At 71.8% G+C, this 55,559-nt stretch carries 52 protein-coding genes and 1 pseudogene (1 of these 53 running past the window's edge); 21 read left to right on the top strand and 32 right to left on the bottom strand.

Annotation, left to right across the window (positions count from 1 at the left end; all coding sequences use genetic code 11):
• Positions 1–409 carry the final stretch of an LLM class flavin-dependent oxidoreductase gene (locus tag ACLZN2_RS48705; RefSeq protein ID WP_416986510.1) on the top strand. 593 nt of this gene lie to the left of the window's left edge, so 409 of the gene's 1,002 nt are visible here — the last part of the coding sequence; its start codon lies off the left edge, out of view; the stop codon is at positions 407–409.
• On the opposite strand, the gene ACLZN2_RS48700 is transcribed toward ACLZN2_RS48705, so the two are convergent.
• The 6 genes from ACLZN2_RS48700 to ACLZN2_RS48675 form a co-directional block, all read right to left on the bottom strand.
• Positions 396–1,469 carry an NAD-dependent epimerase/dehydratase family protein gene (locus tag ACLZN2_RS48700; protein ID WP_416986509.1) on the bottom strand — a complete coding sequence of 358 codons (1,074 nt, stop codon included), beginning with the start codon at positions 1,467–1,469 and terminating at the stop codon, positions 396–398. The genes ACLZN2_RS48705 and ACLZN2_RS48700 overlap by 14 nt on opposite strands.
• Positions 1,470–1,480: 11 nt before the next feature.
• Positions 1,481–2,395, bottom strand: coding sequence for a lysophospholipid acyltransferase family protein (locus tag ACLZN2_RS48695; RefSeq protein WP_416986508.1), 915 nt, complete (start codon positions 2,393–2,395; stop codon positions 1,481–1,483).
• Positions 2,392–3,177, bottom strand: coding sequence for a GNAT family N-acetyltransferase (locus tag ACLZN2_RS48690; RefSeq protein ID WP_416986507.1), 786 nt, complete (start codon positions 3,175–3,177; stop codon positions 2,392–2,394). Before ACLZN2_RS48690 ends, ACLZN2_RS48695 begins: the two co-directional genes overlap by 4 nt.
• A 154-nt stretch (positions 3,178–3,331) precedes the next feature.
• The gene (locus ACLZN2_RS48685) at positions 3,332–4,078 is read right to left on the bottom strand and encodes a succinate dehydrogenase/fumarate reductase iron-sulfur subunit (protein WP_416986506.1); all 747 of its coding nucleotides are present in this window, start codon (positions 4,076–4,078) and stop codon (positions 3,332–3,334) included.
• Positions 4,075–6,021 carry a fumarate reductase/succinate dehydrogenase flavoprotein subunit gene (locus tag ACLZN2_RS48680; protein WP_416986505.1) on the bottom strand — a complete coding sequence of 649 codons (1,947 nt, stop codon included), beginning with the start codon at positions 6,019–6,021 and terminating at the stop codon, positions 4,075–4,077. Before ACLZN2_RS48680 ends, ACLZN2_RS48685 begins: the two co-directional genes overlap by 4 nt.
• A gap of 2 nt (positions 6,022–6,023) precedes the next feature.
• On the bottom strand, positions 6,024–6,695 hold the full coding sequence (locus ACLZN2_RS48675) for a succinate dehydrogenase (RefSeq protein WP_416986515.1): 672 nt from the start codon (positions 6,693–6,695) through the stop codon (positions 6,024–6,026).
• Between the two features lie 132 nt (positions 6,696–6,827).
• On the opposite strand from ACLZN2_RS48675, the gene ACLZN2_RS48670 reads away from it, so the two are divergent.
• Positions 6,828–7,712 carry a LysR family transcriptional regulator gene (locus ACLZN2_RS48670; RefSeq protein ID WP_416986504.1) on the top strand — a complete coding sequence of 295 codons (885 nt, stop codon included), beginning with the start codon at positions 6,828–6,830 and terminating at the stop codon, positions 7,710–7,712.
• 35 nt (positions 7,713–7,747) lie between these two features.
• Here the strand turns inward: ACLZN2_RS48670 and ACLZN2_RS48665 are convergent, their stop codons facing one another.
• Entirely contained in the window at positions 7,748–8,629 is an 882-nt protein-coding gene (locus ACLZN2_RS48665; protein ID WP_416986502.1) for an NmrA family NAD(P)-binding protein, read from the bottom strand.
• A gap of 119 nt (positions 8,630–8,748) precedes the next feature.
• Between ACLZN2_RS48665 and ACLZN2_RS48660 the strand changes: the two are divergent.
• A pseudogene (locus ACLZN2_RS48660) lies at positions 8,749–9,567 on the top strand (LysR family transcriptional regulator); the annotation flags it as partial.
• A gap of 656 nt (positions 9,568–10,223) precedes the next feature.
• On the opposite strand, the gene ACLZN2_RS48655 reads toward ACLZN2_RS48660, so the two are convergent.
• The 3 genes from ACLZN2_RS48655 to ACLZN2_RS48645 all read right to left on the bottom strand — a co-directional run bounded on the left by ACLZN2_RS48655 (position 10,224) and on the right by ACLZN2_RS48645 (position 14,471).
• Positions 10,224–12,365 carry a putative bifunctional diguanylate cyclase/phosphodiesterase gene (locus tag ACLZN2_RS48655; protein WP_416986501.1) on the bottom strand — a complete coding sequence of 714 codons (2,142 nt, stop codon included), beginning with the start codon at positions 12,363–12,365 and terminating at the stop codon, positions 10,224–10,226.
• Entirely contained in the window at positions 12,362–13,174 is an 813-nt protein-coding gene (locus tag ACLZN2_RS48650) for an SAM-dependent methyltransferase (RefSeq protein ID WP_416986500.1), read from the bottom strand. Before ACLZN2_RS48650 ends, ACLZN2_RS48655 begins: the two co-directional genes overlap by 4 nt.
• A 328-nt stretch (positions 13,175–13,502) precedes the next feature.
• A complete protein-coding gene (locus tag ACLZN2_RS48645; protein ID WP_416986499.1) occupies positions 13,503–14,471 on the bottom strand; it encodes an SCO0930 family lipoprotein in 969 nt (322 codons plus the stop codon).
• A gap of 309 nt (positions 14,472–14,780) precedes the next feature.
• Between ACLZN2_RS48645 and ACLZN2_RS48640 the strand changes: the two genes are divergently transcribed.
• Together ACLZN2_RS48640 and ACLZN2_RS48635 are read left to right on the top strand one after the other, a co-directional pair.
• Positions 14,781–15,389 (top strand): hypothetical protein, encoded by a 609-nt coding sequence (locus ACLZN2_RS48640; RefSeq protein ID WP_416986498.1) that lies wholly within the window; start codon positions 14,781–14,783, stop codon positions 15,387–15,389.
• Positions 15,390–15,561: 172 nt separating this feature from the next.
• Positions 15,562–16,326, top strand: a complete 765-nt coding sequence (locus ACLZN2_RS48635) for a hypothetical protein (RefSeq protein ID WP_416986497.1) — start codon at positions 15,562–15,564, stop codon at positions 16,324–16,326.
• 698 nt (positions 16,327–17,024) lie between these two features.
• Here the strand turns inward: ACLZN2_RS48635 and ACLZN2_RS48630 are convergent.
• On the bottom strand, positions 17,025–17,561 hold the full coding sequence (locus ACLZN2_RS48630) for a hypothetical protein (RefSeq protein ID WP_416986496.1): 537 nt from the start codon (positions 17,559–17,561) through the stop codon (positions 17,025–17,027).
• A gap of 334 nt (positions 17,562–17,895) precedes the next feature.
• On the opposite strand from ACLZN2_RS48630, the gene ACLZN2_RS48625 reads away from it, so the two are divergent.
• Positions 17,896–18,567 carry a class F sortase gene (locus ACLZN2_RS48625; RefSeq protein ID WP_416986495.1) on the top strand — a complete coding sequence of 224 codons (672 nt, stop codon included), beginning with the start codon at positions 17,896–17,898 and terminating at the stop codon, positions 18,565–18,567.
• A gap of 34 nt (positions 18,568–18,601) precedes the next feature.
• On the opposite strand, the gene ACLZN2_RS48620 is transcribed toward ACLZN2_RS48625, so the two are convergent.
• Positions 18,602–19,441, bottom strand: coding sequence for a polysaccharide deacetylase family protein (locus ACLZN2_RS48620; protein ID WP_416986494.1), 840 nt, complete (start codon positions 19,439–19,441; stop codon positions 18,602–18,604).
• A 75-nt stretch (positions 19,442–19,516) separates the two neighbouring features.
• Positions 19,517–19,981, bottom strand: a complete 465-nt coding sequence (locus ACLZN2_RS48615) for a hypothetical protein (RefSeq protein WP_416986493.1) — start codon at positions 19,979–19,981, stop codon at positions 19,517–19,519.
• Positions 19,982–20,493: 512 nt separating this feature from the next.
• On the opposite strand from ACLZN2_RS48615, the gene ACLZN2_RS48610 reads away from it, so the two are divergent.
• Positions 20,494–20,979, top strand: coding sequence for a universal stress protein (locus ACLZN2_RS48610; protein WP_416986492.1), 486 nt, complete (start codon positions 20,494–20,496; stop codon positions 20,977–20,979).
• Positions 20,980–21,021: 42 nt separating this feature from the next.
• Here the strand turns inward: ACLZN2_RS48610 and ACLZN2_RS48605 are convergent, their stop codons facing one another.
• Positions 21,022–21,837: an alpha/beta fold hydrolase gene (locus tag ACLZN2_RS48605; RefSeq protein WP_416986491.1), complete on the bottom strand. Its 816-nt coding sequence runs from the start codon at positions 21,835–21,837 to the stop codon at positions 21,022–21,024.
• 46 nt (positions 21,838–21,883) lie between these two features.
• Between ACLZN2_RS48605 and ACLZN2_RS48600 the strand changes: the two genes are divergently transcribed.
• Positions 21,884–22,381: a MarR family winged helix-turn-helix transcriptional regulator gene (locus tag ACLZN2_RS48600; protein WP_416986490.1), complete on the top strand. Its 498-nt coding sequence runs from the start codon at positions 21,884–21,886 to the stop codon at positions 22,379–22,381.
• Between the two features lie 41 nt (positions 22,382–22,422).
• On the opposite strand, the gene ACLZN2_RS48595 is transcribed toward ACLZN2_RS48600, so the two are convergent.
• On the bottom strand, positions 22,423–23,580 hold the full coding sequence (locus ACLZN2_RS48595; protein ID WP_416986489.1) for a CapA family protein: 1,158 nt from the start codon (positions 23,578–23,580) through the stop codon (positions 22,423–22,425).
• A gap of 213 nt (positions 23,581–23,793) precedes the next feature.
• Here ACLZN2_RS48595 and ACLZN2_RS48590 point away from each other — a divergent pair, with 213 nt between their 5' ends.
• The 5 genes from ACLZN2_RS48590 to ACLZN2_RS48570 all read left to right on the top strand — a co-directional run bounded on the left by ACLZN2_RS48590 (position 23,794) and on the right by ACLZN2_RS48570 (position 28,731).
• Positions 23,794–24,342 (top strand): sigma-70 family RNA polymerase sigma factor, encoded by a 549-nt coding sequence (locus ACLZN2_RS48590; protein ID WP_416986488.1) that lies wholly within the window; start codon positions 23,794–23,796, stop codon positions 24,340–24,342.
• 157 nt (positions 24,343–24,499) lie between these two features.
• Entirely contained in the window at positions 24,500–25,015 is a 516-nt protein-coding gene (locus ACLZN2_RS48585) for a hypothetical protein (RefSeq protein WP_416986487.1), read from the top strand.
• A gap of 140 nt (positions 25,016–25,155) precedes the next feature.
• Complete coding sequence (locus ACLZN2_RS48580) at positions 25,156–25,812, top strand: zf-HC2 domain-containing protein (protein WP_416986486.1); 657 nt, start codon at positions 25,156–25,158, stop codon at positions 25,810–25,812.
• A gap of 162 nt (positions 25,813–25,974) precedes the next feature.
• Complete coding sequence (locus ACLZN2_RS48575; protein WP_416986485.1) at positions 25,975–26,364, top strand: hypothetical protein; 390 nt, start codon at positions 25,975–25,977, stop codon at positions 26,362–26,364.
• 3 nt (positions 26,365–26,367) lie between these two features.
• Complete coding sequence (locus tag ACLZN2_RS48570) at positions 26,368–28,731, top strand: caspase, EACC1-associated type (protein ID WP_416986484.1); 2,364 nt, start codon at positions 26,368–26,370, stop codon at positions 28,729–28,731.
• Positions 28,732–28,756: 25 nt separating this feature from the next.
• Here ACLZN2_RS48570 and ACLZN2_RS48565 read toward each other — a convergent pair whose 3' ends face one another.
• The 3 genes from ACLZN2_RS48565 to ACLZN2_RS48555 form a co-directional block, all read right to left on the bottom strand.
• A complete protein-coding gene (locus ACLZN2_RS48565; RefSeq protein ID WP_416986483.1) occupies positions 28,757–29,620 on the bottom strand; it encodes an Fpg/Nei family DNA glycosylase in 864 nt (287 codons plus the stop codon).
• A gap of 21 nt (positions 29,621–29,641) precedes the next feature.
• Positions 29,642–31,732, bottom strand: coding sequence for a SpoIIE family protein phosphatase (locus ACLZN2_RS48560; RefSeq protein ID WP_416986482.1), 2,091 nt, complete (start codon positions 31,730–31,732; stop codon positions 29,642–29,644).
• A 71-nt stretch (positions 31,733–31,803) separates the two neighbouring features.
• Positions 31,804–32,067, bottom strand: coding sequence for a hypothetical protein (locus ACLZN2_RS48555; RefSeq protein ID WP_416986481.1), 264 nt, complete (start codon positions 32,065–32,067; stop codon positions 31,804–31,806).
• Positions 32,068–32,195: 128 nt separating this feature from the next.
• On the opposite strand from ACLZN2_RS48555, the gene ACLZN2_RS48550 reads away from it, so the two are divergent.
• Positions 32,196–33,614, top strand: coding sequence for a lipase maturation factor family protein (locus ACLZN2_RS48550; RefSeq protein ID WP_416986514.1), 1,419 nt, complete (start codon positions 32,196–32,198; stop codon positions 33,612–33,614).
• Here ACLZN2_RS48550 and ACLZN2_RS48545 read toward each other — a convergent pair.
• Genes ACLZN2_RS48545 through ACLZN2_RS48525 form a run of 5 tightly spaced genes read right to left on the bottom strand, consistent with a single transcriptional unit; the run spans position 33,602 to position 37,797 of the window.
• On the bottom strand, positions 33,602–34,426 hold the full coding sequence (locus ACLZN2_RS48545) for an amidohydrolase family protein (protein ID WP_416986480.1): 825 nt from the start codon (positions 34,424–34,426) through the stop codon (positions 33,602–33,604). The genes ACLZN2_RS48550 and ACLZN2_RS48545 overlap by 13 nt on opposite strands.
• Positions 34,423–34,737 carry an L-rhamnose mutarotase gene (locus ACLZN2_RS48540; protein ID WP_416986479.1) on the bottom strand — a complete coding sequence of 105 codons (315 nt, stop codon included), beginning with the start codon at positions 34,735–34,737 and terminating at the stop codon, positions 34,423–34,425. Before ACLZN2_RS48540 ends, ACLZN2_RS48545 begins: the two co-directional genes overlap by 4 nt.
• Positions 34,734–35,702, bottom strand: coding sequence for an aldo/keto reductase (locus tag ACLZN2_RS48535; protein WP_416986478.1), 969 nt, complete (start codon positions 35,700–35,702; stop codon positions 34,734–34,736). Before ACLZN2_RS48535 ends, ACLZN2_RS48540 begins: the two co-directional genes overlap by 4 nt.
• Positions 35,699–36,457, bottom strand: coding sequence for an SDR family NAD(P)-dependent oxidoreductase (locus tag ACLZN2_RS48530; RefSeq protein ID WP_416986477.1), 759 nt, complete (start codon positions 36,455–36,457; stop codon positions 35,699–35,701). Before ACLZN2_RS48530 ends, ACLZN2_RS48535 begins: the two co-directional genes overlap by 4 nt.
• The gene (locus ACLZN2_RS48525; RefSeq protein WP_416986476.1) at positions 36,454–37,797 is read right to left on the bottom strand and encodes an L-fuconate dehydratase; all 1,344 of its coding nucleotides are present in this window, start codon (positions 37,795–37,797) and stop codon (positions 36,454–36,456) included. Before ACLZN2_RS48525 ends, ACLZN2_RS48530 begins: the two co-directional genes overlap by 4 nt.
• 164 nt (positions 37,798–37,961) lie before the next feature.
• Between ACLZN2_RS48525 and ACLZN2_RS48520 the strand changes: the two genes are divergently transcribed.
• Together ACLZN2_RS48520 and ACLZN2_RS48515 are read left to right on the top strand one after the other, a co-directional pair.
• The gene (locus tag ACLZN2_RS48520; protein ID WP_416986475.1) at positions 37,962–38,678 is read left to right on the top strand and encodes a FadR/GntR family transcriptional regulator; all 717 of its coding nucleotides are present in this window, start codon (positions 37,962–37,964) and stop codon (positions 38,676–38,678) included.
• Between the two features lie 134 nt (positions 38,679–38,812).
• Positions 38,813–40,159: an amidase gene (locus ACLZN2_RS48515; RefSeq protein ID WP_416986474.1), complete on the top strand. Its 1,347-nt coding sequence runs from the start codon at positions 38,813–38,815 to the stop codon at positions 40,157–40,159.
• Between the two features lie 87 nt (positions 40,160–40,246).
• Here ACLZN2_RS48515 and ACLZN2_RS48510 read toward each other — a convergent pair whose 3' ends face one another.
• On the bottom strand, positions 40,247–40,420 hold the full coding sequence (locus ACLZN2_RS48510) for a hypothetical protein (RefSeq protein WP_416986473.1): 174 nt from the start codon (positions 40,418–40,420) through the stop codon (positions 40,247–40,249).
• Positions 40,421–40,884: 464 nt separating this feature from the next.
• Here ACLZN2_RS48510 and ACLZN2_RS48505 point away from each other — a divergent pair, with 464 nt between their 5' ends.
• Both ACLZN2_RS48505 and ACLZN2_RS48500 read left to right on the top strand, forming a co-directional pair.
• Positions 40,885–41,328: a hypothetical protein gene (locus ACLZN2_RS48505; protein ID WP_416986472.1), complete on the top strand. Its 444-nt coding sequence runs from the start codon at positions 40,885–40,887 to the stop codon at positions 41,326–41,328.
• Between the two features lie 25 nt (positions 41,329–41,353).
• On the top strand, positions 41,354–42,112 hold the full coding sequence (locus tag ACLZN2_RS48500; RefSeq protein WP_416986471.1) for an SDR family oxidoreductase: 759 nt from the start codon (positions 41,354–41,356) through the stop codon (positions 42,110–42,112).
• 88 nt (positions 42,113–42,200) lie between these two features.
• Here the strand turns inward: ACLZN2_RS48500 and ACLZN2_RS48495 are convergent, their stop codons facing one another.
• The 5 genes from ACLZN2_RS48495 to ACLZN2_RS48475 all read right to left on the bottom strand — a co-directional run bounded on the left by ACLZN2_RS48495 (position 42,201) and on the right by ACLZN2_RS48475 (position 48,500).
• Positions 42,201–43,694, bottom strand: a complete 1,494-nt coding sequence (locus ACLZN2_RS48495) for an SDR family NAD(P)-dependent oxidoreductase (RefSeq protein ID WP_416986470.1) — start codon at positions 43,692–43,694, stop codon at positions 42,201–42,203.
• Positions 43,695–43,796: 102 nt separating this feature from the next.
• On the bottom strand, positions 43,797–45,155 hold the full coding sequence (locus ACLZN2_RS48490; protein WP_416986469.1) for a wax ester/triacylglycerol synthase family O-acyltransferase: 1,359 nt from the start codon (positions 45,153–45,155) through the stop codon (positions 43,797–43,799).
• Between the two features lie 102 nt (positions 45,156–45,257).
• Positions 45,258–46,478 carry a glucose-1-phosphate adenylyltransferase gene (glgC, locus tag ACLZN2_RS48485; protein ID WP_416986468.1) on the bottom strand — a complete coding sequence of 407 codons (1,221 nt, stop codon included), beginning with the start codon at positions 46,476–46,478 and terminating at the stop codon, positions 45,258–45,260.
• Between the two features lie 54 nt (positions 46,479–46,532).
• Complete coding sequence (gene glgA, locus ACLZN2_RS48480; protein ID WP_416986467.1) at positions 46,533–47,705, bottom strand: glycogen synthase; 1,173 nt, start codon at positions 47,703–47,705, stop codon at positions 46,533–46,535.
• 39 nt (positions 47,706–47,744) lie between these two features.
• Positions 47,745–48,500, bottom strand: a complete 756-nt coding sequence (locus ACLZN2_RS48475; protein WP_416986466.1) for a (2Fe-2S)-binding protein — start codon at positions 48,498–48,500, stop codon at positions 47,745–47,747.
• 209 nt (positions 48,501–48,709) lie between these two features.
• Between ACLZN2_RS48475 and ACLZN2_RS48470 the strand changes: the two genes are divergently transcribed.
• A complete protein-coding gene (locus ACLZN2_RS48470) occupies positions 48,710–49,915 on the top strand; it encodes a DMT family transporter (RefSeq protein WP_416986465.1) in 1,206 nt (401 codons plus the stop codon).
• Here the strand turns inward: ACLZN2_RS48470 and ACLZN2_RS48465 are convergent.
• A complete protein-coding gene (locus tag ACLZN2_RS48465; RefSeq protein ID WP_416986464.1) occupies positions 49,905–51,092 on the bottom strand; it encodes a transglycosylase family protein in 1,188 nt (395 codons plus the stop codon). The genes ACLZN2_RS48470 and ACLZN2_RS48465 overlap by 11 nt on opposite strands.
• Positions 51,093–51,256: 164 nt before the next feature.
• Between ACLZN2_RS48465 and gndA the strand changes: the two genes are divergently transcribed.
• Positions 51,257–52,696: an NADP-dependent phosphogluconate dehydrogenase gene (gndA, locus tag ACLZN2_RS48460; RefSeq protein ID WP_416986463.1), complete on the top strand. Its 1,440-nt coding sequence runs from the start codon at positions 51,257–51,259 to the stop codon at positions 52,694–52,696.
• A gap of 415 nt (positions 52,697–53,111) precedes the next feature.
• Here gndA and ACLZN2_RS48455 read toward each other — a convergent pair whose 3' ends face one another.
• Complete coding sequence (locus ACLZN2_RS48455) at positions 53,112–53,459, bottom strand: GNAT family N-acetyltransferase (protein WP_416986462.1); 348 nt, start codon at positions 53,457–53,459, stop codon at positions 53,112–53,114.
• A gap of 47 nt (positions 53,460–53,506) precedes the next feature.
• The gene (panD, locus tag ACLZN2_RS48450; protein WP_416986461.1) at positions 53,507–53,926 is read right to left on the bottom strand and encodes an aspartate 1-decarboxylase; all 420 of its coding nucleotides are present in this window, start codon (positions 53,924–53,926) and stop codon (positions 53,507–53,509) included.
• A gap of 363 nt (positions 53,927–54,289) precedes the next feature.
• On the opposite strand from panD, the gene ACLZN2_RS48445 reads away from it, so the two are divergent.
• On the top strand, positions 54,290–55,534 hold the full coding sequence (locus ACLZN2_RS48445; RefSeq protein ID WP_416986460.1) for an IS256 family transposase: 1,245 nt from the start codon (positions 54,290–54,292) through the stop codon (positions 55,532–55,534).
• The last annotated feature ends 25 nt before the right edge of the window (positions 55,535–55,559 follow it).

The following is a 55,559-nucleotide window of genomic DNA, read 5'->3' as shown; positions in this document are numbered from 1 at the left end:
GCGCGGGATCGACACCTACCGCGCGCTGTTCCGCCCCTCCCCCTGGGCTCCAGAACCCTACGTCGTCGTCTCCGGAACCGTCGCCGTGGCCGCCACCTCCGAGGAGGCCCGGCGGCTGCTGCTCCCGGAGGCCTGGTCGATGGCGTACTCCCGCACCCACGGCTCCTTCCCGCCGCTCCCGCCCGCCGAGCGGGTCGAGGCGCGCACCATGACCGCCAAGGAGCGCGGCTTCTACGAGTCCGGCCTGACCGGCCACATCGTCGGCGCGGAGGAGCAGGTGGCGCACGAACTGGAAACCTTGTTGAAGGAGACCGGCGCGCAGGAGGTCCTGGTCACGACCAGCACGTACGACCGCGAGGCCCTGCTGGACTCCTACCGGCGACTGGCCCGGATCGTCAGCCGGACGTGACCGGCCGCCCCCGCTGCCCGCGCCAGGAGCGGTAGTGGTCGAGGAGGGTCTCCTCGACCGGGCGGTAGGTGAGGCCCAGTTCGTCGGTGCTGCGGTGGTTGTCGACGCGGAAGCGGATGCCGAGGTGCCCCCGGATGTAGTCCTGGGAGAGGCCGAAGGCGGGGCCCAGGACGCGGACCGGCCAGTGCGGGAGGGCGGTGCGGGGCAGGCGCAGGTCGCGCGGGTGGTGCTTGAGGAGGATCCTCGCCATCTGGTGGAAGGAGGTCATCTCCTGCGCCGCGAGGATGTACCGGCCGTGGGCGTCGGGCTGTTCGGCGGCGGCTATGTGGGCGGCGGCCACGTCCCGCACGTCGACCGTGGTGAAGCTGAAGTCGGGGGCACCGTAGAAGAAGTAGCCCTTGAACAGCTCGTCGAGGAGGAACAGGCTGCCCGAGTCGGAGGCGGGGGTGAGGGAGGGGCCGAGGATCAGGCCGGGGTTGAGGGAGACCATGCGCCAGCGGCTCTGCGCGGCCTCGGCGTCCCAGGCGGCCTTCTCCGCGACCGTCTTGGCGTAGTGGTACGGGTTGTTCTCCACCGTGCTGGTGGTGTTGACGTACTTCTCCGACAGGACCCGGCCGTCCATGTGGTCGACGTCCGCGTAGTCGCCGAAGACCGCGCCCACGGTGGAGGTGAATACCAGGCGTTCCACTGTCTGCGTGCGGTCGACGGAGGCGACGACGTTGCGGGTGCCGTGCAGGGCCGGGTCGACGACGTCCCGCTGCCCGTCCTTGATCTTCTCCGGCATCAGGAAGGGCGACGCCACATGGAAGACGACCGCGCAGCCCTTCATCGCCTCGTCGAAGGAGCCTTCCCGCAGCAGGTCCGCCTCGAAGAGGTCGAGCCGGCCGGGGTGGGCGTCCTGGAGGGCTCGCAGGGGTGCGAGCTTGGCGGTGTTCGCCGTACTGCGGACCGTCGTACGCACCTGGTGGCCGCGCTCGAGGAGCTGCCGTACCAGGTGCGCCGCGACGAAGCCGCTGCCTCCGGTGACCAGGACCGTTCTGCCGGCCGGGCTGGTGCTCACGCGCGCTCCCCTCAGATGGTCGGGACGCGCGCCATGATCCCATCCCGCACGCCCGACGACCCCCCGCTTGCGGGGAATTCATCGGACGCACGACGGTCTTCGTGGGACACGGGAGTGTGCTCGTGGGACACCGGACGGTGCTCGTGGGGACCGGGCAGGACCCGTGCCCCGGCCGCCGCCGCGAGTGCCTTGCGGTCGGCCGCGCTGCCCGGTGCGAGCAGCGGGAGCACCTCGACCTCCGCGACCAGGCCGCGTGCCGAGGTCACCCGCCACAGCGAGGCGAGCAGCGAGTCGTCGCCGACGTAGGCGGGCGCGGTGCTGGCCTCCCCGGCGGCATCCCGGTAGCGGATCCGGACGGGCTGGACGGGCACCCCCGCGTCCAGCGCGGCCTGGAACACGGCCCGCCGGAAGTGTCCCTGGGCGCGGCCGCACCAGGTGCTGCCCTCCGGGAACACCGCGACCGCCCGCCCGGACCGCAGCGCCCCGGCGATGGTGGCGACCGTGCCGGGCAGGGCGCGCAGCCGGTCCCGGTCGATGAACAGGCAACCGTTCACGGCCATCGCTCCCGCGACCGGCCACTCCCTGATCTCCTTCTTGGCGAGCATCCGGGCCGGGCGGACCCCGGCCAGCAGCGGGATGTCCAGCCAGGAGATGTGGTTGGCGACCAGGAGCAGTCCGCCGGTGGCGGGCGCGGGCCCGCCGGTCATCCGGATCCGGACCCCGGCCGCCCGTACGACGGCCCGGCTCCACCCCCGTATCGCGCCCGCCGGGATCCACCGTGCGAGCGGGGACAGGACGACCCCGGTCAGCACCAGGACGACCACCGTCACGAGCCGCAGCACGGCCCGCGGTACGGCCGTCCAGGACGCCGTGTCCTCCACGCACGCCCGCGGGGTGCAGGGCGCGCCGGGCAGCCAGACGCTCATGAGGCGCTCGGCACGAGGGAGAGGAAGTGCCGCAGGTAGCGCGCGTTGACCCGGCGCATCGACAGCAGCACGTACAGGTCGGCGACGCCGAAGTCCGGGTCGTGCGCGGGCTCGCCGCACACCCAGGCGCCGAGGCGGACGTAACCGCGCAGCAGGGCGGGCAGTTCGGTGCGGGCGGCCGGGGCCGGGCCCACGACCTCCTTCGGCGCCCACGGCAGCAGCGGACGCACCCGGAACTCCTCCGGCGCCAGGTGCTTCTCGCGGACCCGGTCCCAGGTGGCGGCCGCGAGGGCGCCGCAGTCGGCGAGCGGGACCGAGCAGCAGCCGGCCAGCCACTCGTGGCCGCGGTCCACCATGTAGCGGGCGATGCCGGCCCAGATCAGGCCGATGACGGCGCCGTCGCGGTGGTCGGGGTGCACGCAGGAGCGGCCCACCTCGACCAGTCCGGGCCGGATCGCGTCGAGGCGGCTCAGGTCGAACTCGCTGTCCGAGTAGAGTCGTCCGGCGACCGAGGCACGCTCCGGGGGCAGCAGCCGGTAGGTGCCGACGACCTGGCCGGTCTCCGCGTTCCGCACCAGCAGGTGGTCGCAGTAGGCGTCGAACGGGTCGACGTCCAGGCCCGGCTGCGGGGAGGACAGCAGGGCGCCCATCTCACCGGCGAACACCTCGTGCCGCAGCCGCTGCGCGGCCCGTACGTCGGCCTCGTCGCGGGCCAGGGTGACGGTGTAGCGGACGGGTGCCGTGGACTGCTGGGGACGGTCGAGGGTGGAAACGCCGGTCATGGCTCACTCCTGGGCACGGGCCACATCGGGGACGGTGGCGCTCCCCCTGTTTCTCCCGACCCTGGTTGGCGTGTACGTGACCGGTGCCGGGAGCGGGGATGTGGGAATGTTGAATGCCAGGCGTTCGCCCCATGCCGACCGTTTCCCTACGGCGTCACGGCTTCACCTTCCGAGCCGCCCGCAGCCACTCCTTGTTCATGCTCGTGATGGACACCAGCGGAATCCCCTTCGGACAAGCGGTCGCACACTCCCCGGCGAGCGTGCACCCCCCGAACCCCTCCTCGTCCATCTGCGCCACCATGTCCAGCACCCGCGTCTCCCGCTCGGGCGCCCCCTGCGGCAGTACGTTGAGATGGTTGACCTTGGCGGAGGTGAACAGCATGGCGGCCCCGTTGGGACACGCGGCGACGCACGCCCCGCAGCCGATGCACTCCGCGTGCTCGAACGCGAGGTCCGCGTCCGGCTTCGGCACCGGCGTCGCGTGCGCCTCCGGCGCGGCCCCGGTCGGGGCGGTGATGTAGCCGCCGGCCTGGATGATCCGGTCCAAGGCGCTCCTGTCGACCACCAGGTCCTTGATCACCGGGAAGGCCGACGCCCGCCACGGCTCGACGTCGATCGTGTCGCCGTCCGCGAAGGAGCGCATGTGCAGTTGGCAGGTGGTGGTGCGCTCGGGCCCGTGCGCGTCACCGTTGATCACGAGGGAGCACGCGCCGCAGATGCCCTCGCGGCAGTCGTGGTCGAAGGCGACCGGGTCCTCACCGCGCAGGATGAGGTCCTCGTTGAGGGTGTCGAGCATCTCCAGGAAGGACATGTCCGGCGAGACGCCGTCGACTTCGTACGTGGACATGGCGCCGTCGGCGTCGGCGGTGCGCTGCCGCCAGACGCGCAGGGTGAGCTTCATGCGTAGCTCCGCTGGGTGGGGTGGACGTACTCGAAGACCAGGTCTTCCTTGTGCAGGGTGGGAGCCTCGCCGGTGCCGGTGAACTCCCAGGCGGCCGCGTAGGCGAACTCCTCGTCCTTGCGGGCGGCCTCGCCGTCGGGGGTCTGGGACTCCTCGCGGAAGTGGCCGCCGCAGGACTCGGCGCGGTGCAGGGCGTCGAGGCACATCAGCTCGGCCAGCTCCAGGTAGTCGACGACCCGGTTGGCCTTCTCCAGGGACTGGTTGAACTCCTCACCGGTGCCGGGAACCTTGATGCGGCGCCAGAACTCCTCGCGGATCTGCGGGATGCGCTCCAGTGCCTTGCGCAGTCCGGCGTCCGTACGGGCCATGCCGCAGAACTCCCACATCAGCTCGCCCACCTCGCGGTGGAAGGAGTCGGGGGTGCGGTCGCCGTCCACGGACAGCAGCAGGTTGAGCCGGTCCTGGGTCTCGGCCAGCACCTCCTGCACGACGGGGTGTCCGGCCGTCACCTCGCCCTGCCTCGGGTTGCGGGCGAGGTAGTCGTTGATGGTGGCCGGGAGGACGAAGTAGCCGTCGGCCAGGCCCTGCATCAGCGCCGAGGCACCGAGCCGGTTCGCGCCGTGGTCGGAGAAGTTGGCCTCGCCGATCGCGAACAGACCGGGGATCGTGGTCTGCAGGTCGTAGTCGACCCACAGGCCGCCCATCGTGTAGTGCACCGCCGGGTAGATCCGCATCGGCACCCGGTACGGATCCTCGTCGGTGATCCGCTGGTACATGTCGAAGAGGTTGCCGTACTTGGCCTCGACGGCCTTACGGCCCATCCGCTGGACGGCGTCGGCGAAGTCCAGGTAGACGCCCTGCCCACCGGGTCCGACACCCCTGCCCTCGTCGCAGACGTTCTTCGCGGCGCGGGAGGCGATGTCACGCGGGACCAGGTTGCCGAAGGACGGGTAGATGCGCTCCAGGTAGTAGTCGCGCTCGTCCTCGGGGATCTCGTGTGCCGGGCGGGTGTCGCCCTTGGCCTTGGGCACCCAGATCCGGCCGTCGTTGCGCAGCGACTCGCTCATCAGCGTGAGCTTGGACTGGTGGTCGCCGGTGCGCGGGATGCAGGTGGGGTGGATCTGCGTGAAGCAGGGGTTGGCGAAGTACGCGCCGCGCCGGTGCGCCCGCCAGATCGCGGTGGCGTTGGAGTTCATGGCGTTCGTCGACAGATAGAAGACGTTGCCGTAGCCGCCGCTGGCGAGGACGACGGCGTCCGCGAAGTAGGTGTCGATCCTGCCGGTGATCAGGTCCCGGGCGACGATCCCGCGCGCCCGGCCGTCGACGACGATCAGGTCGAGCATCTCGGTGCGCGGATGCATCTCCACGTTCCCGGCGGCGATCTGCCTGCTGAGGGCCTGGTACGCGCCTAGCAGCAGCTGCTGGCCCGTCTGGCCGCGGGCGTAGAAGGTCCGGGACACCTGCACGCCGCCGAAGGAGCGGGTGTCGAGCAGTCCGCCGTACTCGCGGGCGAAGGGCACGCCCTGGGCCACGCACTGGTCGATGATCTCGACGGAGATCTGGGCGAGGCGGTGCACGTTGGACTCGCGCGCCCGGAAGTCGCCGCCCTTGACGGTGTCGTAGAACAGCCGGTGGATCGAGTCCCCGTCGTTGCGGTAGTTCTTCGCCGCGTTGATGCCGCCCTGGGCGGCGATCGAGTGGGCGCGGCGCGGGGAGTCCTGGTAGCAGAACTGGACGACGTGGTAGCCCTGTTCGGCGAGTGTGGCGCCCGCCGAACCGCCGGCCAGACCGGTGCCGACGACGATCACCGTGTGCTTGCGCCGGTTGGCGGGGTTGACCAACTTCGCTTCGAAGCGGCGCTTGTCCCAGCGCTCGGCGACGGGGCCCGCGGGGGCCTTTGCGTCGACGAGGGGTTCGCCGGCCGCGTATTCGGTGTAGGTCATGTTCAGCTCACCACTCCGGTCATGACGCCCACGGGTACGGCGATGAAGCCGGCCGTGAGCAGCAGCGCGAGGACGTTCGCCGTGGCCTTCAGGACGCGGTCGCGGGTGCGGCTGCCGACGCCGAGGGTCTGGGCGGCGCTCCAGAAGCCGTGCCGGACGTGCAGGCCGAGGGCGAGCATCGCGACGATGTAGATGACGTTGCCGTACCAGGTGGAGAAGGTGTCCACGACGTTCTGGTAGGGGTGGCCCTCCTGGAAGCCGCCGCTGTGCACGGTGCCGGTGGTCAGGTCCAGGAGGTGCCAGACGATGAACAGGCCGAGGATGATCCCGCCCCAGCGCATGGTGCGCGTCGCGTAACTCGCCCGGGGCTTCCTGTGCACGTACTTGCTGGGGCGTGCCCTGATGTCACGCCGGCTGAGCTGGTAGGCGGATGTGGCGTGCGCGATCACGGCGACGACCAGCACCACGCGGACCAGCCACAGCGTCCACTCGTAGTGCATGAACGGTTCGCCGACGGTGCGCAGCCAGTGCGCGTAGTGGTTGAACTCGCCCGGCCCGAAGAAGATCTTCAGGTTTCCGATCATGTGGACGACCAGGTACAGCAGCATGATCAGTCCACTGACGGCCATCACCGTCTTCTTGCCGACGGAGGAGTCCCACACGGTACGCGCCATCGACGGCCGTCGGTCCGTCCGCGTTGCCAGAGCCATGTCTGCAGACGCTAGGGCCGTTCGGCCTCATCGGTCCAAGACATGAAACGGCTGGTTTCGATAGGAAACCTCTATCGAGCCGCCTATCCTGGAGAGGTGCAGTTCCAGCAGCTCCAGTACTTCGTGGCGGTGGCCGAGACCCGGCACTTCACCCGGGCCGCCGAGCTGGTCCATGTCGCGCAGCCCTCGCTGTCGCAGCAGATCAGGGCGCTGGAGCGGGAGTTGGGGGCGGATCTCTTCCAGCGGGCGCGCGGCAACATCACGCTCACCGACGCGGGCGAGGCGCTGCTGCCGCTGGCCCGGCGGATCCTCGCGGACACCGAGACCGCGCGGTACGAGGTGCAGGAGCTGGCTCAGCTGCGCAGCGGCCGGGTGCGCCTCGGGGCCACCCCGAGTCTGTGCACCGGTCTGCTGCCGGACGTGCTGCGCGCCTTCCACGACCGCTACCCGGGCATCCGGCTGCTGATCGAGGAGGGCGGCTCGCACGACCTCGTACGGCAGCTCGCGCGCGGTGCCCTCGACCTCGCCCTGGTCGTACTGCCGCTGCCGACGCCCTCGCCCGCGCTGACGACGGTGGAGCTGTTGCGCGAGGATCTCGTCGTGGTGTCCTCCCCCGAGGCGCCCAAGCCGGGCGACGGGCGGCGCACGGTCCGGATCGCCGATCTGGAGGGCGAGCGCCTGGTGATGTTCCGGCACGGCTACGACCTGCGGGAACTGACCGTGGCCGCGTGCCGGGCGGAGGGCTTCGAGCCGGGCTTCGCGGTCGAGGGCGGGGAGATGGACGCGGTCCTCGGGTTCGTCCGGGCCGGGCTCGGGGTGGCCGTCGTCCCGCGGATGGTGGCGGCCCGGTCGGGCCGGGGTCTACGGGTCACCCCGCTCGCCCGGCCCGGCCTGTACCGCACGATCGCCCTCGCGCACCGCAGTGATGTGGCACCGCCGAGGGCGGCGAGGGAACTGCAGCGGATGCTGCTGGAACGGTGACGACTGTCGCTCGTGACGACTGCCGCTCGGGACGACTACCGCTCGGCCGCCGGCCTGAGCACCTCCTCGCACCACCGGCGGAAGGTGGTGGGGGCGCGGTCGGGGGTAGGTACCTGGGAGGCGCCGTAGAGGTGCTGTTCGTTCTGGGCGTCGACCATGTCGGCGTAGCCCTGTGCCCATGCCTCGCTCGCGCCGAGGGCTGTCATCAGGGCCTTGTTCTCGGCGCTGGGGATGTACCGCACGCTCACCGGGCGGCCGAACACCTCACCGAGGACCCCGGCCATGCCTTCGGGTGTGAGGTCGTCGGGGCTCGCCAGGGGGACGTCCTCCTGGCCGGTCCACGTCCCGTCGAGAAGCAGGCTCACTGCTGTGGCACCAATGTCCCGGACGGCGCACAGCCGCAGCACGTGGTCGGGCACGAGTGGGAGGGACAGGGTGCCCGTGTCGCGGACCGAGGCCGCCTGCGAGAGGAGGTTCTCCATCAGGAACGGCGCGCACAGGGCGCGGTAGCGGACGCCGGTGGCGGCTATCGCCTCGTCCATGGAGAGCGAGGCGGAGACCAGCCCGGCGTTCCTCGCGACCCCGCGGCCCAGGGTGGAGACGGCGACGACACGGAAGGGGTCCTCGACGCCGATCGTCTCGACCAGTGGGGCGGTGAAGGCCCGGAAATGCCTCTCGACGCTGTCGGCGGCGAAGTTCGGCGGGGAAAGCCAGAACACGCCCTCGGCCCCCTCGCAGGCCTCCTTCAGCACGGCGGGGTCGGCGTGCGACCCCTGGACTACCTCCACGCGCTCGCGCACCGCGGGCGCCAGCGCCGCGGGGTCGCGGGCGATCACCCGGACGGATACGGCGGCGTCGAGGAGACCGGTGACGACCTCACGGCCGATCTGTCCGGTGGGGGTGGTGACGACGATCATGAACTGCTCCTGGAACAAGCCTGGTTGGGACGCCTATGAGCCTGCCGCCGGGGGGCGGTGAACTGAAGGTCCGCTTCGCTCGCGCTTGTTACCCTCAGGGCAATACCGATCGGAGGCCCATGGAATCCCGTCCGCTGCGCTATTTCGTCGCCGTGGCAGAGGAGCTGAACTTCGCGCGGGCCGCCGAGCGGCTGGGCATCTCCCCGCCGCCGCTGTCCCGTGCGATCCGGCAGCTGGAGTCGGAGCTGGGAGCGGTTCTGTTCGAGCGCACCACCCACAGCGTGGCGCTGACTCCGGCGGGCGAGACCCTGCTGGCGGAGGCCCGGTTCGCGCTGGACGCCCTGGACGCCGCAGGGCTGCGGGCGCGCCGCGCGGCCGACGCCGAACCGAAGCTGGTGCTGGCGGTGAAGGCGGACGGGGACTCGGGGCTGCTGGAGCCGATTCTCGCACGGTACTCCGCCGACCCGGCGGCGGTGCCGGTCGCGGTCCGGCTGAGCGGCTGGCAGGAGCAACCCCAGCTGCTGCGCCGGGGCGAGGCCGATGTGGCCCTGGTGCACGAGCCGTACGACCGGACCGGCCTCGACGCCGAGCCTTTGATCGCCGAGCCGCGCGTCGCCGCCCTGGCCGCAGGCCATCCGCTGGCCGGCCGGGCCGGGCTGTCGCTGGCCGACCTGGGCCTGCGCGCCGGCGATGTGCACCGGTACATCGACGAGGTGCGCGCGGGTCACGACCTCGCCCAGCTGCTCACGCTCGTCGGCATGGGCGGCGGCCCGACCCCCCTGCTGCCCGCCTCCGTCGCCGAGCGCTATCCGCGTCCCTGTGTCGTCTACCGACCGGTCCCCGACGCCCCGCCGTCACTGCTGACCGTGGTCTGGCCCCAGCAGTCCCGCTCGACGGCGACGGCGGCGCTGGTGCGGGCGGCCGTCGCGGTGGCGGACGACCTGGCCGAACGGGCGGCCGGCAGCGGGCCGGACGGGAGGGGGTCCACGGGCATCCACCCCGGCGGAGTCACCCGGGTCGGAAGCCGCGTGCGGGACCCCCAGAACCCGGCGGAGGGTGACGGGCCCGTCCACTCGCCCCACGGCACCCGGACCGCGCTGTCGTAGGAGTGGCCCTGAGAGCCTGTGTCATATCCCCGGCCGGATCAGCGCGCGGCGTCATGGGGGCCCCTCCCGCTCGAGCGAAGCCGAGCGTGGGGGAGCGTGCGATCGCAAGGCGCCGGAGCGCCCTCGATGGGGGTGCCCCCGCGCGAGCGAAGCCGAGCGTGCGGGAGGAGCCACGTGGGCGGTTCGGCAACGCGGCTGGGGCCCCCTCCGAGGGTGGGGGTGCCCCCTCCGAGGGTGGGGGTGCCCCCTCCGAGGGTGGGGGTGCCCCCTCTGGGGGAGCGTGCCAGACGTCGCGCGCCCGGCCGGGGATATGACACAGGCTCTGAGCAGCCGGATGAGGTCTCCGGGAGCCGGCCGGGGCAGCACGGGCGCGTCGGGCGGGAACGCTGGTGGATTCGGAGACGGGGAACGCCCCCGCCGTCCGCTCCCGGGTGGTGCCGATGCCGGAAGCGGCGGGCGAGGGGCGCGTGGCCGTGCCGGTCAGACTCTCAGCCGGTCGCGTCCACCAGGGCCAGTTCGTGCAGGCGCTCCGGTGGGCCCGGGCGGGCGTAGTACCAGCCCTGGGCGGTGTCGCAGCCCAGTATCCGCAGTTGCTCGGCCTGGGCGCCGGTCTCCACGCCCTCGACCGTGACCGCGAGGTCCAGGCTGTGGGCGAGTGCGACGATCCCCTCGACGATCTTGAGGTCGACGGGGTCGGCCGGGAACTGCTGCATGCCCTGGGTGAAGGAACGGTCCAGCTTGAGCACGCTCACCGGCAGTCGGCGCAGGTTGGCGAGGTTGGAGTAGCCGGTGCCGAAGTCGTCCAGGGCGATGTCGACGCCCATCTCGGCCAGTCGGCGCAGGGGTTTGAGCAGGTCGTCGTCGGCGCCGATCAGGGCGGACTCCGTGACCTCCAGGCACAGGGCCTGCGGTGCGACGCCCGTGCGTTCCAGGATGTCGACCGTGTCCTGCACCAGGCCGGGATGGGTGAGCTGGCACGGCGAGAGGTTGACGTTGATACGGAGCGGGCCGGGATCGGCGTCGCCGTCGCGTTCTCGCCAGGCGCGGGCCTGCCGTACGGACTGCTCCAGGACCCAGCGGCCCAGGGGCACGATCAGCCCGGTGTGCTCGGCGAGCGGGATGAACCGGTCGGGGCCGAGTACCCCGTGCTGCGGATGCAGCCAGCGGACGAGGGCCTCGGCGCCGCGCACGCTGCCGTCGCCGAGGTGTACCAGCGGCTGGTACTCGATGAAGAACTCACCGCGCTCCAGGGCCGTCGGGAGCGCGGTGGTGAGTCCGTGGCGGGTGATCGTGCGGGCGTCGGCCTCCGGGTCGGCGAGCTCGAAGCGGTTGCCGCCCGCCGACTTGGCGCGGTACATGGTGATGTCGGCGCTGCGCAGCACCTCCGCCGCGTTGCGCTCCCCCGCCTGCCCCTCGACGATGCCGATGCTGCCGCGGACGGTCAGCTCCCGGCCGTCGATACGGACCGGCGCGACCAGGGCGTTCTGGATGCGAGCGGCGAGGTCGTCGACCTCGCGGCGGGTCTCGGTGCCGGTGGTCAGCGCCACGAACTCGTCGCCGCCGAGGCGGGCCACCATCTCACCGGGCGCGGTCGCGCAGGACTGCAGCCGGTCGGCGACCTCGACGAGCAGCCGGTCACCAGCCGCGTGGCCGAGGCTGTCGTTGATGGTCTTGAAGCCGTCCAGGTCGAGGTAGCACAGGCCGAAGCGCTGCTGCTCGCCCGCGCCCAGCACCTTCTCCAGGCGCTCGAAGAACAGGGTGCGGTTGGGCAGGCCGGTCAGCGCGTCGTGGGTGGCCTCGTAGCGCAGCCGCAGGTTGAGCAGCCGGCGCTCGGTGGTGTCCTCCATCAGGGCCAGTTGGTACTGCGGGTTGCCGTCGGCGTCCCGCAGCAGGGACACCGTGAGGTTGGTCCACAGGACCGTTCCGTCAGGGCGGTAGAACGCCTTTTCCAGGTGGTAGTGCTCGCGCTCGCCGCGTACGAGCTCGTCGTAGAGCCTCCAGGTCTGCGGCGCGTCCTCGGGATGCGTCCAATCCACGACGTTACGGCCGTGCATGGTCTGCTCGGAGATGCCGAACATACGCAGCAGCGCGCCGTTGACCTGGAGGATGTTGCCGTCGAGGTCGGCCATGCCGATCCCTATGGCGGCGCCCTCGAAGACCGCGCGGAAGCGGGCCTCGCTCGCGTGCAGCGCCTGCGCCACCACGCCCTGGGCCTGCAGCGCGGCCTGCGCGATGGCCTCCTGCTCGGCGAGCGTGCGCTCGCGCAGCGCCTGCGCGTACCCGGCGGCCATGGCGTGCTGCAGCCGGGAGGCCCGGGTGCGCAGCTCCTCCTGGGGACCGTCCTCGCCGCAGTACAGCACCAGATAGGCGTCGACGCAGTCGAGGGCGCGGCTGAGCGCCTCGGGGTCGGTGCAGTGCGCCTCGACGAGGGCCGCGCCGACCGCCCGTCCCGTGTCCGCGTCGAAGGTCCTCGCCAGCAGTGCCTCACGCAACCGGCGGGCCGACGGCAGGAGTTGCTCCTCGAACTCCGGCCGGGTCAGCGACGTCGACGTCACCGGGAACACGGCCCGGCTCCAGATCGTCGCGAACCGGCGCAGTCTGTCCTCCGGCCCGTCCGGCGCGGCGGTCACGCGGTACGCCCCACGCCGGCGAATCCGCAGAACGTGTACGGATCCTCGTCCTGAGGGTCCGTCTCCGGCCGCCAGTAGGGCATCGGCACCAGTCCCGGTTCCACCATGTCGTACCCCTCGAAGAACCGCGCGACCTCGTCACGCGTGCGCATGATCAACGGGAGGCGGATGTCCTTGTACACGTCCACCATCGCCTCGCTCTGCTCCCGGGCCACCGGCATTCCCTCGTACGAGGCATGCGTGAGGACGAGCACGCTGCCGGGTGCCAGCGCCTCGGTCAGCTCGGCCACCGCCGCGTACGGGTCGTCCGCGTCCTCCACGAAGTGCAGTATCGCAACCAGCAGCAGCGCCACCGGCCGTTCCGGGTCGATCAGGTCCCGCACCACGGGACTTCCCAGGATCTCCTGCGGCTTGCGCAGGTCGGCGGCGACCACCCCCGCGTGCTCGTTGCCCTCCAGGACCGCCTGGCTGTGCGCCACGGCCACCGGGTCGTGGTCGACGTAGACGACCCGGGCGCCCGGGCTCGCCGCCTGGGCGACCTCGTGGACGTTGCCGAAGGTGGGGATGCCCGAACCGACGTCCAGGAACTGGGTGATGCCCTCGCCCGCCGCCCAGCGCACCGCGCGCCGCATGAACGCCCGGTTCGCCTGCATGATCTTCGGTAGCCCGGGCGCGAACTCCATGGCCCGGCGGGCCGCTTCCCGGTCGACCTCGAAGTTGTGCGAACCGCCCAGGAAGTAGTCGTAGATCCGCGAGACGCTGGGCACCGAGATGTCGATGCTCCGAGGGGCCCAGGCGGGACGCTCCATCTATCTCTCCAAGGCGTAGGCGATCCGGTGTTCGAGCTGAGGCTACTGATCGCCCGCCAAAGGGGCGAGTGGAAACGGAAATTGACCGTCCGTTCCCGGTCACTGCCTGCGGCACGTGCCGGATCGACATCCCCGAAGGGCCTACGAAAAGTGTCCGAGGCATTCCGGAGAGTTCCAAAGCCGCCTGAAGGGCGGCGAAAGTCTACGCATACGCGGCATGAACCGGGAAACGGCGATCCGCCCCCTCCGTTGCGGCGCGGAGGGGGCGGACCTGTGGTCGGACACGCTCGTTCAGCAGGTGCGGGGACCAGCCCTGGGGAGGTGATCCCTACTGGTTGGGCGCGCCGACCAGATCTCCGTTGGGGGCCACGGCGTACCAGGTGCCGCCGACGCCCTGCCCGTTGATGTCCCCGGGGGACTTGTCACCGGAGAAGGTGTAGATCGGGAAGCAGTTGATGGTCTGCTGCTTGTCGCCGTCGGACCGGGTGAAGTTCATGTAGCCCTTCTCCTGGATCCCCTTGGTCTCGGAGAAGTCGACCGGGTCGACGATCGGCCACTTGTCGCGGCAGGCGTCGTTGCAGTTCGACACCGGCTTCGGCCACGCCTTGTCGTTGACGAAGCGGTAGACCGTCATGCCGTTCTTGTCGACGACGATCTTGCCGAGCTTGGCGTCGTTGCGCACCGACAGACCGGCCGCGGCGGACTGCGCCTTGGCCTTCTTGCCGTCGGGCGCCAGCGCGAACCACTTGTTGCCCACGCCCTGGCCGGTGGTGTCACCGGCGTTGGCGTCCTTGGCGTAGTAGTAGGCGGGCCAGCCGTCCACGGTCAGCTGCTTGGTGCCGTCGGACCGGGTGACCTCACCGAGCAGCGACTTGTCGATGCCGTCGCCCGCGGAGACGTCGTCGGCGGAGACCGGCGGCCAGGTGGTGGCGCAGTCGCCGTCGCAGTTCGACTTCGGCGGCTCGGCGGTGTCCGCGTCGAAGCGGTAGAGGGTCATCCCCTTCGAGTCGGTCAGGATATTGCCGAGCTCGGCGTTGGTGGAGATCGCCAGCTCACCCGCCGTGGCGCCCTGCGCACCGGCGCCGGCCGCAGGCGCGCTCGCGCTGGCCGACGCACCGGTACCGGCCCCGACACCGCCGATGCCGCTGCCGACACCGCCGATACCGCCGGCCTGGGCGGTGGCGCCCACGTTCTGGCTGGACGCGGACGTACCGCTTTCCTGACCGCACGCCGTCGTCAGCGCCAGCACGCCCACAGCGCTCGCCACGAGTGAGGCGCTCCGCCAGGAGGTCTTCATCGTCAACAACTCCCCGATAGTCCTAAGGGTGTTGCAGCGCCCTGCTGCGCCGCCGCACGGCACTGGGTACGCATGGCGGCGGCCGTTGTGTTCAAACGCGGCACAAAAAACTTTCCGGCGCCTGTGGTCGGAGGGTCCGAGCACCGCTTCACGCCAGGCGGCGGCGCCCTCCGCGGGCTCGTACAGCCGCGCCCGGAGTGGAGGCGCGAACATACGCCCGCCAAACCCGAGGACGCGGACTTCCCTCGTTCGGGGCAATCCCGGTCGGCCCGCGCGTAGGCGGGCGTGTCGGATCGCATGATCTCCGTCGTGCATGGACCCGAACCGATCCGATCCGCCCTCGTCACCCGGGCGTTGTCCGTGATGGCGGCGGCCTGGATCCTCGCGGCCGCGCCGGCCGGGGTGGCCGCGGCCGACGCGTGCGCGTACGCCTCGACGGGCCCGGACGGCACCTCGGCGGTGGCGGTCGCGGGAGGACCCTCCTGGCCGACGGCGGAGCCCGGGGAACCGCCGGAGTTCCCGAAGTTCCCCAAGCCCGCGATGCCCACGGTGTGCCCGGTCCCGACACCGCCACCCAAGCCGCCGCCTCCGCCACCGCCGAAGCCCACGCCCACGCCCACGCCCACGCCGACGCCGAAACCGACGCCCAGGCCCACGCCTCCCCCGAGGCCGAGCCTCGCGCCGAGGCCCCGGCCGGCACCGACGCCCCCGCCGCCCGCACCCGTGGCACCACCGCCGCGGCTGGCCCCGACACCGCCGAAACCCACCCCGCCCCCCTCGGCGACGCCCGTCAGCTACCCGGAGTACCACTCCAAGCCACGCCCGCGCCCGGCCGGCGACAGCACCCCACCGGTCACCTACATCCTGCTCATCACCGTGCCCGCACTGGCCGCAGTAGCCGCACTGCGGCCCCGCTAGGGGGGTCGGGCGATAGCGACCGCGCTTCGGCAGCGCCCCAAAGGGGCGCGAGGCCCTATCGATATGCGGCTCCGCCGCGTGGGCGCGACCAGCCACGACGAGGCCGCAGACGACAAACGGCACATCGCGCCACCCCCAGCGGAGCGCAAAGCACTGAACCAGGAGGCATGTCTTGCCGGAATGGCTTGTTCTCACCCTCGCGATGCTCGCCGCCTGCGTGGTGGTGGTCGCCGTGACCCTCGTACGGGACCGCACGGCGGCCGAGGACGAGGACCCGTCCGAGACCCCGGACGTCATCGAGTACATGACGATGTGGATCGGCGTGGTGTACGCCATCGTCCTGGGCCTCGCCATCGCGGGCGTCTGGGACGCGCGGGGCGGCGCCGAGGACCACGTCCAGGCGGAGGCCCAGGCGCTGCACGAGATCTCGGAGCGGGTACGGGTGTACCCGCCCGACGTCCGCGACCGCATTCGGGCGGATGTCAACGCCTATGTCGGACACGTCGTCACCACGGAGTGGAAGGCGATGGCCGACAAGGGCGAGCTGACCGAGCGCGGGGACGAACTCCTGCACAAGGTCCGCGTCGACGTCACCGACCACGAGCCCGCGAACGATTTCCAGGCGCAGGCCTACCAGCCGGTCCTGGACCAGATGGCCACCGCTGACCAGGCGCGCAACGCCCGGGCCGGCTCGACCGGGGCGACCATGCCCGGAGTGGTGTGGTTCGGGCTGCTGGCGGGCGGTGTCATCACCATCGGCATGGTCTTCGCGCTGCAGATCCGGCGCACACCCCGCGAGTTGATCCTGGCCGGTCTTTTCTCCGCCCTGATCGCCTTCCTGCTCTTCCTCATCTGGGACTTCGACGCGCCCTACAGCCGGGGCATCGCCGCGTCCGCCGAGCCCTTCCTGCACCTGTTCCCGAACGCCGGGGGCTGACGCGCCGTCGGAGGGGGCGGATCCGGACGACACGCCGAGGCCGTCCCCCTCGGGCAGGAACGGTCGTCCCCTGAGCGGCCCACACGCGTGCCCCATTCGCGCGACTGCGATCGCGCGGGGCCCACACCTGTTCCTAGCGTTTCGGTCATCGAGGTGCGTTTCTGGCGCGAGCGGAACCGGTCCGCCGCGGCTCCTCGGAGACCGGAGGATCCACCATGCGCGCGATACGCGTCGCTTCGGCCGCCGTCGCGAGCGACGACGGCCACTACGTCGTGTCCGAGGGGGTGGAAGCTACTGCCGGGCGGCGAAAGCCGAGCCATCCGGTCACAGTGCGGCGGCAGCTTGAACACGCGCCCGTGGGCCACGGCCCACCGTCGCCGGGAGTGGCTCGGAGACGTAAAACACTACGTGGCCATGTAAGACCTGGGCTTGTCCGGGCGATGGTCGTTGAAGCGCGGACCGTAAGCCGCCGAGCTTGTGGGCGGTACGGACCTTCCGTCCGGAAACGGGCGCAATGCTGAGAGCGCTGAGGCTCTGAGCAACGGTACAGCGTGCTGCCCTCCACCGTCGCGGCAGCGGCGTACCACCTCTCGCGCCGCCGCAAGGACGCGGACACGGCCTGACGGCACCGCCCTGGTGGACGGTGCCGTCATGGACCCTGTGCGATACGCGCCTTCGATACGGCGGGTGAGCGCGCGTCAGATACGGCGTTCGGCTCGGCGGCGCATCCAGAACACCCCGCCGCCGGCCACGGCCGCGGCGACCAGCCCGCCGCCGATGGCGATGTCGGTGGGCGTGGCACCGCTGGAGCTGCTGCCGCCGAGACCTCCGCGGACACCGCCGAGCACGGTGAAGGCGCGCGGGCTGACCAGCGTGCGGCCGGAGCAGTTCACGGTGAGGTCGTAGCTGCCGGGGCGGGCGTTGTCGCTGATGGTGGCGGTGCCCCTGGCGGACTGGCCGGCGCCGCTGAACGAGCTCAGGGTGGCCGTCCCGAAGGCGTCCGAGGTCATGGTGCCGCCCTGCGGGCAGCCGTCGACGGTGACCGTGATCTGGCCGCCACGGGCGATCACGCTGGGCTGGACGACGATGTTCCTCGGGCTGACGTTCATTCCGTCGCGCGCGATGCCGTCGCGCGGGATGCCGTCGCGCGCGACGGCCACGGGCGTGGCGAGGCCGAGGGCGGCGACCGCGGCGGCCGAGACCGCCGAGGCCGTCAGGAGACGAGTGGTGCGCATATGATCCTCCGCGGAAGGCGCCCCGGGTCCCGTCCCCGGTCTGTCGGCGAGAGAACGCCTCCCGGAACGACCCTCAGATGCCGTGCACGCGCCCGCATTTCGGGAATGGTCCGTCCTGGTGAGAGGACACGCCGGGGGAAAAGCGCGCAATCATCCATCGCCGCAGGTCACGGACCGTCAGAAAAATCCTTCGGGTGGCGACTCGGATGGCGCACCGACCGGTGCGGCGGCCACCCGTTCGCACGCGAGCCGTCGCCGGTTCCCAGTACGGGACTTAGCGTTCTGATATGCGCGAAAGGGATGCGGCGGCGGCCGTGTCGAAAGGGGATGCCGCATGTCCGGTTACCAACTGTCCGAGCGGGCGGAAGAGGAGGAACGGCAGAAGAAGCGTGCCCCCTGGGGGGTGATAGCGCTTGTTCTGCTGACCGGTCTGGCGCTCATCCGGAATGGTTCGGGGGAATTCGACATCGGCCCGCCGCAACCCGCCGCGGCGGCGGCCCCGGACAGCCGCGCCACCTCGGACGCCTTCGGCCGGACCCCCGCCCCGCTGCCGTTCGCCCAGCCCGACCGGGTCGCGATTCCCGCCATCCAGGTGAACGCCCCGGTGATGCCGGTCGGTCTGGACGCGGACGGCTGGGTGGGCGCCCCACCGCCCGAGGACCCGAATCTGGCGGGCTGGTTCACCGGGGGCGTGTCGCCCGGCGAGAAGGGGACGGCGGTCGTGGTCGGCCACGTCGACAACAGGCTGGGCCCGGCCGTGTTCTACGGACTCGGCGCCCTGAAGAAGGGAAATCGCGTCGAGGTGACGCGGCAGGACGGAAAGACGGCGGTCTTCGAGATCTACGGCATCGAGGTCTTCGCGAAGAACAACTTTCCCGGCGACCGTGTCTACGCCTCCAAGGGCGCGCCCGAACTGCGGGTCATCACCTGCGGGGGCGGTTTCTCGCAGGCGAACGGATACGACGGCAATGTCGTCGCCTTCGCCCGCCTGGTCGAGGTCCGCTGAGCGGTCCAGGCCCGGCGGGCGGGGGACGCCCCGGTCAGATGTGCTGCCGCTGCGGGACGGTGATCGCGTAACCGGAGTCCAGGAGTCTGGGCAGATAGCGGCGCAGGGCCTTGACGCTCTGGGTGCGGTCGCCGCCGGCGTCGTGCGAGAGGACCACGACACCGGGGCCGGCGCCCTCGCGGACCCGCTCGACGATGGTGCGGGTGCCGGGGGTGGTCCAGTCGAGGGTGTCGATCGTCCAGGCGAGGGGTTCCATGCCGAGTTCGGCGCCCAGTTGGAAAACGGCGCGGTTCCAGGCGCCGAAGGGGGCGCGGAACCAGCGGGGGCGCTCTCCGTAGCCGCTCTCGATGACCTCGCTGGTGCGGGTCATCTCGGAGCGGATGCGGCGGCGGGAGAGCTGGGTGAGCAGGGGGTGGGACCAGGTGTGGTTGCCGACGACATGGCCCTCGTCGGCCATCCGGGCCAGCAGGTCCTGGTGGTCGACGGCCATCTCCCCGCACACGAAGAACATCGCGCGGACGTCGTACCGGGCGAGGGTGTCGAGGATCTGCGGGGTGTAGCGGGGGTCGGGGCCGTCGTCGAAGGTCAGCACCATGGTGCGGCCGGGCCCCGGCAGGATCGTCAGCGGTTCGCGGCGGACCGGGACCCGGTCGGGCGGGGCGCTCGGAGGGCCGTATCCGGTGAGGGGCTGAAGGCGGTAGGCGGAGGGCTTCATCGCGAGGCGGGCCGGGGCGCCGGCGGCCGGGCCCGCGGTGTCCTCGGCCGTGTCGTCCGGTCCCCAGGCGAGCAGCCCGGCGGTTCCGGCCGCGCCCGCGGCGGCGGTGGCGCCGACGAGCAGGATCCGGCGCCGGGTGAACAACTGATCCTTCTTCATACAGTCATCAGTCGCCCGTCCGGCCTCCCGCGCACCGCACCGGTCACACGATTCCACCCTCCGGCGCAGCGCCGGTCAGTCCCAGGTGTTGAACACGGCCCCGCCCAGCGTGGCGGTGCCGTGATACACGGCCTGCCGCCACTCGAAGGGGGTGAGCCCCGAGGACGCCTCCCCGGCGAGAGGCACGGAGAGCTGATCACCCGTCAGAACGAGGAAACCGGCGGCGCTGAAGACGTCCGCCCAGGGCGGCGGGGACAGGAACTCGTCCGCGTAGGCGTCCCGGCGCTCGGGGACGAAGGCGATCCACGGGTGGTGGAGATGGCCGAGGACGACGGTCCGCCCGGCCGGGTGGATCACCGTGCCGGTGCGGTACGTACGCGGGTGGACGTGGTCCTCGACCTCGTCCACCCGGCCACGCGCGGCACGGGCCGCCGTGTACAGCGCGGTGCGGAAGGTTCGCGGGTCCGTCTCCGGGAGGGGCGCGTGCGGTGGGAAGAAGCCGGTGGCGCCGGGTGGGAGGGGGAAGGGCGGGGGCGGCATGTCGTCGATCATGTCAGTGGTGGCGTACCAGGGGGAACGGGAGTGTCTCGCGGATCGTGAGGCCGGACGCGGGCCTGTTCGGGCAGGTCCGCGTCCGGGCCGGGGCCCCCGGCCTCGTCCCCTCCGTCGAGGCCGAGCGCCGCCGGGGCGGCAGGCCTTCGGTGGCGGTCGGCCGGGGCCCGGCTCTTCGGGCGCCGTTTGCCCCGGAGCTTGCGGGGCGAGGGGCGTGCCGGTGCGGGCACCCTCCTCGAAGGCCGGGCGGACGCGGTCACGAGGTCCGGGATGGGCGGCGGGAGGCGGAGCGGACGGGGGGGCGCCGAAGAAGGTCGCGAGGCCGTCGGACACCCGGCCGAGGAAACGGTCCGCGGGCCGTCGTATCGGGCCCGCGGGGTCCTCGGCCGTGGCGGTGTCCACGGTGGCACTCATGTACCGACTGCAGGAACACCCGGGCGGGGCCGCCCGTCGAGAGGGCGGGCCGTGGGTGGAGGTGGGGGTTCCGATAGCCTCGGGGCGTGACGGAACAGGACGCTCAGCAGCCCTCACGGGAGCCTTTGCAGCGGTTCGAGCGGGGGACGGACGGCCCGAAGGTCGTCCTGGTGGGGGTCGACGGTTCCGACTCCTCCCTGCGGGCCGCGGCCTATGCGGGCGGTCTGGCCCGCCGCCAGCACGCGCTGCTCGCCGTGGTGTACGTGCAGCCGGTGATGGCGGCGGGGGCGGCCGTCGGGGTGCCGGTCGCGGAGACGACCGGGCAGATCGCCGAGGACCTGGTCGCGCAGATCCGGGAGGCCGCCGAGCGCATGCGCGGGATATTCGACGTGCGCTGGGAGTTCCACACCTTCCACGGCGACCCCTACACCGGTCTGGTGAGGGCGGCGGACGAGCTGAAGGCCGACGCGGTGGTGGTCGGCGCCTCCGAGCAGGCCGGACACCGTATCGTCGGCTCGGTCGCGGTGCGTCTGGTGAAGGCGGGGCGGTGGCCGGTGACGGTGGTGCCGTAGCGCCCCTCCCCCCTCGTGTCAGAGGGACCTTCAGAGGGACCTTCAGAGGGACTTGAGGAAGTCCCTGATCACCGCGGTGAACTCCGCCGGCTTCTCCATGTTCGGATAGTGCCCGACGCCGTCGACGAGGACGGCTCGTCCGTGCCGCACGCCGTCGGCGAGGCGCTGCGCGGCGGCGAGCACGTCGGCGGTGTCGAGGGCGCCGTTCAGGGTGAGCACGGGGACGTCGATCTTCGGTACGCGGGACCAGGTGTCGGTCACCGGCACCAGCCAGTTCCGCTCGCCGGGCGTGTGCTTGGACAGGGTGCGCAGGGCCATCTCGCGCAGCCGGCGCGGGATCGCCGGGTCGATGTCGTCGAGTGTGCGGTGCGGGCCGGGCGCATAGCTCAGGAAGGACGTCAGCCAGCCTTCGACGTCACCGGCCGCCAGGGTGCGGGCGGTCTCGGCCTGGATCTCCCGGTGCCAGGGGTCCGAGTCCTGGAACTCGCCGGTCGAGGCACCGCAGACGACGGCCGCCCGGACCAGTTCCGGATGTTCCAGCAGGGTGTCGCTGACGATGACGCCGCCCATCGAGACGCCGACGAGCACGGCGGGCCCCGCGTCGAGGTGGCGCAGCAGCTCGGCGAGGTCGTCGGCCCAGCGGAACGGTCCGCTCGCGTTGGCGGAGAGGCCGTGGCCGCGCACGTCGGCCGCGACGACCCGGTGGGTCTCGGCGAGGGCGGGGATCTGGGCGTCGAAGACACGGTGGTCGACGAACCCCGAGTGGAGGAGGACCACGAGGTCCCCGGCGCCCGCCTCGTGGTAGGCGAGGTCACCGTCGGAGGAGGGGCAGTACTTCGGTTCCGGGACAGCAGTCATGACAACCAAGGTGTCATTCTCCGAAGGATTTGACAACCAGGTTGTCATGCTGCCGGGCGTGCATGATGTGGGGGTGAACGACACCCCCCTCCCGCCCGATGAACTCGGTCACCGCCTCACCGAGGTCTTCGACCTCGTCGGCCCGCTCTACCGGCGCGCCCTGCGCAAGGTGGAGCAGGGCGAGGAGGTCGAGGGCGCCTCGGTCGGCGTGCGCTCCGTGCTGGACCTGCTGCACAGGAAGGGGGACCTGACGGTGCCGCAGATGGGCCGGGTCATGGCGCTGAGCCGGCAGTTCGTCCAGCGCATGGTCAACGACGCGGCGGCGCACGGCTGGGTGGAGAGCGTCCCGAACCCCGCGCACCAGCGGTCCTCACTGATCCGGATCACCAACGCGGGCGAGAGGCTCATCGCCACCGTCCTCGACCGCGAGCACACCCTGAACCGCCAGGTCGGCGGCGATCTCACCGACGCCGAGGTGCGGGCCTGCGTGCGGGTGCTGACGGAGATGCTGAGGACGTTCGACCACGTCGACGTCGAGGACTGACGGCACAGGCGTCGGCCACTGCCCATCGCCGGCCCGTCCGGCTACTCCCCCATCACCAGCCCGTCCTTGGCCGCGCCCCGGCTGAGGACGACGTCACGGATCCGGTCGCGCACGCCCGCCACTCCGGCGCCCTGCCGGATCGCCTTGTTGAGGTTCACCACGCGGCCGGCGTCGACGTCGAACATCTGCGGCAGGAACTCCGCCTTGGCCACCTCCCAGCGGGCGCCGGGCCTGGCGGGCGGTACGAAGGTGAAGCGGGCGACCGTCGACTCGTTGCCGCGCGGATCCTCGACGCCCTGGTGGTTGAACATCTCACCGGCGATCTGGTCGCCCATGCCGTACACGACCCAGGTGCCGTTGACCTTCTCGTACGCCTGCGGGACATGGGCGTGGGTGCCGAGGACGAGGTCGATGTCGGGGCGGCCCGCGGTGCGGGAGGCGGTGAGGGTACGGGCGAGGGCGAGCTGGCGGTCGTCCGGCGCGTCCTGCCATTCCGTGCCCCAGTGCACGGAGACGACGACCACGTCGGCGCCCGTCTTCCGGGCGGCCCTGGCGTCGGCGAGGATGCGGTGCTCGTCGGTGAGGTCGACGGTCCAGGGCTGCTCGGCGGGTACCGGGAGGTTGGTGCCGTAGGTGTAGGCGAGATGGGCGACCTCGGCGGAGCCGGCGTGCAGCAGGGTGACCGCGTCGGCCTCGGCCTGGGAGCGGGCGGTGCCCGCGTGCCGTACGCCGGCGCCGTCGAGGGCGTCCAGGGTGCGCTGCGCTCCGGCGGCGCCGTCGTCGAGGCTGTGGTTGGAGGCGGTGGAGCAGCCGTCGTAGCCGGTGGCGGCGAGGGCCTGGGCGATCTCGGGCGGGGACCTGAAAACGGGGTAGCCGCTGTAGACGCCGTTCGCGCCGTAGACGGTCTCCATGTGACACAGGGCCAGATCGGATCGGGAGACCACGGGCTTGATGTCCTCGAACATGGGGCGGAAGTCGTATCCGGTGCCGCCGGAGTCGAACTGGGCGCGTTCGATGACGGAGCTGTGCGGGAGGACGTCGCCGGAGGCCACGAGGGTGAAGCCGCGGGCGGCGGAGGCGGCCGGGGGCCCGGGCCGCTGGGGCAGCCGCTGCTCACGTTCATGGGCCTGGCATGCGGCGCCGGCCGCGAGAAGGGCGGTCACGGCCAGGGCCACCGCATGCCTGCGTGCGACGATCATGAGTCACCCCGATTCAGATGGATTGTCATATTTACGCACGCTCCACTCCTAGCGCATGCCTCCGGACGGACCGCCCCGCCGCTCCCGACGGGCCGCCCGATCGGCGTAGCGCCCCGACCGTTCGTCGAACCGTTCGTCGACGCGATCGACCGTCCGTCGCAGAGCCGTGTGCGCGCCCTGTCCGCAACCGGTGCCTTGCGGTGCCATACGCCCATGACCGCCGGAACCGCCCTCGCCGCCCCGAAGACGACCGCCGAGCACGAACTCGCCGCGCTGCAGCGCGAGCACGGCCGGCCGCTCTTCGCGCTGCTGCTGCGGCTCTGCGACGGCGACCGCCAGCGCGCCGAGGACCTCGTCCAGGAGACCCTCGTCCGCGCCTGGCAGCATCCCGAGGCCCTGCGCGCCGACGCCTTCGACTCCGTACGGCCATGGCTGCTGACCGTCGGACGGCGGCTCGCGATAGACGCGCGGCGGGCCCGGCAGGCGCGGCCCCCGGAGGTCGGGGACGCGGTGCTGGAGAACGCGCCGGTCTGTGCCGACCACGCCGAACGGGCGGCCGCAGCCCTCGATGTGCGCGAGGCTGTGAAGACTCTCACTCCCGAACACCGTGAAGTCCTGGTGCTCGTGTACTTCCAGGGGGCGAGTGTGGCGGAGGCCGCCGAAGCCCTCGGCATCCCGCCCGGTACCGTGAAGTCCCGCGCGTACTACGCGCTGCGCGCCCTGCGCCGAGTGCTTCCCGGATACGCGCCCGACCTGGGCTGAAACCCACGGCCGAGTCAAGCCTTCGCAAAGCGCCTTGCCGAGGACCCCGGTTGAGTAATCGGGTGTCCTTATCCGTGTTCCGGACTGGGGGCCGGCCACCGGACTCCAGGGGCCCGGCGACGGGCGACGCGCACGCACCGGAGGAAGGCAGGAAGGGATGCTGCACAGAGGTCACCAGAGCACGGACGGCGCCGGCGGCGGCGAACTGACCGTCCCCATGGCCTGGTTGTACGCCGAGTACATCGCCGACGAACTGCTGCGGACCGGCGATCTGATGCCGCCGACGTCCTTCGAGTTCCGCGCCGGGCGCGACGCCCTGGCGCTCACCATCTTCCTGTCCGACACCGACGGCGAACTGCCCGGTATCCGGGTCGTCACTCAGCTCGAGACCTGGCTTTCGCTCACGGCGTACGACCAGCCGTGGCAGGACTGGGTCGACGAACGTATGTCCCAACTGAGGGCCGAGGCGAAGGAGTCGGACGGCCCCTCACCCGATCTCGAACTGGCCGAGGCCGCCTGGCGCTGGCTGGAGGAGACCGAGCTGCTCGCCCCCGACCTCAACGCGGTCCCGGGCGGCTCCCCGGGGGTCGGCGAGGACGAGGGACCCAAGGTGTGGACGCCCGCGTGGCAGCTCGGACTGCCCCTCGGACACCTCGCGATCCATCTTTTTTAGATTCCGACCAATCCGCGAGCCCGGCCGCTCCGAACATCTGGGTCACGATTCGGTACGCGCCTGAGTGATTCGTGTGCCTGGTCCGTACCGGTGGGAGCAAGGAGTAACCCCACTGGCACTCAACGGCACGAGGTTTCGGCATGAGGTCCCTGGAGAGGCATCGCGACGTCGGCGCGTACGCGCTCGGCGTGCTGGACGAGGCGGAGGCCTTCCGCTTCGAGGACCACCTCATGGAGTGTCCTCAATGCGCGGCACAGGTCACCGAGTTCGGCCCCACCGCGCGGCAGATGATGCTCTACCGGCGGGCCACCCCGCGCAGCGTTCACCCCTTCGCGGGGCCCGGGCCGCGGCTGCTGGACAAACTGCTCGCCGAGGTGGCCGCCCGGCACCGGGCCGCCCGCCGGAGGGTGATGTTCGCACTGGCGGCCTCCGTGGTGATCGCGCTCGTCGGCCCCGCGGTCGCCATGATGGCGGGCGGTGACGACACTGAGGACGCGGTACGGGTCACCGCCACCGACGAGAAGTCGGGCGTGTGGGCGCAGGTGACCATCGAGGACGAGGCCTGGGGCAGCGACATCGAGCTGAAGGTGAAGGACGGCGCGGGCCCCCGCGACTGCCGGCTGATCGCCATCGGCCACGACGGCTCCGAGCAGACCGTCACGAGCTGGAACGTTCCGCTGCACGACGCCCGCCCCAACACGATGAAGGGCGCCACCGCCTACCACCCCGACGAGGTCGCCCACTACGAGCTGCGCACCGCCGAGGGCGAGCATCTGGTCACCCTGCCCTCCCGGTGATGCCGACCCGAAGTGAGTTCAGGTCACTTCGTGTCGAATTCAACCTCGTTCTCGGACAGCGATTCCAGTGATTCCAGTGATTCCAGGGTCTTTCCCGGTGAAATCGCGATTTGCGGCGGCCCGCGTTTCGGCACAAGATATTGTCGAGACGGGGAGCCACCGATGGAAAAGACTTTGCGAATCCTCCTGACCGAGGAAGGCGCGGAAGCCGAGGACATCGCGGAACTGACCGGTTTTCTGCGCGCGGAACTGCTGCAGCTCGACGTGGACGACGTCACGACGGTCACCGACGAGGAGGACCTCCCGCCCGGTGCCCGCGCCGTGGACATCACCACGATCGGGGCCCTGCTGGTCAGCCTGGGCAGCACCGCCGCCGGGCTCTCCCAGGTCGTGAACGCCATCCGGGAGTGGCGCGACCGCTGCCGGGGCACCCGTCCCACCCTGCGGCTGACCCTGGACGACGACGAGCTGGAGATCTCCGAGGCTACGACGGAACAGGTGTCGGAGGCGTTCGACCTGTTCGTCAAGCGTCATTCCCCGATCGAGGCGTGAGCCATGACCACCACCCGGCACGCGCTGATCATCGCCAATGACCGGTACGACGACCAGGGCCTCCGACAATTGCGGGCACCGGCGCAGGACGCCGTCTCCCTCGCGGAAGTCCTGGGCGATCCGGAGATCGGCGATTTCGATGTGGAAGTGTTGAGAAACGAACGGGTGGACGCCATCAGGCGCGGCATCGAGCGTTTCTTTTCCGAGGGCGGGCGCGAGGACACGCTGATGGTGCACTTCTCCTGCCACGGCCTGAAAAGCGAATCCGGATCCCTGTATTTCGCGGCCCGGGACACCGAACCCCGGCTGCTGGAGGCGACGGCGGTCTCGGCGCAGTTCGTCCGCCACTGCATGTTCCGCACCCGGGCCAGGCGGACCGTGCTGTTCCTCGACTGCTGCTACGGCGGCGCCTTCTCCCGGGGTTCGTCGTCGGTCCGCGCCGCGGGGGACGTCCATGTGCTGGAGTCGTTCGCCGGGGAGAAACTCGGCGGCGGACGGGGCTGGGCCGTGATCACCGCCTCCAACTCCATGGAGTACGCCTTCGAGGGCACCCAGCTCACCCGGACCACCACTCCGCGGCCCTCCGTGTTCACCCACGCGGTGGTGGAGGGCCTCACCACCGGGGACGCCGACCTCGACGAGGACGGCGAGGTGTCCCTGGACGAGCTGTACGAGTACGTCTTCGACCACGTCCGGCAGCAGAGCCCGCACCAGACGCCCGGCCGCACCGTCGACATGCAGGGCGACATGTATCTCGCGCACAGCCGGCACCGGCGCATCGCGGCCAAGCCGGTGCCGCCTGCCCTGCGCAAGGCCATGGACGCCGCCAACTTCTACACCCGGCTGGGTGCGGTGGCGGAACTGCACGCCTGGGCGGAGAGCGCGGACCTCGCCAAGGCGCTGGGGGCGCGCGACGCCCTGGAGGAGATCGTCCAGAACGACATCCGGGTGGTCTCGGACGAGGCGCGCAAGGCTCTGGCCGACACCGAACTGCGGCCCGATCCGATGCGGCTGGACTTCGGCCGGGTACCGCAGAACTCCGAGACCCCGCACCGGCCGGTCCATCTGCTCGGCCCGCCCCTGGCCCGCACCTGCACCCCGTATCCGACCTCTCCGGCGGGCGACTGGCTGTCGGCCGAGGGGTCGCCCGAAGGACTCGACATCAGCGTCGACACGTCCAGACCGGGGCGGCGGAGCGGGGAGCTGCTGCTGAAGGGGATCACCGGCGAGGTGACCCTCCAGGTGGAGGCGGAGATCGTCCCGGCCCCGGCCCCGGTGCCCGAACCGGAGCCGGAGCAGCCGCCGCCTCCGCCCCCGCCTCCTCCGCCGCCTCCGCCGCCTCCGTCGGCGATGAGACGGCCGGTGGACGAGGGTGACGGCCAAGGCGGGTTCCCTGCGGTGCCGGAGGGCACCGTGGACGACGAAAGGCATGCGACAGCCGAAGGGGCGCAAGGGGACGGAGTCCGTCCCACGTCGGCCGATGTCGGCGGCGGAGGCCGTACCGGGGCCGAAGGGGGCAGCGGCGGCAGAGTCCACCCCGCATCGCAGGGCGCCGGAGAAGGCCGAGAAGGCGGAGAGCAGGTGGTCCCCGACAGGGCCCATGGAGACGGACGCCAACCGGACGGAGACCACCCCGCGCCGGTGGACGCCGACAAGAGCAGGCGCCCCACCGTGTCGGACAGCGCCGACCGGGCCGGGGCGCCGCCGGAGGGCCGTGGCGCTGCCCGAGTCCATGGGCGGCAGCATGCGGCCGACGGCAGAGCCGGTCAGGGCGACGACGGCGGAGCCCCGGCCCGTCGGGGCGTGGCGGACGCGTCCGTCCAGAAGCCCGCGTCAGGACGGAACCCCGCGCGGGCTCAGGAACCCACGCCCGTCCGGGCGGAGCCCGCTGGGCAGCGGACGCCGGGGCCGCGGCGGGCACCCGTGTCCGAGGGTGCGCCCTCCGCGCCCCCCGCCGGGACGCCGCCCCCCGCCGGGACGCGGGCCCAGCCCTCGCAGCGGGCTCCGGTGCTCGCCGGGACCGCGCTGGTCCTGGCCGTCGCCTCGGTCGGCACCGCCGCGCGGGCCGTCTACAAGGCGAACACGGCCGTACAGGCGCTGCAGGATCTGAAGGGCGACCTCGGGGCTCACATCAGTGACTCGGGCATGCTCACGGCCCTCGTCGTCTCACTGATCACAGCCGCCGTGGCGCTGCTGCTGTGCTCCCTCGCCGGGCGCGAGCTGGAGGCCCACCCCCGCCACTACCCGGCGTCCACGGCGAGCACCACGAGATCGGTGATCTGGACCGCACGGCTGCTGGCCCTCCCGGCGATGGTCGTGGGCGTGATCATGGCGATCGGCTACCCCATCGCCAACACCATCTGGTGAGCCGCGCCCCCGAGCCCGCCCGTCCTCACTTCAGCAGCCGCGACAGCCTCCGGTCGGCGAGCGGCTTGCCGCCCGTCTGGCAGGTGGGGCAGTACTGGAGCGAGGAGTCGCTGAAGGAGACCTCGCGGATGGTGTCGCCGCACACCGGGCAGGGCTCGCCCGTGCGGCCGTGGACGCGCAGGCCGCTCTTCTTCTCGGCCTTCAGCCGCCCGGCGGCCAGGCCCCGAGACCGCTCGACCGCCTCGGTGAGGGTGGTGCGCAGGGCCTCGTGGAGGGTGTGGATCTCCTGCGGGGTCAGGGAGGCCGCCAGTTTGAAGGGGGACATTTTCGCCGCGTGCAGGATCTCGTCGCTGTAGGCGTTGCCGACGCCCGCGAGCAGGCTCTGGTCGCGCAACGCGCCCTTGAGCTGCCGGCGTTCGCCCGCGAGGAGTCCGGCGAGGCGGGGTTCGTCGAAGTCGGCGGCAAGCGGGTCGGGGCCGAGCCGGGCGACCCCGGGGACCTGCTGCGGGTCGTGGACGACGTACACCGCGAGCCGCTTCTGGGTGCCGGCCTCGGTGAGGTCGAAGCCCTCGCCCGTCTCCAGGGCGACCCGCAGGGCGAGGGGCCCCTTGCCGGGCCGGGGCAGGCCGTCGGGGAGGCGGTCCTTCCACTGCAGCCAGCCGGCCCGCGCGAGGTGGGTGACTAGATGGAGGCCGGCGTCCGTCTCCAGGTCGAGGAACTTGCCGTACCGGTGCACCGCGCTGACCTCGTGTCCCTCGACGGCGGTGACGGGAGGGTCGTACGTCTTCAGGACGCTGATCGCCACCGGCAGCACGCGCACGATCTCATGGCCGACGACGTGCTCGGTCAGGAAGTCCTTGAGCGCTTCGACCTCGGGGAGTTCCGGCATACGTCCAGAGTGCCACGGGGGTCACCGGGGCTCGCGTGCGACGAACTCGCACCATACGCACTTGCCGCCGCCGCGTGCCTCCACGCCCCAGACGTCGGCGAGCAGGTCCACCAAAAGCAGGCCGCGGCCGGAGACGCCGGAGACGCCGGCCTCGCGGCGGCGGGGCAGGGCGCTGGAGGAGTCCTCGACCTCGACGCGCAGCCGCCGGTCGCCGCCGCCCGCGAGGACCCGCAGGGTGACGATGGCGGCTCCCTCGGTGTGCATGAGGGCGTTGGTGATCAGTTCGTCGGCGACCAGTTCGATCTCGTCGGCGCGGTCGCGGGCGCCCCACGCGCGTACGGCGGCCCGGATCATGTGCCGGGCGGCGGTGAGCGCCTCCGGGTCACCGGGGGCGACGTGCTGCTGGAGCCGTCCGCCGGTCCGCGGGGTGTCGAGGCCCCGGCGGCGCAGCAGGAGCAGGGCCACGTCGTCGTCCCCGCCGCGCTCCTCGGCGACGTCGATCAGCTGGTCGGCGAGCTTGCGTACGTCGTCGGGGCCGGCGGCGACGAGGGCGGCGAGGCCCCGCATGCCGTCGTCGAGGTCGGTGCCGGGCTGTTCGACCAGACCGTCGGTGCACAGCAGCAGGGTGTGGCCGGGGTCGAGTTCGATGGTGCCGACCGGGTACTCGAGGCTGCCGAACTCGGCGGACAGCCCGAGCGGCAGCCCGCCCGGGACGTGGACGCGACGGCAGCTGCCGTCGGCGGCGCGCAGCAGGGGGTCGATGTGTCCGGCGCGGACCAGTTGGACGACGCCGGTGGCGAGGTCGGCCTCCGCGTACAGGCAGGTGGCGAAGCGGTCGGTGTCGAGTTCGTGGAGGAAGACGGAGGCACGGGCCATGATCGTGGCCGGGGTGTGGCCCTCGGCGGCGTAGGCCTTGAGGACGATCCGCAGCTGGCCCATGACGGCGGCGGCGTGCGTGTCGTGGCCCTGGACGTCGCCGATGACTGCGCCGACCCGGCCGCCGGGCAGCGGGATCAGGTCGTACCAGTCGCCGCCGATGTCGCGGCCGAGCGTGCCGCCGATGGTGGCGGCGCGGTAGCGGACGGCGACGTCGGCGCCGGGCACGCTGGGGATGGTGCGGGGCAGCATGGCCTGTTGGAGCCCCTGGGCGATGTCCTTCTCCTGCTCGTAGAACATCGCGCGCTGCAGGCTCTGGGCGATGCTGCTGCCGAGGGCGACGAGGATGTTGCGCTCCTCCTGGGTGAACCCCTCGCGGTTGCTGTAGAGCAGGCCCATCGCGCCGATGGGGCGGGCCTGGACGATCAGCGGCAGATAGGCCGCCGAGGTGATCCGCAGGTCGGTGATGTGCGGCCACAGCACGGGGTAGCCGGCCGCGAACTCGTCCGCCGACTCGATGAAGCGTGGGGTGAGGGTGCGTACGACCTCGCTCATCGGGTACGGCTCGTCGATCCGGGTGACCAGGGTGCCGGGGACGAAGCTGCCCTCGGGGCCCTCGGCGACCAGCCGGATCCGGCCGGCCTCGACCAGGCCCATGACGAGGCTGGTGGCGCCGAGGTGGGTGAGGCCCTGGGTGTCCTTGAGGACGTCGATGACGTCCTGCACGGTCCGGGCGTGGGCGAGGGCGGCCGTGGTGAGCTGGACGACGTTGGTCTGCTCGCGGCGGGCGTCGTCGAGTCCGGCCGCCTCGTCGCGGGCGGCGAGGTCGCTCAGCTCGTCGGTGGCGTCACGGACGATGCCGACGATCCGGCGGGGGCGGCCGGTGGCGTCGCGGCGGATGTAGCCCTGGGTGTGGGTCCAGCGCAGGGTGCCGTCGCGCAGCCGCGTACGGAAGTAGGAGCCGTAGTTCTCGCTGCCGTCCTTGATGGCCTGGGAGACCAGTTCGTCCAGCCGGATGGCCTCGTTCGGCGGCACGCGGATCGCGAGGGAGGCGGGGTCGTCGTCGAATTCGTCGGGCCGCAGGTCGAAGATCTCGTGGGCCCGGGCGTCCATGTGGAACAGCCCCGAGTCCAGGTCCCAGTCGAAGCTGCCCATGCGGTTGAGCGCCAGGATCGGATCCGGGTGGGCGGGCCAGTCGTCCGGGAGTGACAGGGCGCTCGCTCCCCGATCAACCATGGGGCCACCTTGCCAGGATTCGTCCGATTCTTCGACTTCTTCGGCTTCTTCGACCGGGGCCGTACGGTGTCTCAGTCGAGGGCCACGCCGTCGACCAGCTCGGTGGTGTCGGACTCGTCGGGTCCGTCGGGGACCAGGCCGCCGCCGTCGGGCAGGTCGGGAATCTCGGGGACGGTCTCGGGGCCTACGTCCTCGGAGAGGCCCTGGTCCTCGGTGGCCGGGAGGACGATCCCGGCGTCCGATGGGGTGCCGTTCTCCTCCGCGCCACTGCGGCCTGCCACGAGGAGAACCGCCGACAGGGCGCAGGCGGTGAGGGTCGCAACGGGTACTCGCACCTCTGCCTCCCGGGAAATGGGGATCATTCGCCCACCATTGTCTGCTTCACTCACGTGGGTTACGCAAACGGAGGGATGGACCACGAGCCGTCACGATGGCCGGAACGAACGCGAAGGAGCGCACCACCGTGGACTGGTTCACCGCACCCGACTACTGGCTGAGCCGCCTGGTGTTCCAGCGGGCACTGGCCGCCGTGTACCTGGTCGCGTTCTTGACGGCGGCCCTTCAGTTCCGTGCCCTGCTGGGCGAGCGCGGGATGCTGCCGGTCCCGCGTTACGTCGAGCGGGTGCCGTTCCGGGCCGCGCCCAGTCTGTTCCAGTGGCGCTACTCCGACCGGCTGTTCGCGGGCTGCGCCTGGGCGGGGTGCGCGGTGTCGGCGGCGCTGCTGGCGGGGCTCGACGGTCTGGTCCCGCTGTGGGCGGCGATGCTGCTGTGGCTGGTGCCGTGGGCGCTGTATCTGTCGATCGTCAACGTCGGGCAGACCTGGTACTCGTTCGGCTGGGAGTCGCTGCTGCTGGAGACCGGCTTCCTCGCGGTGTTCCTCGGCAACGACGAGGTGGACCCGCCGGTCGTGGTGCTGTTCCTGGTGCGCTGGCTGCTGTTCCGGGTGGAGTTCGGGGCGGGGCTGATCAAGATGCGGGGCGACGCCTGCTGGCGCAAGCTCACCTGTCTCTACCACCACCACGAGACCCAGCCGATGCCCGGCCCGCTGAGCTGGTTCTTCCATCATCTGCCGAGGCCGCTGCACCGGGTGGAGGCTGCGGCCAACCACGTCACCCAACTCGTCGTCCCGATCCTGCTGTTCACGCCGCAGCCGGTGGCCACGGCGGCCGCCTCGCTGATGATCCTGACCCAGCTGTGGCTGATCCTTTCGGGCAACTTCTCCTGGCTGAACTGGATCACGGTGGTGCTGGCCGTGCCCGCGCTGGACCTGCCCTCGGACCACCGCCCGCTCGCCGGGCCACCGCTCTGGTACGAGGTGGTCGTCCTCGCCGTCGCGGCGCTGATCGTCCTCCTGAGCTACCGCCCGGCGGTCAACATGGTCTCCCGCCGCCAGGTGATGAACCGCTCCTTCGACCCGCTGCACCTGGTCAACACCTACGGAGCGTTCGGCAGCGTCAGCCGGATCCGCTACGAGGTGGTGGTCGAGGGCACGCGGGACGACGTACCGCGTGAGGACTCCGACTGGCGGGAGTACGAGTTCAGGGGCAAGCCGGGCGATCCCCGGTACTGGCCGCGCCAGTTCGCCCCCTACCATCTGCGCCTGGACTGGCTGATGTGGTTCGCGGCGCTCTCCCCCGCGTACGCCGGCTCGTGGTTCGGCGCGCTGGTGGAACGGCTGCTGGAGGAGGACCGCGACACGTTGAGGCTGCTGCGCCGCTCCCCCTTCCCGCCCGGCGAGCCGCCTAGGTACGTCCGCGCCCGTCTCTTCCGCTACCGGTACACCACCTGGCGGGAGCTGCGGGAGACGGGGGCGTGCTGGGAGCGGACGTACGTGCGCGAGTATCTGCCGCCGACCCGGCTGACGGCGGCTCAGAGGTCGTAGACGCGCAGGGCGGTGCTCTCGAAAATCTGCCGGTGTTCGGAGGGGCTCACCAGCGCGGAGGTGACGGCCACGACGTCGCCGTACGGGGCCGCGAGCGTGGACACGGGCCAGTCGGAGCCGAACATCAGCCGGTCGGGACCGAAGGCGTCGAGGACGGTGTCGGCGTACGGGCGCAGGTCGTTCACGCTCCAGGAGGCGGGGTCGGCCTGGGTGAGCAGGCCGGAGAGCTTGCAGACCGTGTTGGGGAGGGCGGCGAGGGCGCGGACGTCGGACGCCCAGGGTTCCAGGCCGCCGGAGGCGATGGGGGGTTTGCCCAGGTGGTCGAGGACGAAGGTGAGCTGGGGCAGGGCGGCGGCGGCCTTCGTGCAGGCGGGCAGCTGGTGCGGGAGGACGACCAGGTCGTGGGCGAGGCCCGTCTCGGCCACGGCGGCGAGGCCCCGCTGGACGTCCGGCCGCAGCAGCCACCCGGGGTCGGGCTCGCCCTGGACCTGGTGGCGGATGCCCTTGAGGTACCCGCCGCCGGGGAGGTCGCGCAGCCGGGCCAGCTCGTCGGTGACGTCCGGGCGGGTGAGGTCGGTCCAGCCCACGACACCCGCGATCAGTTCGTGCGCGGCGGCGAGGGCGAGGAACTCCGGGGTCTCCTCGGCCACGGTGACGGTCTGGACGAGGACCGTGCGGTCGACGCCGGCGGCGCGCGCCTGAGGTTCCAGGTCCGCGATCGTGAAGTCGCGGCGGATCGGGCTGCCCGCTTCGATCCAGTCCTGGTCCCGTACGGACAGGTCCCAGACGTGGTGGTGGGCGTCGACGGTCACGGCAGCTCCCATACGACGGGCAGACCGGCGTCGGCTCCCTCGTCGGAGTAGTCGTGCACCACGTCGAGGAGTTCGGCCATCCGGGTCTGCCAGGCCACGTTGACCGGCAGCTTCTCCAGCGCGGCGAGGAGACGGGCGTAGTCATCGCACTCCAGCACGTGGAAGAGGTCGGTGCCGCTGCGCCATATGGTCCAGGAGGAGGCTCCTGCGGCGCGGATGGCGTCGGTCAGCTCCTTGGGCACCTCGCGGTGCGCGGTCTCGTAGGCGTCGATCCGGTCGGCGCGGACCCGGGTGTGCAGGGCGACCCTCATGACGGCTCCTCGGGGGGAAGAAGTCCGGTGTCCCTCAGCTCCTGCCAGAAGGCGTCCGGGACTTGTGTGGCGAACTGCTCGGCGCAGTCGTCGGCCTCGTCGGCCGAGCGGGCGCCGACCAGGACGCTCGCGACCGCCGGGTGGGCGGCGCAGAACGCCAGCGCGGCGGCGCGCAGGGTGATGCCGTGCCGGTCGGCCGCCGCCTTCATCCGCAGGGCCTTGTCGAGCAACTCGGGCGGGGCCGGAGCGTAGTTGTACGTGGCCGAGGGGCCGGGGTCGGCCAGCAGCCCGGAGTTGAAGGCGCCGCCGATGACGACGGACACGCCGCGTTCGACGGCCGCGGGCAGCAGCTCGGCGGCGGCGCGCTGGTCCAGCAGGGTGTAGCGGCCCGCGCAGAGCACCACGTCGACGTCCGTCTCGCGGACGAACCGGGTGAGCATCTCGGCCTGGTTCATGCCGGCGCCGATCGCCCCCACCACGCCCTCGGAGCGCAGCTTCTCCAGGGCGGGGTAGCCCTCGCGGAAGGCCTGTTCGGCGTGGTCGTCGGGGTCGTGCAGATAGACGACGTCGACGCGGTCGAGGCCGAGGCGTTCGAGGGAGGCCTCAAGGGAGCGCCGTACGCCGTCGGCACCGAAGTCCCAGACGCGGCGGTGGGTGGCGGGTACGGCGAAGCCGTTGGCGAGGTCGTCGCCGCCGTCCGCGGAGGGCTCCAGGAGGCGGCCCACCTTGGTCGACACGGTGTAGGCGGAGCGCGGGTGCTCGCGCAGGGCGGCGCCGAGGCGGCGTTCGGACAGGCCGAGGCCGTAGTGCGGCGCGGTGTCGAAGTAGCGCACGCCGTGGCGCCAGGCGGCGGCGACGGTGTCGTACGCCTGTTCCTCGGTGACCTCGGTGTAGAGGTTGGCGAGGGGCGCGGCGCCGAGGGCGAGGCCGGTGACCTGGACGGGGCTGCGGCCGAGGGCGGTCATCGGGTCGCCGCCGGACGCGGGCGCAGGCCCTGCATGCCGCCGTCCACGGCGAGGGAGGTGCCGGTGGTGGCGCCGGAGAGGGGGCTCGCGAGGTAGGCGATGGCGCCGGCGACCTCGGCGGCGCTGACGAGGCGGCCGGTGGGCTGGCGGGCCTCCAGGGCGGCGCGCTCGGCGGCCGGGTCGTCGGCCGCGTCCAGCAGCCGTCCGATCCACGGGGTGTCGGCGGTGCCGGGGTTGACACAGTTGACGCGGATGCCCTCGCGGAGGTGGTCGGCGGCCATGGCGAGGGTGAGCGAGAGGACGGCCCCCTTGGTCGCGCTGTACAGCGCCCGCTGCGGCAGTCCGGCGGTGGCGGCGATGGAGCAGGTGTTGACGATCGCGGCGTGTTCGGACGCGCGCAGGTGGGGCAGTGCGGCGCGGGCCACGCGGACCATGCCGACGACGTTGACGTCGAGGACGCGGTGCCATTCGGCGTCGTCGTTGTCCTCGACGGTGCCCTGGGCGCCGATGCCCGCGTTGTTGACCAGCACGTCCAGGCCGCCGAGGTCGGCGACGGCCGCCGCGACCGCCTCCCGTACGGAGGTGTCGTCGGTGACGTCGGCGCGGAGGCCGAGGAGCGGCTTGTCGACGCCGGAGGGGTCCAGGTCGAGGACGGCGACCCGGGCGCCGCGTTCGGCCAGCAGCTCGGCGGTGGCCCGGCCGATGCCGGACGCGCCGCCGGTCACCAGGGCGCTCAGCCCTTCGAAGTCGCTCACGTCGCGCTCTCCTTCCGTCCGGCGAGGTCGGCGGCCCAGAAGGTGCCGCCGGGGTAGGTGTAGCGCTCGATCGACTCGGGGCGCATGGCCGCCGAGAAACCCGGTGCGGTGGGCGCCGTGTAGTGACCCTCGCGGATCACCACCGGGTCGAGGAAGTGGTCGTGCAGATGGTCGACGTACTCGATGACGCGGTCCTCGGTGGTGCCGGTGAGGGCGACGTAGTCGAACATCGACAGGTGCTGGACGAGTTCGCACAGGCCCACGCCGCCCGCGTGCGGGCAGACCGGGACGCCGGACTTGGCGGCGAGCAGCAGGATGGCGAGGTTCTCGTTGACGCCGCCGACGCGGGCTGCGTCGAGCTGGAGGACGTCTAGGGCGCCGGCCTGGAGGAGCTGCTTGAAGACGACGCGGTTCTGCACGTGTTCGCCGGTGGCCACCTTGACCGGGGCGACCGCCCGGCGGACGGCGGCGTGGCCGAGGACGTCGTCGGGGCTGGTGGGTTCCTCGATCCAGTACGGGTCGAACTCGGCGAGGGCGCGGGTCCAGCGGATCGCCTCGTCGACGTCCCAGCGCTGGTTGGCGTCGACCGCGAGCCGGATGCCGGGGCCGACGGCGGCGCGGGCGGCACGGCAGCGCCGTACGTCGTCGGCGAGGTCCGCGCCGACCTTCAGCTTGATCTGCCGGAAGCCGTCGGCGACGGCCTGGCGGGCGAGCCGGGTCAGCTTCCCGTCGTCGTAGCCGAGCCAGCCGGCGGAGGTGGTGTAGGCGGGGTAGCCGTGCTCCAGCAGCTGTGCGGTGCGCTCGGCGGCGCCCTCCCTGCCGCGGCGCAGCAGGGCGAGGGCCTCGTCGGGGGTGAGGGCGTCGGTGAGGTAGCGGAAGTCGACCTGGCTCACGAGCCATTCGGGGTCGGCCTCGGCGAGCAGCCGCCACAGGGGCTTCTCCGCCCGCTTGGCGGCGAGGTCCCAGGCGGCGTTGACGACCGCGCCGATCGCCATGTGCATCACGCCCTTCTCGGGGCCGAGCCAGCGCAGCTGGCTGTCGCCGATCAGGTCGCGGCTGAGGGTGCCGGGGTCGGCGCAGAGCGCGTCGACGGAACGGCCGACCACCTGCCCGCGCAGGGCCTCGATGGCGGCGACCTGCACCTCGTTCCCCCGGCCGATGGTGAAGGTGAAGCCGTGCCCCTCGTGGCCGTCGGCGGCGTCGGTGCGCAGCACGACATAGGCGGCCGAGTAGTCGGGGTCCGGGTTCATCGCGTCGGAGCCGTCGAGCTCGCGCGAGGTGGGGAAGCGGATGTCGTGGGTCTCGACCGCGGTGACGCGGGCGGTGGTCGGCGGGGCCATCGGCCGGCTCCTCATCTGACGTCCTTCGTGCGACAGCCGCATATTTATCAGACCACTTTGCTCCGACAACAGCCCCCGGCCGGACTCGAGGGGCGAAATTGACCCAAGTGGTCCGACCACATCCGTGGCTAGACTGCGCGGCACCGGCGAGGAGGAGAGAGCACGTGGAAGAGCCGCGGCAGGGCGGGAGCACTGCTCCCAAGGGCACGGTGACGCAGCGCGCCATCGAGCGGATCAAGGCGATGATCGGCGAGGGGCTGCTGGAGCCGGGCCAGCGGCTGCCGACCGAGCGCGATCTCGCGGCCCAGCTGGGCATCTCCCGCAGTTCGATGCGGGAGGCCATCCGGGCGCTGACGGTCCTCGGCGTGCTGGAGGCGCGGCACGGCTCCGGGATCTACGTCACCCAGCTGCAGGCCGGTGATCTGCTGGAGACGTTCGGGGTCGTCGCCGATCTCTCGCGCGGGCCGCGGCTGGTGGAGCTGCTGGAGGTGCGGCGGATCCTGGAGTCGACGGCGACCGCACTGGCCGCCGCCCGGATCACTCCCGCGCAACTGGCCGTGGTGGAGGACCACTTGGCGGCGATGAACGCCACGGACGACGCGGAGGAGATCCTCGCCCACGATCTCGCCTTCCACCGTGCGATCGCTCGGGCCGCGGGCAACGAGACGATGGCGGCGATCCTGGAGGGCCTGTCCTCGCGCACCTTCCGGGCCCGGGTGTGGCGCGGCTACCGCGAGGAGGGCGCGTTCGACCGCACCCGGCGCGAGCACGCCGCGATCCACCGCGCCCTCGCCGCCCATGATCCGGAGGCGGCCCGCGCGGCGGCGGCCGCGCATGTGGGCGAGGTCGAGGAGTGGTTGCGGACACAGGTGGGTTCCTGACACGACAGCGTCACGGATCTCCGGCGGCCCCTCGACGCGGGCCGCCCGGCGGGGGCATGGTTTCCCCTTGCGTACTCGCGAGTAGTACGCACTCACGAGTAGCACGTACTCACGAGGAGCGAAGAGGAGCCGCCGTGACCAGCTGGGTCGGCCGGACCGCCGTCGAGATCGCCGCCGCAGTGCGGGAGAAGCGGGTCACCCCGCGTGAGGTGGTGGCGGAGCACCTCGCGCGGATCGAACGGCTGGACGACCGGATCGGGGCGTTCCGGGTGGTGCGGGCCGAGGCCGCGCTCACCGAGGCCGACGAGGTGGCCGCCCGGTCCGATCTGGCCGAACTTCCCCTGGCCGGGGTGCCGGTGGCGGTCAAGGACAATCTGCCGGTGCGGGGCGAGTCGACGCGGGTCGGCTCGGCGGCGACCCCGGACACGCCGGCCGACGCCGACCATGTGACCGTGGCCCGGCTGCGGGCGGCCGGCGCGGTGGTCGTGGGGCTGACGAACGTGCCGGAGCTGTGTGTCTTCGGCACCACCGAGGGCGTGCACGGCACGGCTCGCAACCCCTGGGACACCTCGCGCACGGCGGGCGGCTCGTCCGGCGGCAGCGCGGCGGCGGTGGCCGCCGGGATGGTGCCGATCGCGCTCGGCAACGACGGCATGGGCTCGCTGCGCATACCGGCCGCCAACTGCGGTCTGGTCACCATCAAGCCGGGGCACGGGGTGGTGCCGGCGGGCATAGGCGACGGCGACTGGTTCGGGATGTCGGAGAACGGCCCGCTGGCCACGACGGTCGAGGACGCCCGGCTGATGCTGTCGGTCCTGGCGGCCACCGAGCCCGTACGACGGGACAGCGGGCCCGGCACGCTGAAGATAGCGGTGTCGGTGCGCAGCCCCCTCGCCGGTGTCGCGGTGAGCGCCCCGTACGCGGGCGCCGCCCGGGACGCGGCCGGGGTGCTGACGAAGGCGGGCCATCAGGTACGGCGGGCCGATCCGCGCTTCCCGCTCTCGCTGGGCGTGACCTCGCTCGCCCACTGGACGGCGGGCACGGCCGTGGACGCGGGAAGTCTGGACGGCCGGCTGCTCACCCGCCGCACACGGGTGCATGCCGCGCTCGGCCGGCGTTTCCTGAACGGGGTGCGGGGCGGCTCGGCGCGGGAGGAGCTGCGCCGGCGCCTGGAGCCGTTCTTCGAGGAGTACGACGTCCTGCTCACGCCGGCGCTGGCGCGGCGTTCACCGAGGTCAAAGCCGTGGCACGAGCGGGGCTGGCTGCGCAATGTACTGGTCAACACGAACTACTCGCCGCTGACGCCGCCGTGGAACCTGACCGGCTGGCCCGCGATGGCGGTGCCGTTCGGCACGCTCCCGTCGGGTGCGCCGGCCGCCGTACAGTTGGTGGGGCGGCCGGGGACGGAGGCGGCACTGCTGCGGGTCGCGGAGCAGTTGGAGGCGCTGCGTCCGTGGCGGCGGACGGCGCCGCTCGACTGAGAGCGGGCGGCCGGGGTCTGCATGGGCGTGGCTGGCGCAGCACCACGCCCATGCCGTCGAGAGAGCGCGAGGGGTGGGCCGGGCGGCTCAGTCCACGCTGGGCAGGATGTGGTCCTCGGCGAGGTCGTCCTCATAGCCCGCCAGGCGGATCGGGGCGGAGCGCGCCCACACGTCGAGGCTGCCGATCTCGCCGGGCCTGCGGCCGGCGCGCTCCATGCGTTCCTTGGGGCGTTGTTCGCGATTCGTCTTCTCCGGTGTCACCGCGCACTCCTTCTGTGTCGGGTCACCCTCGGGGCGTGCCGGCCATTCTGCGGTCCGGCGCTGAACGCTCCCTTGGGGCTGGCTGGAGTCGGTGGCGACGCGGTGGTGCCGGTGACTCCGAGGAGAGCTGGCCGTTGTGAACCGGCTTGTCCCAGACGGACGGTGGGTGTGGGTGGCACTCCGTCCTGCTGTCCGTCCGATACAGACTAACCAAATGAGCGGGGTACCGCTCGATAGCGCTGAAAATTTGAGGTAACCATGGCGCGCCACCCACGTGTCCTCGTAGGCGAATTGAACACTTTTAGATTGATTCGCACCTTTCGAGTTCACCCGACCGGCGTACATGACTCCCTCCGGGTGACCGTCCGCCGCGCCGTTCAAGTCCCGTTCGCCCGGTCGCAAGCACGCCATGATCTGCTGAGGTCCCGAACGGCTGTCTCGCTGTCCCGCGGGAGGACTGACGCATGGAGCTGCGCAGCGTCGAGGAGCTGATGGACCTGCTGTACGCGTGCCGGGGCGTACCCGAGTCCCCGGGCGGTCGGGCCCACGGGGTCGATCTGCACGACCACGCGCTGCAGACGGCGGCACTGCTGCGGCGAAGTCGCCCCGCGGACAAGGAACTCCAGCTGACCGGCCTGGTCCATCCCATCGGCCACCTCCTGCGCCCCACAGACCTAACCGGCCGCGCGGAGCGCACCGCGGAGGCCGTACGCCCCCTGCTCGGCCCCCGCGTGGCCCGTCTGCTCCGGCTGCACCCCTGGCGCGGCACCGACGACGACCTGGCCCGCCTCCACCAGGCCGACGAGGACGGCCGCTCCCCCGACGTCGACGCGGGCGTGCTGGAGGACTGGCGCACGGTGCTGGAGCTGATCGCGGCCCGCAACTCCCGTCTCGGGGCTGTCGATTGAACCCAGGCCGTGAGACCGTACCCCGATGACGTCGTCGTACGGCATGCACGGCAGGGCCGCCGTCGTCACGGGCGCCACCCGGGGCATCGGCCGAGCGGTGGCACAGGCGCTGGCGGACGCGGGGGCGCGGGTGTGCGTGAGTGCCCGGAACCCGGACGAGGTCCGGCGGACCGCCCGCGAGCTGGGCGGGGTGGGCCTCGCGGGAAGCGTCGCGGACCCGGGACACCCGGAGGCGCTCACCGACCTGTGCCTGCGCACGTACGGCCGCCTGGACGTCCTGGTCAACAACGCGGCGACGAACCAGCCGTACGGCCCCCTCATGGACGCCGACCCGGACATCTGGCGCGAGGCCTTCACCGTCAACGTCGAGGCACCCCTACGCCTCGTGCAGTGCGCCTGGCACGCCTGGATGCGCGAGCACGGCGGCACGGTGATCAACATCTGCACCGAGGGCGCGGGCCACGTGGGCCCCGGCGTAGGCGCCTACGGCACCAGCAAGGCGGCCCTCCTCCACCTCACCCAACAGCTCGCGGGCGAACTCGGCCCGGCGGTCCGCGTCAACGCGGTCTCCCCCGGCCTCGTACGCACCGAGATGGCACGGTTCGTGTGGGAACCGAAGGAGAGGGCCATCGCGGCGGACCTCCCCCTCGGCCGCATCGGCGAACCGGAGGACGTGGCGCAGGCGGTGCTGTGGCTGTGTTCGGACGCGGCGCAATGGATCACGGGCACTGATCTCCTGGTGGACGGCGGCACCCGTGTAAGGGCGGCACGCACCGCAACCTGAAGGGGCGCGGGGCTGTGTAAATGTGCGGCTCCGCCGCGTGGGCGCGACCAGCCACAACGCACCCGCACCCGCCCACCGGCCCAAAAGGTCACCACTTACCCGGCGCATAGTCCTTCAAGAAGACCCCGTACACGTCCTCCCCAGCCTCACCCCGCACCACCGGGTCATAGACCCGAGCCGCCCCGTCGACCAGATCCAGCGGCGCGTGGAACCCCTCCTCCGCGAGCCGCAGCTTGTCGAAGTGGGGCCGCTCGTCCGTGATCCACCCGGTGTCGACGGAGGTCATGAGGATCCCGTCGCTCTGGAACATCTCCTGCGCGCTGGTCCGCGTGACCATGTTCATCGCGGCCTTGGCGGCGTTGGTGTTCGGATGCCCCGCACCCTTGTACCCGCGCCCGAAGACCCCCTCCATGGCCGACACGTTCACGACGTACGACCGCCCGCTCTTCGCCCTCCGGGCCGCCTCGGCCATGGCCGGGCGCAGCTTGCTGATCAGGATGAACGGCGAGGTGTAGTTGCACAGCTGGGTCTCCAGCAGCTCCACCGGGGAGATCTGCTCGATGGTCTGCACCCAGGTGTTGGTGTCGACGACGTCGGGGACGAGTCCGCCCGCGTCGATGGCGGTGCCGTCGAGGTGCCGGGCGACGCTGGCGTTGCCCGCGACCAGGGCGAGGTCGGCCACCTTCTGCGCGTCGAGCCCGCTGGTGCCGATGGGCAGCGCGGCCAGTCCGTCGACCGCGCCGGAGTTGAAGGCTCCGATGACGTGGTGGGCGGGCAGCTCACCGGCGGGCAGCGGGGCGCTCTCGCCGTCGACGAGGGCGGCGTACGCGGTCGGCAGGCGCCGTACGGTTTGCGTCGCGTTGTTGATCAGGACGTCCAGCGGACCCGCCTCGGACACCTGCTCGGCAAGCGCCACGGCCTGCGCCGGGTCGCGCAGGTCGATGCCGACGACCTCCAGCCGGTGGATCCAGTCGGCGGAGTCGTCCATGGCCTTGAAGCGGCGGATGGCGTCCTTGGGGAAGCGCGTGGTGATCGTGGTGTGCGCGCCGTCGCGCAGCAGCCTCAGCGCGATGTACATGCCGATCTTGGCGCGCCCGCCGGTGAGCAGGGCCCGCTTGCCGGTGAGGTCGGCGCGGGCGTCCCGCTTGGCGCGGTTGAGGTCGGCGCAGGCCGGACACAGCTGGTGGTAGAAGTAGTCGACCTCGACGTACCGGGTCTTGCAGGTGTAGCAGGAGCGCGGGCGCTGGAGTATCCCGGCGATCCGGCCCGCCTCGGTGACCGACGACGGCAGGATGCCCTCGGTCTCGTCGTCGATGCGCTGCGCGGAGCCGGTCGCGGTGGCCTCGGTGACCGCCTTGTCGTGGGCGGTCTTGGAGGCCCGTCGCTCCTGGCGGCGGCGCTGCTTCACCGTGCGGTAGATGCCGGCGGTGGCCCGGCGCACGGTGATCGCGTCCGGGTGGTCGACCTCCAGCTTGTCGAGTTCCTCGAGCACACTGAGACAGACGGCCAGCCGCTCGGGGTCGATGCCGGGGCCGTGGGCAATCTCCTCGGTGGCCGCCGAGCCGTCCTCTGTCACCGTCATCGCGCTGCTGTTCCCTGCTGAGAAGTGCGGCGCTCCGACCGCGCCCGCTTTCGAACGGGGAAGTCTACGGAGCGCCGGGCCTCTCCTCCAAACCCGATCCGGTCAGGAACCGCAGGCCGTGATGAGTGTCTCCACCTCGGCGGTCAGCGCGTGCGCGAACCGGTCGAGGTCCGGGACGGCCACCGCGTCGGCGACGAGCCCGTAGTGCACCCGGCCTCGGTACGTCGAGACGGCCACCGCCAGGGACTGGCCGCGGGCCAGCGGGGCGTACGGGAACACCTCGGTGACCGGGTTCCCGCCGAGCTTCAGACCGAGGCTGGGCAGGGGGACGCTGGTGACGAGGATGTCGAACCAGAACCGGGCGGCCTGGCTGACCAGCGGTCCGCCGAGCCGGTGGCCGAGCGCCGGGACGTGGTCGGCGAGCAGGGCGACGGCGCCCGCGCCCCGGCCGGGTCCGGCGTCCTTGTTGGCGTCCATGGCGGTGCGGACCTGGGCGAGCCGGCCGAGCGGGTCGGCGTCGTCGACCGGAAGCCGTATCAGGTACCCGGAGAGCCGGTTGCCCTGTGGGTGCGCGGTGCGCGGGCGGCGCTTGGAGACGGGGATCAGCGCCCGGGGGCGTACGCCCTCGCTGCCATCGCCGCGCTCGTCCAGCCAGCGGCGCAGGGCGCCTGCGACCACCGCGATCAGGACGTCGTTGACGGTGCCGCCGACGACCTTGCGGACGCGATGCACGTCGTCGAGGTCGAGGACCACCCCGGCGGTGCGGCGGGTGCCGGTGGGCCGGGCGGCGAGCGCGGGGGTGGACCGTACGCCCAGCCGCGACACGGCGACGGAGGCGCCGATGTCGAGGGCGCGCCCCACGTCGGAGACGGCGCCGCGCAGCAGCCCGGGGAGTCTGCGCACGTCGGGGATCAGGCCCCGGGCGGGCTCGGCCGGGCGGGGCCGGGGCGCGGGCAGGTCCATGGGGTCCAGGACGGCGGCGGCGAGCGTCAGGGCGCGCAGTCCGTCGGCGAGGGCGTGGTGGAACTTGAACAGCACGGCGAAGGTCACGCCGTCCTCCCCCGGCAGGACGTGCGCCTCCCAGGGCGGGCGGTCGCGCTCCAGGGGGCGCTCCATGAGCCGGCCGGCCGCGGTCTGGAAGTCGGCGGTGGGGGCGTGCAGACTGACGTGCCGGAGGGGGTCGAAGTCCGGGTCGGTCTCGCGCACGGCACCGCCTATGGCGAGCGGCCGGCGCAGGTCGAGCGGCAGCACGGGGTCGAAGGGCCGCCACACGTCCCGGATCCGCATGCGCAGCCCGGGGACGGCCGCCGCCCGGGCCGCGAGCAGGTCGGCCGCGTGGGCGCCGGCGGTGGGCGACTGCGCGGCGAAGACACCGAGGGCACCGAGGTGCATCGGATGCTCGGGGGACTCGATGTTCCAGAACGCCAGGTCGAGGGGTGCCAGGAGATCATCAGCAGACAAGGGCTTGCCTCGCGTCGACGACGGGTGAGGCTGCAGTCAACCTCCTGAAGGTGATTACGGTCAAGCACCTTCAGGCTACGCACAGTTAACAGCCGATTAAGTTCATGACACCTGCTGGCCCTTCCCGAGGCCGATGACCCCGTTCTCGGAGACGGTGTACAGCTCTCCGTCGCGCTCGGGGTTGACGCCGATGGTGGCGCCGGGCGGGACCTCGACGTTCTTGTCCAGGACCGCGCCGCGCACCACCGCGCCCCGGCCGATGTGGACGTTGTCGTGCAGGATCGAACCCTGGACTACGGCTCCCGGATCGACCCGGACACCCGGCGAGAGCACGGACCGGGTGACCTGTCCGCGGATCAGGCAGCCCGCACTGATGATCGACTCGCTGGCCATGCCGCCCGCGTTGAAGCGGGCCGGGGAGAGCTGGTTGGAGTGGGTGTAGATGGGCCAGCTGCGGTTGTACAGGTTGAAGGCGGGGCGCTCGGCGATCAGGTCCATATGGGCGTCGTAATACGCGTCGAGCGTCCCGACGTCCCGCCAGTAGCCCTGGTCGCGGGTGGTCTCGCCGGGGACGTGGTTGGAGCTGAAGTCGTACAGCTGGGCCTCTCCCCGCCGGGTGAGCTGGGGCAGGATCGAGCCGCCCATGTCGTGCACGGAGTCCTCGTCCTCGGCGTCCCGCTGGAGCGCCTCGATGAGGGCCTTGGTGGAGAAGATGTAGTTGCCCATCGAGGCGAAAACGGTCTCGGGGTCGTCGGCGAGGCCGGGCGGGTCGGCGGGCTTCTCCAGGAAGTTCTCGACCGTCTGGCCGTCCGAGCCGGGGGTGATCACCCCGAACGAGGACGATTCGCCGCGCGGGATCCGGATGCCGGCCACCGTGACGCCCGCTCCGCTGTCGATGTGCTGGGTGAGCATCTGCCGCGGGTCCATGCGGTAGACGTGGTCGGCACCGAACACGGCGACGTACTCGGGCTGCTCGTCGTAGACCAGGTTCAGCGACTGCAGGAGGGCGTCGGCGCTGCCCAGGTACCAGCGCTTGCCGAGCCGCTGCTGGGCGGGCACGGGGGTGACGTAGTTGCCGAGCAGACTGGACATCCGCCAGGTGGTGGTGATGTGCCGGTCCAGCGAGTGCGACTTGTACTGCGTGAGCACGCAGATGCGCAGGACGTCGGCGTTGACGAGGTTGGACAGCACGAAGTCGACGAGCCGGTAGGTGCCGCCGAACGTGACCGCCGGTTTGGCGCGGTCCGCGGTCAGGGGCATCAGGCGCTTGCCCTCACCGCCCGCCAGCACGATGCCGAGCACAGAAGGTCCACCACGACGCATTGGTCGCTCCCCTCACCCTGGTTGGAACCCATGGATGCCCCGCCTCGGGGCACGCTACGCCTGTTTGAGGATCTCCTCGTACAGCCGGACCGTCCGCCGGGCCACCGCGTCCCAGCCGAACTCGTCCACCGCGCGCACCCGGCCGGCCTCACCCATCCGGCGCCCGGCCCCCGGATCCGAGAGGACCGCGTCCAGCGCCCGGGCCAGCCCCGCCTCGAACACCGCGTCGTCCTCGTCGACCGGTACGAGGACACCGGTCACCCCGTCCTCGACGACCTCCGGTATCCCGCCGACCCGGGAGGCCACCACGGGAGTACCGCAGGCCATCGCCTCCAGGTTGACGATGCCGAGGGGTTCGTACACCGAAGGACAGACGAACACGGCCGCGTGGGTGAGGAGTTGGATCACCTCGGGGCGCGGCAGCATGCGCGGGATCCAGTGCACGCCGTCGCGGGCGCGGCTGAGTTCGGCGAACAGGTCGCGGAACTCCCGGTCTATCTCGGGGGTGTCGGGGGCGCCCGCGCAGAGCACGACCTGGGCGGCGGGGTCGATGTCCCGTACGGCGCGCAGGAGATGGGGCACGCCCTTCTGCCGGGTGATGCGGCCGACGAACAGCACGTAGGGGCGGCCGGGGTCCAGTCCGATCCGCTCCAGGGCGTCCGTGCCGTGGTCGGGCCGGTAGAGGCTGGTGTCGATGCCGTTGTGGACCACGTGCACCCGGTCCGGGGCGAGCGCGGGATAGCAGGTGAGGATGTCCTCGCGCATCGCGGCCGATACGGCGATCACCGCGTCGGCGGCCTCCAGCGCGGTCCGCTCGGCCCAGCTCGACAGGGCGTATCCGCCGCCGAGTTGCTCGGCCTTCCAGGGGCGCAGGGGCTCCAGTGAGTGCGCGGTCACCACGTGCGGGACGCCGTACAGCTCCTTGGCGAGATGGCCGGCGAGGTTGGCGTACCACGTGTGCGAGTGGACGAGTTCGCGGCCTTCGAGGGCGGCGGCCATGGCGAGGTCCACGGAGAAGGTGCGCAGCGCGTCGTTGGAGCCGTCCAGGGCGGACCAGGGGCGGTGGCGCTGGACGCCCTCCGCGCGTTCCCTGAGGGAGCTCTCGCCCCAGCAGTGCACGTCGAGGTCGACGAGCCGGTACAACTCCCGGGCGAGGAACTCGACATGGACGCCCGCGCCGCCGTACACGTCCGGGGGGTACTCCCGGGTCAGCAGTCCCACTCGCACCCGGAACCCCCCATTCTCTGCGGCTGGTTCCCCTCATGGTCACCCAGACGGGGCGCGCGGGGAAGAGCGCGGGGGTCGTGTGAAGCAACAGTCGCCGCAGACTCCCCCACCCGGTACCCGGTAGTAGAGACAGCAGCTGCGGCGGCGGAAGGCGCTGCCGGCCAGGGTCCCGGTACCGGCCAGGAGGGGGTGGGTGAACAGTTCGGCGGTGAGGGCACGCGCGCGTGCGGCGGTCCCGGGCCGGCCGTGCGTGTGCGCCCACTGTTCCAGCTGCCGGGCGGCTCCGGCCAGGGCGGAGGCGGCGTTGCCCCGCAGCAGGCCGGGGGCGACGGGGTGACGGGCGCGCAGGGCCGCCGACAGCGGTTCCAGGTGACCGTCCAGTACGGCGGCGGCGAGGGTCGTGGCGTCGCCGGGCAGGGCCCTGACCTCGGTCAGCCACAGGTCGTCGGGGGCACTGCCGTCCGGGTCCCAGCGCAGCAGCCGCGGATCCAGGTCGGGGATCGCGCCGTACAGTGCGGCACAGCCCAGCGCCGCCGACCACAGCCGGGCCGCGAGCCCCTGCTGGGCCACGGAGGCGCCGATCCGTTCCTCGGGGGCCCCGAGCGCCCGGCTCACCTTCCGGACACGGAAAGTCAGGGAATTCCCGTAAACATCCGACGACCGGTTTTCATAGGTCCGCGCGAGGGTCGGCAGCGGGCGCGGCGGTTCTCCGGCCACGCGTAGGAGGAAGAAGCCGCCGAGCGGGCGCAGCGCGGCGAGTTCGGGGTCGAGGTCCACGACGTGCAGTAGTACCAAGGGCCTCGGGGCGCACGATCAGGGGGATCCCCCACACGTCACCCGTCTGAGGGAGGACCGCGGTCCCGTCGTACTCCATCGGCAGTAGGACGCATTGAGTGCTCAGGTACGACGACGGGAACAGATCGACAAGGCATCGTGTTGGTTATGAAGGCCGACCGTTCGCCGCGCCGGGTCCCGGGCCCCGGCCTCACGCAGAGGAGCAGCTCATGAGCGCCCTCGCGTTGTCCGTGGTCCTGTCGCTGATCTCCGCCGTGGCGTACGCGTCCGGCGCGATCGTGCAGGAGCAGGTCGCGGTGTCCTCCCCGGACGGGGAGTACGCGCCGCTGCGCCGCCCCGGCTGGTGGGCGGCGGTCGCGCTGAACGGCCTCGGCGGGGTGCTGCACGTGGTGGCGCTCGCCTACGGTCCGCTGAGCCTGGTGCAGCCGCTGGGCGCGCTGACCATCGTGTTCGCGCTGCCCATGGCCGCGCTGTTCGTCGGCCGCAGGGCCGGGGCGACGGCCTGGCGGGGCGCGATCATGGCGACGGTGGGTCTGGCCGGTCTGCTCTCCCTGGTCGGCGCCTCCGACGCGCAGTCGCTCAGCACCCCGCAGCGGGTGAGCGTGGCCGTGGTGACCGCCGGTGCGGTGGTGGCCCTGATGGCCGCCGGGCGGGCCGCGCACCGGCACCCCGCGGTGCGCAGCATGCTGCTGGCGACCGCGTCCGGCATAGCCTTCGGCATGTCGTCCGTCTTCACCAAGACCGTCACGGTCGACTGGACCGACGGTGTCTCGACGGCGGACATTCCCTCCCTGGCCGTGATCGGTGTGCTGGCCACGGCCGGCATGCTGCTGTCGCAGGCCTCCTACCGGGGCGCGGGCCTCGCGGCCCCGCTGGCCACGCTGACCGTGGTCAACCCGGTGGTGGCGGCCGCGGTCGGCATCACGATGTTCGGCGAGACGTTCCGCTACGGCACGACGGGCACCGCGCTCGCCCTGAGCTGTGGGGTGGTGGCGGCGGGCGGTCTGATCCTGCTGACCACCGAGCGTCTTCAAGGAGGATCCGCTGTGGCCGGGACTGTGGCCGCACCGGAGGAGGAGACGGTGAAGCCGGCCGAGCCCGCGCTCACCTCGGGCGGGGCGACGCCGGACACGGCGGCGCTCACGGACGCGGCGGCGCTCACGGACGCGGAACAGAGGTTGATGCCGGTCCTGGCGGTCCTGCCGGAGGAGCTGCTGCGGCAGCCGGTCGCCGTGGAGGTCCGGGAGGACGCGCGCCGCGAGGAGCCGCGGGTGCCGGCCCAGGCCGGGGAGCCCCTGGACGAGTCTCCGGACCCGGCCGACCGGCCGATGGTGTTCCTGCAGAGCCCGCTCTACAGCGCGACGTACATTCCGGTGCCGGCCGTCGACCGGCACCGGGTGCGCGTCAAATCCTGACGCCGCCGGCCCGCAGATAGGCCAGCGGGTCGACATCCGATCCGAAACCGGGCCCCGTCCGCACCTCGAAGTGCAGATGCGGGCCCGTGCTGTTGCCCGTGGAGCCGGAGCGCCCGATGCGCTGGCCGCCGCCCACCGACTGCCCGTCCCGCACGGAGATCGCGGAGAGATGGGCGTACTGGGTGTAGCGGCCGTCGGCGTGTCTGATGACGACCTGGTAGCCGAAGGACCCGCCCCAGCCCGCGCTGACGACGGTGCCCGAGGCGACCGCCTTCACGGAGGTGCCGGTGGGCACGGGGAAGTCGACGCCGGTGTGGTAGCCCTTCGACCAGGAGGAGCCGGTCGCGTGGTACGGGGTTCCGGTGGCGGCGGCGACCGGGGCGACGAGGGAATGGCCGGTCTGCGCCTTGTCGTCGGCGTCGGATTCCTGCTCGGTACGGGACCGGGACGTGCTCGGGCTCGTCGTGGGGGCGGACGTGCCGGCCGGGGCGCGCAGTTTCAGCCGCTGGCCCGGCAGGATCAGGTCGGGATCGGTGCCGATGGTGGTCCGGTTCGCGGCGTAGAGCCGCCGCCAGCCGCCCTTGACGTCCTGGGTGTCGGCGATGCCGGAGAGGGTGTCGCCGCGGACGACGGTGTACATCTCGGCGGTGCCGGCCCGCGACTGGGGCGTGGCCTGCGGCTGTACGTCCTTCAGCGAGGTCTTGGCCGACTTGGTGGACGTACTCCCGGAGGTGCTGCCGGACGTGCTGCCGGAGCCGCCGCCGGAGGTCCCGTTCGGGTGGATGTCGGGGGTGTCACCGCCCCGGGTGAGTCCGGCGCGTACCGAACAGACCGGCCACGCGCCGGGCCCCTGGCCCTCCAGGACCTTCTCCGCGACGGCGATCTGCTGGTCCCTGGTGGCCAGGTCGGCGCGCTGGGCGTACCGCTTGCCGCCGTACGCCTCCCAGGTCGACTGGGTGAACTGCAGGCCGCCGTAGAAGCCGTTGCCGGTGTTGATGTGCCAGTTGTTGCTGGACTCGCAGGCGGCGACCTTGTTCCAGGTGTCCACGTCGGCCGCCTGGGCCGCGCCGGCGCCGATGAGCGGTATCGCCATGCCGGCGCCGCCCGCGGTGACCGTGAGTGAGGCCCGGTTGATCCTGTTCGGCTGGTACCGGCGGTGCCGGCCGCGTACGGCCATGGAGTTCCCCCTCGACAAGCGTCAGGAGGGGCAAAAGTAAGGGCCGTTCACAGCCCGTGACAAGACCGCAATCAGCCGCTCCCGGTTCACCCATGGGCGCGGGAAACCCGTAAGGATGGCCCCAGGACGAAACAGACGGGCACCACCCCCTAGGAGCCAGCCCTATGAGCACTACAGCGCAGATCGGTGTGACGGGACTCGCGGTCATGGGCCGCAATCTCGCCCGCAACTTCGCGCGCAACGGTTACACGGTGGCGCTGCACAACCGGACGGTGGCGCGCACCCACGCGCTGGTGGAGGAGTTCGGGCACGAGGGCGCGTTCGTGGCGGCGGAGACCGCCAAGGACTTCGTGGCGGCGCTGGAGCGGCCCCGCCGACTGGTGATCATGGTGAAGGCCGGTGAGCCGACCGACGCGGTCATCCGGGAGTTCGCCCCGCTCCTCGAACCCGGCGACATGATCATCGACGGCGGCAACGCGCACTTCGCGGACACCCGGCGCCGGGAGCGCGAACTGCGCGAGCAGGGCCTCCACTTCGTCGGCACGGGCATCTCCGGCGGCGAGGAGGGCGCGCTGCACGGGCCGAGCATCATGCCGGGCGGCTCGACCGAGTCGTACGGCTCGCTCGGCCCGATGCTGGAGAGGATCTCCGCGAAGGCGGCGGACGGCGCGCCCTGTGTGACGCACGTCGGGCCGGACGGCGCCGGGCACTTCGTGAAGATGGTCCACAACGGCATCGAGTACGCCGACATGCAGCTGATCGGTGAGGCGTACCAGCTGCTGCGGGACGTCGCCGGGTACGCGCCGGCGCAGATCGCGGAGATCTTCCGCACCTGGAACCGGGGGCGGCTGGACTCGTACCTGATCGAGATCACGGCCGAGGTGCTGTCCCATGTGGACGCGGCGACGGGGAAGCCGTTCGTGGACGTGGTCGTGGACCAGGCGGAGCAGAAGGGCACCGGCCGCTGGACGGTCCAGATCGCGCTCGACCTGGGCGTGCCGGTGTCGGGCATCGCGGAGGCGGTCTTCGCGCGGTCGCTGTCCGGGCACGCCGCGCTGCGGGAGGCGTCCCGCGGGCTGGCCGGACCGAAGGCGGCGCCGCTGGGCGAGGCGGAGGCGGGGGCGTTCGCGGACCGGGTGGAGCAGGCGCTGTACGCCTCGAAGATCGTGTCGTACACGCAGGGGTTCCACGAGATCGCGGCGGGCAGCGAGGAGTACGGCTGGGACATCGACCTCGGGGCGGTGTCGTCGATCTGGCGGGGCGGCTGCATCATCCGGGCGGCTTTCCTCGACCGGATCCGTGCGGCGTACGACGCTCGGGCGGATCTGCCGAGTCTGCTGTCGGACGAGACGTTCGCCTCCGAGATCGCGGCGGCACAGGACGACTGGCGTGAGGTCGTGGTGGCGGGCGTGCGGCAGGGGGTGCCCACGCCCGGGTTCGCCGCGGCGCTCGCCTACTACGACGCGTTGCGGGCCGAGCGGTTGCCTGCGGCGCTCACGCAGGGGCAGCGGGACTTCTTCGGGGCGCACACGTATCGGAGGGTGGACCGGGAGGGGGCGTTCCACACGGTGTGGGGTGGGGATCGGTCCGAGGTGGGTGCGTAGCGCCCGAGGAGGGGGCTGGTCCGGTCGGGGCGCGGGCGCGTGGGGGCTGGTCGCGCAGTTCCCCGCGCCCCTTGGGGCATGGGGGTGGGCGGTGTTGTTGAGGTACCGCCCACTCGGTGTCTACGTCAGGGGTGGGCCCGGTTCCGGGTTTGGGGGTGGTTCCGGGCCCGGGGGGATCGGGGAGGGGGATGGTTCGGGGGGTGGGCCCGGGATCGGTGGGGGCTGGGGGGCCGGTGGGGGTTCCGGGGGTGGCACCGGGCTCGGGTACGGGTCCGGGGGGCCCGGGGGTGGGGCGGGGTCGGGGGGTGGGGTGGTCATCGTGTCCTCCGGCCAGTCGTCAGGCGTGGCTCTGGACTACTCCCCCGCCTACCCGGCGCCGCCCCGGGCACTCACCCGGGTGGGCCCGGGGCGGCGCTCAGAAACGGCCGGGGTGGGCGCGCAGCCAGTCCTTGGCGGCGGTCAGGAGGGCGGGGTCGGCCACAGGAGCCTCCTCCGGGTGGCGGGCGGCCCATTTCACGACGTACGGGCAGAGCGGGGCGACCGGGACACCCTCGCGTGCGGCGATGGCGTACAGCTCGCGTGCGAGGGAGCCGGCGATGCCCTGGCCCTCGTGGGCCGGCTCCACGATGGTGTGCACCGGGACGAGGGCGCGGGCGGGCGACTCCAGGACGAAGTACTCGATGCGGCCCGCGACCTCGCCCGCCCCGCCGAGGGCTTCGAGGCGGCCGGCAGCCCGGTCGTCGCGGATCTCGATGTCGCTCATGGGCACTCCCGGTGCGATGCGTACGGACGGTGCGGCCGACGCGTCGCTCAGACGGACACCGCCTGCGGGCTGCGCCGCTGGTCGGAGCCCGGTACCGGCTCCGAGGCGTCGGCCCCGAGGGCCACGATCCGGTTGTCGCCGTCCACGTGCACGACCCGCGGCTTCAGCGCCCTCGCCTCGGCGTCGGAGACCTGAGCGTAACTGATGATGATCACCAGATCTCCGGGGTGGACGAGATGGGCGGCGGCACCGTTGATCCCGACGACCCCCGAGCCGCGCTCGCCCTCGATGACGTACGTCTCCAGCCGCGCGCCGTTGGTGATGTCGACGATGTGGACGAGCTCACCGGGCAGCAGATCGGCGGCGTCCAACAGGTCCGCGTCGATGGTCACCGATCCCACGTAGTGCAGGTCGGCCTGGGTGACGGTAGCGCGGTGGATCTTGGACTTGAACAGAGTACGCAGCACTTTGGACTCCTGGAAGACGGCTCCCTGCCAGCTTTGTGCAGGTCAAGGGCGTCTCGACTGTACACCGGGACACGGTGGTCGAGGATTGTGAGGAACATCGCTCCGCTCGGGCGAGACGGCTTCACGCCTGGGCTTTCGCGCCGCACCGGAGCCTGTTCAGGCAATCCACCCGGGAAAGCCCGGCGACTCATGCTGGCCGGATGCGGATCGCGTCCCGTGGAGTGGTGTAACTGGGCAGCGTCCGGGAACGCGCGGGTGTCTGCCCGGGGCGTGCATCCGCTGGTGGTGCATGCTCCCTGAACAAGGGCAGGCCATCGCGCAAGTCTCTCTGGTGAACGGGCAGTTCGACCGGAGGAGCACGCGATGGCCTTGTCCCAGTCTGAGCTGATGCGGCTGCTGGAGTCACTACGTCGGGCCGATGGAGTTGAAGCAATCAGGGTGGTGTGCGAGCGCGTCCTGCAGGAGCTGATCGAGGCCGAGGCCACCGAGGTGATCGGTGCCGCGCCGCGCGAGCACTCCGAGACGCGTACGACCTGGCGCAATGGACACCGGGAGAGGCTGCTGACCACGCAGGCCGGCGATCTGGACCTGAAGATCCCGAAGGTGCGGAGCGGGTCGTTCTTCCCGTCGCTGCTGGAACGCCGGCGGCGGATCGACCGGGCGTTGTTCGCCGTGGTGATGCAGGCCTATGTGCACGGTGTCTCGACCCGTTCGGTCGACGACCTGGTCAAAGCACTCGGTGCGGACAGCGGGATCTCCAAGTCCGAGGTCTCCCGCATCTGCGGTGAGCTGGACGAGGAACTGACCGCGTTCAAGGAGCGGCCGCTGGACCACACCGTCTTCCCGTACGTGTTCCTGGACGCCACCTATTGCAAGGCGAGGGTGAATCACCGGATCGTCTCCCAGGCCGTGGTCATCGCCACCGGGATCTCCGCCACCGGGCACCGCGAGATCCTCGGGCTGATGGTCGGCGACAGCGAATCGAAGCCGTTCTGGACGAAGTTCCTGCGCTCGCTGCGGGCCCGCGGTCTGGAGAACGTCCAGCTGGTCATCTCCGACAGCCACAGCGGTCTGGTGGCCGCGATCCGCACTGTTTTCCTCGGCGCGGCCTGGCAAAGGTGTCGGGTTCACTTCGTCCGGGACGTCTTTTCGGTGATCGAGAGGGGCTCCGGGGAGATGGTCGCCGCCACCATACGCACCGTCTTCGCGCAGACCACCGGCGAGCAGGTGCGGACCCAGCTGAACGTGGTCGCTGACCTGCTCGGACGGCAGTTCCCGCAGGTCAAGGCGATGCTGCTGGATGCGGCGACGGACATCACCGCGTTCGCCGACTTTCCGCCGGCGCACTGGAAGAAGATCTGGTCGACCAACCCGCTGGAGCGGCTGAACCGGGAGATCAAACGGCGGGCCGACGTCGTCCAGGTCTTCCCCAACCCCGCCGCCCTGGACCGGCTCGCCGCCGCGGTCCTGGCCGAACTTCACGACGAGTGGCAGGTCTTCGACCGCCGCTACCTGTCGGAAGCCTCCATGGCCGAGATCTTCACCGCCAAGCCCACCGAACCCGAACCGCAGATCACCCCAAAACCGGAACCGAAACAGCTGCCGTGACTACACCACACCGCGGGACATGACC

It is taken from the genome of Streptomyces sp. T028 (assembly GCF_048159505.1).
Classification (GTDB): Bacteria; Actinomycetota; Actinomycetes; order Streptomycetales; family Streptomycetaceae; genus Streptomyces.
The sequence above is the reverse complement of the archived record's forward strand: the minus strand, read 5'-3'. Positions and strand labels throughout refer to the sequence as shown.

Excerpts from the sequence above, each read along its gene's own strand:
- ACLZN2_RS48585 (WP_416986487.1), top strand. The coding sequence starts at position 24,500 with ATGCTGCACAGAGGTCACCAGAGCACGGACGGCGCCGGCGGCGGCGAA.
- ACLZN2_RS48615 (WP_416986493.1), bottom strand. The coding sequence starts at position 19,981 with ATGCCGCCCCCGCCCTTCCCCCTCCCACCCGGCGCCACCGGCTTCTTC.
- ACLZN2_RS48580 (WP_416986486.1), top strand. The coding sequence starts at position 25,156 with ATGAGGTCCCTGGAGAGGCATCGCGACGTCGGCGCGTACGCGCTCGGC.
- ACLZN2_RS48630 (WP_416986496.1), bottom strand. The coding sequence starts at position 17,561 with ATGCGCACCACTCGTCTCCTGACGGCCTCGGCGGTCTCGGCCGCCGCG.
- ACLZN2_RS48455 (WP_416986462.1), bottom strand. The coding sequence starts at position 53,459 with ATGAGCGACATCGAGATCCGCGACGACCGGGCTGCCGGCCGCCTCGAA.
- ACLZN2_RS48560 (WP_416986482.1), bottom strand. The coding sequence starts at position 31,732 with ATGGTTGATCGGGGAGCGAGCGCCCTGTCACTCCCGGACGACTGGCCC.
- ACLZN2_RS48695 (WP_416986508.1), bottom strand. The coding sequence starts at position 2,395 with ATGAGCGTCTGGCTGCCCGGCGCGCCCTGCACCCCGCGGGCGTGCGTG.
- ACLZN2_RS48605 (WP_416986491.1), bottom strand. The coding sequence starts at position 21,837 with ATGACTGCTGTCCCGGAACCGAAGTACTGCCCCTCCTCCGACGGTGAC.
- glgC (WP_416986468.1), bottom strand. The coding sequence starts at position 46,478 with ATGCGTCGTGGTGGACCTTCTGTGCTCGGCATCGTGCTGGCGGGCGGT.
- ACLZN2_RS48600 (WP_416986490.1), top strand. The coding sequence starts at position 21,884 with ATGCTGCCGGGCGTGCATGATGTGGGGGTGAACGACACCCCCCTCCCG.
- ACLZN2_RS48540 (WP_416986479.1), bottom strand. The coding sequence starts at position 34,737 with ATGAGGGTCGCCCTGCACACCCGGGTCCGCGCCGACCGGATCGACGCC.
- ACLZN2_RS48690 (WP_416986507.1), bottom strand. The coding sequence starts at position 3,177 with ATGACCGGCGTTTCCACCCTCGACCGTCCCCAGCAGTCCACGGCACCC.
- ACLZN2_RS48570 (WP_416986484.1), top strand. The coding sequence starts at position 26,368 with ATGACCACCACCCGGCACGCGCTGATCATCGCCAATGACCGGTACGAC.
- ACLZN2_RS48445 (WP_416986460.1), top strand. The coding sequence starts at position 54,290 with ATGGCCTTGTCCCAGTCTGAGCTGATGCGGCTGCTGGAGTCACTACGT.
- ACLZN2_RS48505 (WP_416986472.1), top strand. The coding sequence starts at position 40,885 with ATGGAGCTGCGCAGCGTCGAGGAGCTGATGGACCTGCTGTACGCGTGC.
- ACLZN2_RS48495 (WP_416986470.1), bottom strand. The coding sequence starts at position 43,694 with ATGACGGTGACAGAGGACGGCTCGGCGGCCACCGAGGAGATTGCCCAC.
- ACLZN2_RS48665 (WP_416986502.1), bottom strand. The coding sequence starts at position 8,629 with ATGATCGTCGTCACCACCCCCACCGGACAGATCGGCCGTGAGGTCGTC.
- ACLZN2_RS48465 (WP_416986464.1), bottom strand. The coding sequence starts at position 51,092 with ATGGCCGTACGCGGCCGGCACCGCCGGTACCAGCCGAACAGGATCAAC.
- ACLZN2_RS48470 (WP_416986465.1), top strand. The coding sequence starts at position 48,710 with ATGAGCGCCCTCGCGTTGTCCGTGGTCCTGTCGCTGATCTCCGCCGTG.
- gndA (WP_416986463.1), top strand. The coding sequence starts at position 51,257 with ATGAGCACTACAGCGCAGATCGGTGTGACGGGACTCGCGGTCATGGGC.
- ACLZN2_RS48590 (WP_416986488.1), top strand. The coding sequence starts at position 23,794 with ATGACCGCCGGAACCGCCCTCGCCGCCCCGAAGACGACCGCCGAGCAC.
- ACLZN2_RS48675 (WP_416986515.1), bottom strand. The coding sequence starts at position 6,695 with ATGGCGCGTACCGTGTGGGACTCCTCCGTCGGCAAGAAGACGGTGATG.
- ACLZN2_RS48500 (WP_416986471.1), top strand. The coding sequence starts at position 41,354 with ATGACGTCGTCGTACGGCATGCACGGCAGGGCCGCCGTCGTCACGGGC.
- ACLZN2_RS48535 (WP_416986478.1), bottom strand. The coding sequence starts at position 35,702 with ATGACCGCCCTCGGCCGCAGCCCCGTCCAGGTCACCGGCCTCGCCCTC.
- ACLZN2_RS48650 (WP_416986500.1), bottom strand. The coding sequence starts at position 13,174 with ATGGAGCGTCCCGCCTGGGCCCCTCGGAGCATCGACATCTCGGTGCCC.
- ACLZN2_RS48565 (WP_416986483.1), bottom strand. The coding sequence starts at position 29,620 with ATGCCGGAACTCCCCGAGGTCGAAGCGCTCAAGGACTTCCTGACCGAG.
- ACLZN2_RS48625 (WP_416986495.1), top strand. The coding sequence starts at position 17,896 with ATGTCCGGTTACCAACTGTCCGAGCGGGCGGAAGAGGAGGAACGGCAG.
- ACLZN2_RS48595 (WP_416986489.1), bottom strand. The coding sequence starts at position 23,580 with ATGATCGTCGCACGCAGGCATGCGGTGGCCCTGGCCGTGACCGCCCTT.
- ACLZN2_RS48680 (WP_416986505.1), bottom strand. The coding sequence starts at position 6,021 with ATGACCTACACCGAATACGCGGCCGGCGAACCCCTCGTCGACGCAAAG.
- ACLZN2_RS48685 (WP_416986506.1), bottom strand. The coding sequence starts at position 4,078 with ATGAAGCTCACCCTGCGCGTCTGGCGGCAGCGCACCGCCGACGCCGAC.
- ACLZN2_RS48525 (WP_416986476.1), bottom strand. The coding sequence starts at position 37,797 with ATGGCCCCGCCGACCACCGCCCGCGTCACCGCGGTCGAGACCCACGAC.
- ACLZN2_RS48645 (WP_416986499.1), bottom strand. The coding sequence starts at position 14,471 with ATGAAGACCTCCTGGCGGAGCGCCTCACTCGTGGCGAGCGCTGTGGGC.
- ACLZN2_RS48575 (WP_416986485.1), top strand. The coding sequence starts at position 25,975 with ATGGAAAAGACTTTGCGAATCCTCCTGACCGAGGAAGGCGCGGAAGCC.
- ACLZN2_RS48620 (WP_416986494.1), bottom strand. The coding sequence starts at position 19,441 with ATGAAGAAGGATCAGTTGTTCACCCGGCGCCGGATCCTGCTCGTCGGC.